Here is a 55,373-nt window from a genome sequence, read left to right on the forward strand (position 1 = left end):
GTTCTCGTACGGGACGTACTCGCGCTTTCGCCCGGTGCGGCGAGAGCGCGTGCCAGGCGTCGCGGGGCAGAGGGGATGGTGACGACAGGCCCTAGAGGGCGGGGTAGTCGATGTAGCCCTGGGGGCCGCCGGCGTACATGGTGGCGGTGTCCAGGGTGTTGTAGGGGCCGTCGTTGCGCAGCCGGGCGGGCAGGTCGGGGTTGGCGATGAAGAGCCGGCCGAAGGCGACGAGGTCGGTGGTGCCGTCCTCGATCAGGGCGAGGGAGGCGGCGTCGGTCTCCGCTTCGGTGGCCGGGTTGAGGATGAAGGTGCCGGCGAACCGCTTGCGCAGGTCGAGGACGAGCGGGCGGCGCTCGGGGGACGTCTCCAGGACGTGGAGGTAGGCGATGCCGACGGGCTCGATGGCGGTGAGCAGCGCGGTGTAGAGCTCCTCGGTGTCGGTCTCGCTGATGTCGTTGAGCGTGTTGGCCGGGGAGATCCGCAGGCCGGTGCGCTCGGGGCCGATCTCGGCGGCGACGGCGCGGACGACCTCGACGGCGAAGCGGATGCGGTTCTCGACGGAGCCGCCCCACTCGTCGGTGCGGTGGTTGGAGCCGGAGGCGAGGAACTGCTGGATGAGGTAGCCGTTGGCGCCGTGGATCTCGACGCCGTCGAAGCCGGCCTCGACGGCGTTGCGGGCGGCGGAGGCGAAGCCGGCGACGGCCTCGCGCACCTGGTCGCCGGTGAGCTCGCGCGGGGCGACGAAGTCCTTGGGGCCCTCGTGGGTGTAGACCTGGCCGGCGGCCGCGACGGGCGAGGGGCCGACGGGGTGGAGGTCGCCGTCGAGGAGGTCGGGGTGGCCGATCCGCCCGGAGTGCATCAGCTGGGCGAAGATCCGGCCGCCGCGGGCGTGGACGGCGGCGGTGACCTCGCGCCAGGCGGCGATCTGCTCGCGGCTGTGCAGCCCGGGGGTGTCGGGGTACCCCTGGCCCTCGGGGACGGGCTGGACGCCCTCGGTGATGATGAGGCCGGCGGAGGCGCGCTGGGCGTAGTACTCGGCGACGGCGGCCGTGGGGGTGCCGTCCCGGCCGTCGGCGCGGCTGCGCGTCATGGGGGCCATCGCGATGCGGTTGGCGAGGCGGGTGCCGGCGAGGTCGATGGGGTCGAATGCAGTGGTCACGGCTGTCCCTCACAGAAATATGTGGTCGGCCAACTATTCGGGCCGATGCCACTGTAACGCATTTAATTGGCCAGCCAAGAGAATCCCTGGCCACGGTAATCTGGAGGTCGAGAGCCGTCCCGAGGAGCCCGTGATGTCAGGAACCGACCCGGTCTGTACCGCCCCGTCCGCCGAGCCGCGGCCCCCCGCCGCGTGCGGCGGGACGGTCAGCCACACCCTGGCGTGGGTCGCGCGGATGCACCGGATCGCCATGGGCCGGCGACTGCGGGACCTCGGCCTCTACCCGGGCCAGGAGCTGATGATGATGCGCCTGTGGGACTGCGGCCCGGTCCGCCAGTCCGAGCTCATCCAGTCGCTCGGCCTCGACCCCTCGACCGTGACGAAGATGCTCCAGCGCCTGGAGCAGTGCGGATACGTCCGCCGCAGCCCGGACCCCGCCGACCGCCGCGCGGTCCTGGTCGAGGCCACGGAACGGGGCGCGGCCCTGCGCGCCGGCGTCGAGGGCGCCTGGACGGACCTGGAGGACCGGACGCTGGCCGGGCTCGCCCCGGCCGACCGTGCCGCGCTCGCCCGGCTGCTCGGCCTGGTGGGCGACAACCTGGCCGAGGAGGCGGGCGAGGAGGCCGCCGCCTGCCCCCCGGCACCGGGAGCCGTCTGCTGAGACCGGGCGGGGCGGGTCAGTCCGCCAGGACGTCCAGGGCGCGGTCCACGTCCGCAGCCGTGTTGTACAGGTGGAAGGAGGCCCGGAGGTTGCCCGCGCGGGCCGAGAGCAGGACGCCGGCCTCCTGGAGCGCGTCGGCGCGGTGGCCGAGGCCGGGGATCGCGACGACCGGGGAGTCGTCCGGGACGGGGGCGTGGCCGAGGGCCAGCAGACCGGAGCGGAAGCGGGCCGCGAGCCCCTTGTCGTGGGCCTGGACGCGCCCGATGCCGATCTCCTCCAGGAGCGCGAGCGAGCGGGCCGCGCCGTGGTACGAGAGGAACGCGGCGGGCTCGTCGAAGCGGCGGGCGGAGCGGGCGAGTTCACGGACCGGACCGTAGACGTTGGCCCACAGCTCCTCGCCCGTGACCCAGTTGGCGTGGATCGCGAGAAGCGAGTCCTGCGCCTCCTCGGTGACGGTGAGGAAGGACGCGCCGCGGGGGCAGAGCAAGTACTTGTAGCCGCCGGCGACCGTGTAGTCCCACTCCCCCGCGTGCAGCGGCAGCCAGCCGGCCGACTGCGTGGCGTCCAGGAGGGTGCGGGCGCCGTGGGCGGCCGCCGCCTCCCGCACCGCCGCGAAGTCGGCCGTACGGCCGTCCGCCGACTGCACGGCGGAGAACGCGACGAGCGCCGTCCCGGGGCGCACGGACTCGGCGAGCCGCTCCAGCGGCACGAACCGGGTCTTGAGGTCGCCCCGGACGGTGAAGGGGGTGATGACGGAGGAGAAGTCGCCCTCGGGGAAAAGGATCTCGGCACCCGCGGGCATCGACTGGGCGATCATCCCGCAGTGCACGGCGACGGAGCTGCCGACGGCGACCCGCTCGGGGGCGACGTGCGCGATCCGGCCGTAGGAGGCGCGGGCCTCGTCGACGAGCGCGAAGCTGCCGGCGCCGCCCGGACGGCCGTCGGCGGTCTCCTCGGCGAGCCGCGTGACGGCCTCGACGGTCCGGCGCGGCAGAAGTCCGCAGGCCGAGGTGTCCAGATAGGTCTTCTTGGGCGCGAACTCGGCTCCGCCGAGCGGCTGGTCCAGGGAATCCATGCTCCCAGCCTGGATTCCCCACGATCACCCGTCAATGGCGATCCGATCGTGGGGAACACCCAAGCCGCGCTTATCTCCGCAGGTCAGACCGGTGGAACCGGCCGGCGGCGGTCAGGACTGCGGAACCTCGCAGGCGCCGTCCGGGCCGCAGACCTCCGCGTCGGAGCCGACCGGCTGGAGCGCCCGGCCCTGCCACGCCTGCTCCAGGGCCTGGGTGAAGACCTCGGCGGGCTGGCCGCCGGAGACGCCGTAGCGGCGGTCGAGGACGAAGAACGGGACGCCGTTGGCGCCGAGTTCGGCGGCCTCCCGCTCGTCCTCGCGGACGGCGTCGGCGTAGGCGGACGCGTCGGTGACCACGGCCCGCACCTCGGTCTCGTCGAGACCGGCCTCGACGCCGAGCGCGACCAGGGTCTCGTCGTCGAAGACGGAGCGCTCCTCGGCGAAGTGGGCGCGGTAGGCCAGGTCGAGCAGCTCGCTCTGGCGGCCGCGCGCCTTGGCGAGGTGGAGCAGCCGGTGGATGTCGAAGGTGTTGCCGTGGTCGCGGCCCTCGGTCAGGTAGTCGAGACCCTCGGAGTGGGCGTTGGAGGCGACGTGCGCCTCCATGGCGCGGGCCTCGTCGAGGGTGCGGCCGTACTTCTTCGCCAGCATCTCCAGGACGGGCGCCCGGTCGCCCTTGGGGCTGCGGGGGTCGAGCTCGAAGGAGCGGTGCACGACCTCGACGTCGTCGCGGTGGGCGAAGGCCGCGAGCCCCTTCTCGAAGCGGGCCTTGCCGATGTAGCACCAGGGGCAGGCGATGTCGCTCCAGATCTCGACGCGCATGTGACTTCTCTCCGAGGGTTGCCGGTGGGTGTTCCCTGACGGAACGTGCCGGACGGTCGTCTTCATTCCGTTCCGGGCCCCGGTGTGACCCGGAGCACGGGCCGGCCGAAGGAGGCGCGGTAGCCGCTCGGGGTCAGGCCCGTGCGGCGCAGGAGGTGCTTGCGGAGGGAGTCCGCCCCGCCCAGTCCGGCGGAGCGCGCCACCGCGTCCATCGGGAGCGAGGTGGTCTCCAGGAGCTCCTTGGCCCGCTCGACGCGCTGGTGCAGCAGCCACTGGAGCGGGCTGACCCCGGTCTCGGCGTGGAAGCGGCGCGAGAGGGTGCGCACGGAGACGCCGGCGTGCCGGGCGAGGTCGGTGAGGCCGAGCGGTGCGTCGAGGTGTTCCATCGCCCACGCGCGCGTGTCGGCGAAGGAGACCCCGCGCTCGGGCGGCAGCGGGGTCTGGGTGAACTGGGTCTGGCCGCCGGGCCGCACGGGCGCGACGAGGGCGAGCCGGGCGACGGTATTGGCGACGGCCGCCCCGTGGTCGGTGCGGATGACGTGCAGGCAGAGGTCGATCCCGGCCGCGTATCCGGAAGAGGTCAGCACGGGGCCGTCCTGGACGAACAGCACGTCGTCCTGGAGGTCGACCGACGGGTGGCGGGCCGCGAGGAGCGGGCTGTAGGCCCAGTAGGTCGTCGCCGCCCGGCCGTCGAGCAGTCCGGCCTCGGCGAGCGCGAAGGCCCCGGTGCAGATGGAGGCGATCCGGCTGCCCCCGCCCGCGGCGGCCCGCAGCGCGTCGAGGATGCGGGGGTCGGGGTCGCTGTAGGAGCCGCTGCCCGCGAGGACCACCGTGTCGGCCCCGGCGACGGCGTCGAGGCCGTGCGGGACGAGCAGGTCGAGTCCGCCGGTGGTGGTGACGGGGCCGGGGTCGGGGGCGCAGATGACGGTCTCGTATCCGGGCCGGCCGTCGATCTCGACCTTGCCGAACAGCATCTCGGGGATGGCCAGGTTGAACATCGAGACGGGCGGGGCGGCGATCACGGCGACGCGCCGGACGCGGTGGTCGACGGGCATGGCCAGAACCTCCGGGCATATGGCATTCGGGCCACTACTGTACGTCCCCGCCGGTCACGAAGCTGGGGGCATGTCCTCAACAGACCTCGCGCGGGCCGCCGTTGCCGCCCCGTCCCCCCGCCGCCGTCCCCCGTCCCCCATGCCGCCGCGCACCGGCTCCCCCGGCACCGCGCTGGCCGCGGCGATGCTGGGCTTCGCCCTGATCACCCTCGACACCTCCGTCGTCAACGTCGCCCTGCCCGCGATCGGCGCCGACCTGCGGACCGGGATGTCCGGCCTCCAGTGGGTGGTCGACGCCTACACGCTGGCCTTCGCCGCGCTGCTGCTCTCCAGCGGGGCGCTCGCCGACCGGGTGGGGGCGAGCCGGGCCTACGCGGCGGGCGTCGTCCTCTTCACCCTGGCCTCGGCGGCCTGCGGCCTGGCCCCGGGCCTGCCGGCGCTGCTCGCGGCGCGCGTGGTGCAGGGCGTGGCGGCGGCCGTGATGCTGCCGGCCTCGCTCGCCCTGGTCCGGGAGGCGTACGGCGATCCGGGCCGACGGGCCCGCGCGGTGTCGCTGTGGGCGGCGGGCGGCACGGTCGCGGTGGCGCTCGGCCCGGTCGTGGGCGGGGCACTGACCACGGCCTGGAGCTGGCGGGGCGTCTTCTTCGTCAACCTCCCGGTGGGGCTCGTCGCCCTGGCCCTGCTGACCCGGGTGGCGCGGTCGGAGCGCCGGCCCGCCCCGTTCGACCTGGCGGGGCAGCTGGCGGCGGTGACGGCGCTCGGGGCGCTCACCTTCGCGGCCATCGAGGGCGGCACGGCGGGCCTGTGGGCGCTGGGGGCCGCGGTGGCCGCCTTCGCCGCGTTCCTGCTGGTCGAGGCCCGGCGGCGGCACCCGATGGTACCGCTCGGGCTCTTCCGGAACCCGACGGTGGCGGTCGCCGTCGCGGCGGGTTCGGCGAACAGCGTCGCCTTCTACGGCATGATCTTCGTCTTCGGCCTCTTCTTCCAGCAGGTGCTGGGCCTGTCGGCGCTCGAAGCGGGCCTGATGTTCCTGCCGATGACGGGGCTCCTCGCCGGGGTCAACCTCCTCTCGGCGAAGGCCGCGGCGCGGTACGGGGCCCGGCTTCCGGTGGTCGCCGGCCAGGCGGTCGCCGTCGCCGGCCTCCTCGGCCTGCTGACGGTGGACGCGGACTCCTCCCGGGTGGCGCAGGCCCTGCTGCTCGTCCCGCTGGCCCTGGGTGCGGGCTTCTCCCTGCCGCCGCTGATCGCCGCGATGATGGAGGCCGTGCCGGCGGAGCGCGCGGGGACGGCGGCGGGACTGCTGAACGCGGTCCGCCAGACGGCGGGCGCCCTCGCCGTCGCGGTCTTCGGTTCCCTGGCGGCGCGGGACATGGCGACGGCGCTCCGCGCCGGCCTCCTGATCAGCGCCGGCCTCCTCGCCGTGACGGCGCTGGCCTCGCTCCGGCTGCCGCGCGGCCGGGCGTGACCCGGTGTCACACCCTCTCGCGGTACCGGCCCGGCGCCACGCCGTGCGCGCGCTCGAAGGGCCGGCGCCGGGCGAGGGGGCTTCAGCGCCGCGGTACTCCCAGGGGGTTGCCGTCGCGGAGTTCCGGCGGGAGGAGGGGGTCGGGGGTCGACTGGTAGGTGACGGGGCGCAGCCAGCGCTCGATCGCGGTGGCGCCGACCGAGGTGCCGGTGGAGGTGGTGGCCGGGTAGGGCCCGCCGTGGTGCTGGGCGGGCGCGACGGCCACGCCGGTGGGCCAGCCGTTGACGAGGACCCGGCCCGCCAGCGGGGTGAGTTCGGCGAGCAGCGGGGCGGCGTCGGCGTCCTCCGCGGCGACGTGGAGGGTGGCGGTGAGGTTGCCCGGCAGCCGGCCGAGGACGGCGGTGACCTCCTGGGCGGAGGAGTAGCGGGCGACGACGGTGACGGGCCCGAAGCACTCCTCCAGGAGGAGGGCGTGGCCGCCGTCGGCGAGCCGGTCGGCGTCGACGTCGAGGACGCCGGCGCTGACGGTGTGCTCGCCGCCCGCGCCGGGGGTGACGGGGGTGCGCACCCCGTCGAGCGCGGCGCGCTCGGCGACGCCGGTGACGAAGGCGTCCCGCATCCGGTGGTCGAGCATCACGGCCGGCTCGGTCTCGCAGACGGCGGCGGTGAGGGCGGCGAGGAAGCGGTCGCCGTCCTCGCCGTGGGGAGCCAGGACGAAGCCGGGCTTGGTGCAGAACTGGCCGGCGCCGAGGGTCATGGAGCCGGCCAGGCCGCCGCCGATCTCCTCGGCGCGCTCGCCGGCGGCGGCGGGGGTGATGACGACCGGGTTGAGGGAGCCGAGTTCGCCGTGGAAGGGGATGGGGACGGGCCGGGCGACGGCCGCGTCGAACAGGGCCCGGCCACCGCGGACCGAGCCGGTGAAGCCGGCGGCCGCGACGAGCGGGTGGCGGACGAGGGCGACGCCCGCGTCGAAGCCGTGGACCAGGACGAGGACGTCCTCGGGCAGACCGGCCTTGGCCGCGGCGCGGCGCAGCAGGGAGGCGCAGATCTCGGAGGTGGCCGGGTGGTCGGGGTGGGCCTTGACGACCACGGGGCAGCCGGCCGCGAGGGCGCTCGCGGTGTCGCCGCCGGGGACGGAGAAGGCGAGCGGGAAGTTGCTGGCGGCGTAGACGGCGACGACGCCGAGCGGGATCTTCCAGCGGCGCATGTCGGGGCGGGGCGGGGTGGCTCCCGGGTCGGGGAGGTCGATCCGGACGTCGAGGTAGGACCCTTCCTCGACGACGTCGGCGAAGGCCCGCAACTGGGCTGTGGTGCGGGCGAGTTCCCCGGTGAGGCGGACCGGGCCGAGGGCCGTCTCGGCGTCGGCGGCCTCGGCGATCTGCGGGCCGGCCCCGTCGAGGAGGTCGGCGGCGGTGCGGAGGAACACGGCCCGCGCGGCGCGGTCGGCGAGGGCCCCGCGGGTGGCGTGCGCGGCCCGGACGGCCCGGTCGACCTCCGCCGCTGTGGCCTCCACCGCAACCTGCTCGCGCGGCTTCCCCGTCCGGGGGTCCACACTCCACACTGGTTCTGCCGCCACCGCCACGCCCCTGTTCGCTATTCTGAACACAGTTCCCGTAGATGAACGCATCTGTGCGGGACTCTATTGACGGCCCGGCCGTCTCCACAAGGGGCCCCGCCCGGCCAGGACGGCCGCCGGGCGTCCGGAGACCGGCCGGAGGGACGACCGGGCAGGACCCGGACGATGACAGAGGGGCGAGGGTCATGGTGACTGCCGACGCGGGTGGGGCGCAGGTGAAGTCCGCGGTGCGGACCGTGGAGCTGCTCGAGTACTTCGCCGGACGCCCGGGGATGCACTCGCTCGCCGCCGTGCAGGAGGCCGTCGGCTACCCCAAGTCCAGCCTGTACATGCTGCTGCGCACCCTGGTCGAGCTGGGCTGGGTGGAGACGGACTCCACCGGCACCCGGTACGGCATCGGCGTGCGGGCGCTGCTCGTCGGCACCTCCTACATCGACGGCGACGAGGTGGTGGCCGCCTCCCGGCCGACCCTGGACCGGCTCTCCGACGACACCACCGAGACCATCCACCTGGCGCGCCTGGACGGCACCAACGTGGTCTATCTGGCGACCCGCCAGTCCCAGCACTACCTGCGGCCGTTCACCCGTGTCGGGCGCCGGCTGCCCGCGCACTCGACCTCGCTCGGCAAGGCGCTGCTCGCCACCCACACCGACGAGCAGGTCCGCAAGCTGCTCCCGGAGACCCTCCCGGCGCTGACCGAGCACACCCTCACCGACCGCGAGGAGCTCATCGAGGAGCTGCGGGTCATCCGCGAGCAGGGGTACGCGGTGGACCGCGAGGAGAACACCCTCGGGCTGCGCTGCTTCGGCGTCGCGATCCCGTACCGGACCCCGGCCCGGGACGCGATCAGCTGCTCGGTCCCGGTGGCGCGGCTCACCCCGGCCCACGAACAGCTGATCAAGGACGCCCTGTTCGACGCGCGCGACCGGCTGACCCTCGCGACCCGCCGGCTCTGACCCCGCCCCGCAGGCCCCGCCCCGCCCGATGACCCCACCGGACCGCTGACCCCAGCGCGCGCGGGGCCGGCCGCGCGGGGTCAGCCGCGCTCGGCCAGCGCCGCCTGCCAGACCGGGCTGTCGACGTAGTGGTTGTCGTACGTCTCCGAGGACGCCTTGATCTCCTCGAAGCTCGCCTCGCCCCGCATGACCCGGCCCAGCAGACGCAGGTAGTCGAAGCGGGCCATGCCGGGCGTGAAGACGAAGAGCACGTCGGCCTCGGCGCCAGGCGCCGCCGCGAAGGCGTGCGGGGTATGCGGCGGGACGAGCAGGAAGTCGCCCTCCTCCAGGACGCTCAGCTCCTCGCCGACCAGGACCTGGAGCGAGCCGCCGAGCACGTAGAACATCTCCGACGCCTTGGTGTGGAAGTGCGCCGGGGCCCCGACCGCGCCCTTCGCGAACGAGGAGCGGTAGCTGGTCAGCCGGCCGCCGGTGGTGCCGGAGTCGGCGAGCAGGGTCATCACGCTGCTCGGGTCGGCGGTGGTCTCGGCGTCGGCGGCGCGGGTCAGGAGCGGGGCGAAGGTCTCGGTCTCGTTCATGATCACTACTCTAGAAGGCCATTGACCCCGGGACATGGGTCAATCGACCACCGGAATCACGGGTCAATTCCCGCTCCCGGCACCCGGGGACGAGGCCGCCTCCGCCGCGCGGCGGAGGCGGTTCAACACCCGGCAGGACGTGCCGGCGGGGGCCCGCGCGGGAGCGTGGAGCCATGACACGGACCGCTCCCCACCCCGCCCCGCCCGCCGCTTCCGACGCCGCCGGCCACCGTCCGGGGGCCGCCCGCCGGGCGCTGCGCCTCCTCGCGATCCTCTCCTGCGTCCCGTACGTCGCGCTCAAGGTCGCCTGGGTGGCCGGCGGAAGGATCGGCATCCCGGCCGGGAGCGTGCTCCTGGAGCACCCGCGGATGATGGTCGTCGCCAACTCCGTCTCGGTGCTCGCCGACGTCCTCGTCGCCGTCCTCGCCCTGCTGCTCACCCAGCCCTGGGGGCGACGGGTGAGCGCCCCTCTCCTCGCGCTGCCGATGTGGGCGGCGACCGGGCTGCTCGCCCCGATCATGACCGGCTACCCCACCCAGCTGGCGGTCGCCGTCCTCACCGGCGGCGGGAAGGCCGCCGAGCCGGGCGAACCCTTCCTCGACTCCTGGGTCTTCGCCGTCGTCTACAGCGGCTTCATCCTCCAGGGGCTCTCCCTCGGCACCCTCTTCGCCCTCTACGCCCGGGACCGCTGGGGCCGGCTGTGGAGCGGCCGGCTCGGCGACCCGGCCGCCGCGTCCGGAACCGGGCAGCGGGCCGCCGCGTGGGCGGGTGCGGTGCTCGCCCTCCTGCCCACCGCGCTGCACCTGATGTGGGCGGCCGGTGCGACGACCGGTCTGTCGGCCCGCCGGACCGCCGAACGCGACGCCGGCTTCCACGTCCTGGAGGCCCAGTGGTGCGGGTTCCTCGCCGTCGCCGTCGCCGCCGCCCTCGTCCTGGCGCTGCGGCGCCCCGCCCGGCTCCGCGTCCGCACCGCCCTCGCCCTGGCCTGGACGTGCTCGGCCGCCGTCGGCTGCTGGGGTGCCTATCTGTCCCTGGTCGCGCTGCTCCCGGAGGCGGATCCGGCCGAGCGGGTCCCCGGCCTCGTACAGCTGTCCTACGCTGGCGACATGATCACCGGCTTCGTCCTCGCCGCGAGCGTGGCCCTGTTCCTGCGGCGGCGGAGCGCCGCGGCGTGAGGCGGGGCGTGCGTGCCCTGGTCGGGCAGCGGGCCCGGCTGCGCTGGCTGCACCTGATCCTCGGCGGCGCGCTGTTCATGCCGTACTGGCTGGTCGGCACCGTGGTCATGGGCCCCTTCCTCGACGACGCGGCGATGTTCTCCGGCGGGCTCGGGGTGCAGCTCGGCGCGTACGCGGTGGCCCTGCCGCTCGTCGCCGTCACGGCGCTCTTCCCGCTGGCCCGGCCGATGTCGGTCGCGGCGGCGCGGACGCTGTGCGGGGTGCCGGCCGACGTCTTCGCCGACGGACCGGCCCGCGGCCGTGCGGCCAGGGCCGGGACGGCCGGCTGGTTCGTCCTGCACCTGGGCACCGGGGCGCTGGTCAGCGGGGCGACCCTGGCCCTGCCGCCGTTCGCGGTGGCCGTGATGGGACTGCCGTTCTCCCCGGCGCTGCGGGAGTCGGAGGTCGGCCGCTTCTGGGGGCTCGACCGGCCCTGGTGGGACTGGGCCGCGCTCCCGACGGGGCTGCTCCTGCTGCTCGCGCCGGCGGTGGCGGCCGCCGCCGTCGGCGCGCTGCTCGCCCGGCAGGCACCCCGGCTCCTCGGGCCGGGCCCGGCGGACCGGCTCGCGGCGGCCGAGCGGCGCGCGGCGGAGGCCGAGTCCCGCAACCGGCTCGCCCGCGAGCTGCACGACTCGGTCGGCCACGCGCTGAGCGCCGTCACCCTCCAGGCCGGTGCGGCCCGCCGGGTCCTGGACGGCGACGCGGCGGACCTGGAGTTCGTCCGGGAGGCCCTGACGGCCATCGAGGAGACCACGCGGCGCACGGTCGGGGAGCTGGACTGGGTCCTCGGCGTCCTGCGGGACGAGGGGCGGACGGACAGCGGGGGTCCCGGCCCCGGGCTCGACGCCCTGGAGGCCCTGGTGCGGGGTGCCGGACCGCGGGTGGCCCTGACCGTCTCCGGGGACCTCGGCGCCGCCCCGGAGGCGCTGTCACGGGAGGCGTACCGGATCGTCCAGGAGGGGCTGACGAACGCCACCCGGCACGCGGGCGGCGCGCCCGTCGCCGTACGGCTCGACGCACGGAACGACGCATGGGAGATCACGATGGAGAACCCGCTGCCCGAGCGGCCGCCGGTCGTCCGCCCGCACGGCGGACACGGCCTGCGCGGGGTCGGCGAGCGGGCCCGGCTCCTCGGCGGCACCGCCGAGGCGGGTCCCGTGGACGGCGTGTGGCGCCTCGCGGTCAGGATCCCCCGGTGACCGCCCCGGTCCGGGTCGTCCTGGCCGACGACGAGCGGATGGTGCGGACCGCCCTGCGCGTCATCCTCGACGCGGAGCCCGGCCTGCGGGTCGTCGGCGAGGCCGCCACCGGCCCCGAGGCCGTGTCGGTCGTGCGGGCGGAGCGGCCGGACGTGGTCCTCATGGACGTGCGGATGCCCGGGATCGACGGCATCCGGGCGACCGAGCAGATCCTCGCGTCGATGACGGACGCGCCCCGGATCGTCGTCGTCACGACCTTCGAGAACGACTCCTACGTCTACGACGCCCTGCGGGTCGGCGCCGCGGGCTTCCTCCTCAAGCGCGCCGCGGCGGAGGAGCTGATCGCCGCCGTGCGCCTGGTGGCCCGCAGCGACTCCCTCCTCTACCCGGCCGCCGTGCGCGCCCTCGCGGCGGAGCACGCGCGCCGCGGTCCCGCGGCCGCCCCGCCCTGGGCCGCGCGGCTCACCGACCGCGAGGCGCAGGTCCTGCGCCTGGTGTCGACGGGGCTGACGAACGGGGAGATCGCCGGCCGCATGGGCGTCGGCCCCGCCACGGTCAAGACCCACGTCGCGGCGGTCCTGGCGAAGCTGGGCGCCCGCGACCGGACGCAGGCCGTGATCCTGGCGTACGAGTCGGGGTTCGTGGGGGCGGGCTGACGGCGCGGACGGCTCTCCCCTCGCCGGGCGGTCCGGCGGCGACCCGCCGGGGCCTTCCCGCGGGCCGGCGCCCCGCGGGCGTAGCCGGCGGTTCGCCGAGAAGGCGTACATGAAGGTTCGCTGAGAAACGGGACACATCCGGAACGTCTGCTACCGGGCCGTTCGTCCCCCTCAGTGCGATGAACAAGACGATCAGGCACACGTCGGTCTTCGTGCTCATCCTGGTGCTGGCCCTGCTGGGCCGGGCGACCTGGGTGCAGGCGTACGAAGGCAAGGCGCTCGCGGACGACTCGAAGAACCGGCGGAAGACCATCGCGCAGTACGCGCAGCCGCTCGGGAACATCGTCGTGGCCGGCTCGCCGGTCACCGGCTCGAAGAGGACGGAGGGAGACGACCTCGCCTACCGGCGGACCTACACGGACGGGAAGCTGTACGCGGCGGTCACCGGCTACAGCTCGCAGGCGTACGGGGCGACCCAGCTGGAGGGGATCTACTCGGGGATCCTCGACGGGACCGACGACCGGCTGAAGAACCCGCTGGACGCGGTCACCCGCAAGCAGCAGGAGCCCGGCACGGTGATCACCACCATCGACCCGGACGTGCAGAAGGCCGCCTACCGGGCGCTGGGCGACAAGAAGGGCGCGGCCGTCGCGATCGACCCGGCGACCGGCCGGATCCTCGCCCTCGCCTCCACGCCCTCCTACGACCCGTCGAAGATCGCCGGTTCCGCCGACGGCGCGGCCTGGCAGGCCCTGACCGCCGACGAGGACAAGCCCATGGTCAACCGGGGACTGCGCCAGCCGCTGCCGCCCGGCTCGACCTTCAAGCTGGTCGTCGCGGCGGCGGCGCTGGAGAACGGGCTGTACGGCTCGGTGGACACGGCGACCGACAGCCCCGACCCGTACACCCTGCCGGGCACCCGGACCGTCCTGCGCAACGAGAACTCCTCGGCGCCCTGCGAGGACGCCACGATCCGCACGGCGCTCCGGTACTCCTGCAACAACGTCTTCGCCAAGATGGCCGTCGACCTCGGGCAGGACAAGGTGAAGGCGATGGCCGACCGGTTCGGCTTCGACGACGGCACGCTCGACGTCCCGGTCCGCGCCTACCCGAGCGTGTACCCGTCGGGCATGGACAAGGCGCAGACGGCGCTCACCGGCATCGGGCAGTTCGACGTGACGGCCACGCCGCTCCAGATGGCGATGGTGTCGGCCGCGATCGCCCACGACGGCCTGCTGGCGGCCCCGCACATGGTGTCGCAGGTCGTCGACTCCGACGGCGACCCGCTGACCACCTACGAGGACGGGGACACCGAACGGATCGTCTCCTCCTCGACGGCCGAGCAGCTGCGCAGCGCGATGGTGACCGTGGTGGAGCAGGGCACGGGCACCAACGCGGCCGTGGCCGGCGCGGAGGTCGGCGGCAAGACGGGCACCGCGCAGCACGGCGAGAACAACAGCAAGACGCCGTACGCCTGGTTCACCTCCTACGCCAAGGACCCCTCCACCGGGAAGCAGGTCGCGGTCGCGGTGATGATCGAGGACTCGGGCGCGGCGCGCTCCGAGGTCAGCGGCAACGGCCTGGCCGCGCCGGTGGCGCAGAAGATGATGGCGGCGGCGCTGAAGTGACGTCGGACGGGGACCGATTGGCCGTCGGGCCCCGTCACACGATATGCAGGGGCACGTCCCGCGATCGCACGCGCTTTCGCCTCGCGGGACGTGCCCCTGCTCTCGTCCCACGGAGGACCGCCGTGCGTCTGCCCCGTTCCCTGTCCGGCTGGACCATGGCGGTCTTCGGCGTGCTGGCCGCCGCGCTCGGGGTGGTCGGCCTGGTCTCCCCCGACGTGCTGCTGACCGTCATGGGCTTCGAGCCGGTGCCCGGGGACGGGCGCGCGGACGGCGACCACACCCTGGTGTTCCTGACCGCCTCCTCGATGGCCGCGCTCAACATGGGCGTCTACTACGTGCTGGCGGCCCTCGCGGACTGGAGGGCGTTCTTCCGCTGGACGGTCCCCTTCCGCCTCCTCACCTGTGCGGTCTTCACCCTCGCGGTCGTCACCGGCCGTGCCCCCGCCGGCTTCCTCGGCGTCGGCCTGTGGGAGGGCCTCGGCGCGGTGGTGACGGGGGCCGCCCTGCGGTACGAGGCCACGCGCCGGCCGCCGGTGACCGCCGGGGGATGAGCCCCGGCCGGGGCGTTCCCTACGGCGGATGACCGATTCGGGGCGGCCACCTCAGACGCGAGGCTGCGGTCATGCGCTGGTATCTGACAGGTGTCGTCGTGTCCGGATTCGGGACCACGGCGATGTGGCTGGTCTCCGGGATCTGGGTGAAGTCCCTGACGGGTTCGGACAGCCTGGCGGCCCTGGCCGCCTTCGCCCTCTGGGCGCCCGTGCTCCTCGGACCGCTGCTCGGCACGCTCGCCGACCGGACGCGCCGCCGGCCCCTCCTGGTCGCCCTGGACGCGGCGATGGCGCTCCTGCTGCCGCTGCTGCTGTGGGTGGAGTCCGCGGACCGGGTGTGGCTGCTCTTCGCGGTGCTCGTCCTCTACGGGGCGCAGGGCACCGTGCACGAGGCGGCGGAGCAGGCCCTGGTGGCCGGCGTGGCCGACGACGGGCGGCTCGGCGCCCTCAACGGGCTGCGGATGACCGCGAACGAGTCGTCGAAGCTGATCGCCCCGCTGGTGGCGGCGGGGCTCTTCGCCCGCTGCGGAGGCGGCCCCGTCGTGCTCCTGGACGCGGCGAGCTTCGCCGTCGCGGCGCTGGTGTTCGCCCTGATGCCGGTACGGGAGGCACGGCCCGCCCCGCCCGCGGCCCGGCACTGGTGGCGGGAGACCGCCGAGGGCGTCCGGCTGGTGCGGGCCTCGCCGGTGCTGCGGCCGCTGGTGGCGACCGGCGCGGTGACGATGCTGCTCGCGGGGGTCAACGGGGCCGCGGTCTACGCGGTCGTCGACCGGGGTCTGGGTCACCCGCCCGCGTACGCCGGGGTGCTGTACGCCGTCCAGGGCGCGGGCTCGGTCGTCGCCGGGCTGGTCACCGGCCCGCTGCTCCGGCGCGTCCCGGAACGGACGCTCGCGGCCGCCGGTCTCGCCCTGTTCGCCCTCGCCGTGGGGGTGCGGGCGCTGCCGTACCTCCCGACCGCGCTGGCCGCGAGCGCGGTGATCGGCGTCGGCCTGCCGTGGGTGCTGGTCGCCGTCGTCACCGCGGTGCAGCGCGAGGCCCCGCCGGAGGCCGTGGGGCGGGTCGCGGCGACCGCCCACACCCTCGTCCTCGCCCCGAACGCGGCGGCCCTCGCACTCGGCGCGGGCCTGGTCGCCCTGGTCGACGTGCGGATCCTGCTGCCGCTGCTCGCGGTGGCGGGGCTGGCCTGGGCGGGCGGGCTCGCGGTGCGGCGGGGGCGGGGGACGGGGAGCATGGAGACAGGCGCGGCGCGCCTGCGCCGCGGGAGGAGGGCAGTGTGACGACGGGTTCGTTCCCGGGGACGGCGGGGCGGGCCGGTATGCCCCTGGACGGCGAGGGCCTGCTCGACGTCCTCGGGGTGGCGGCCGTCGTCGTGGACGCGCGGGGCCGGATCGTGCTGTGGAGCCCGCGGGCGGAGGACCTCTTCGGCTTCCGCGCCGACGAGGCGCTCGGCCGGTACGTGGCCCGGCTGATCGTCGGCCCGGAGCACCGGGAGGAGGCGATGCGCCTCTTCGGCGAGGTGCTGCACGGCGGCACGTCCTGGTCGGGCACCTTTCCCGTGCGGCACAAGGACGGGACCGAGCGGCCGGTGGAGTTCCGCAACATGCGGCTCACCGACGACCGGGGCGACCTGTACGCGCTCGGGATCGCCGCCGACCGGACCGCCGTGGAGCGGGTGGAGACCGAACTGGCCCTCTCCGACCGGCTGGTCTCCCAGTCGCCCGTCGGCCTCGCCCTGCTCGACCCCGAGCTGCGCTACCTCCTGGTGAACCCCGCCCTGGAACGGATCAACGGCGTCCCGGCCGCCCTGCACGTGGGGCGGCGGGTCGGCGACGTCCTGCCGCAGCTCGCCACCGGCGGGCTGGAGGCGGCGCTGCGGACGGTGCTCGCCACCGGCAGACCCCTGCTCGACCACCCCACCACGGGACGGACGCCCGCCGACCCGGACCACGACCACGCGTGGTCGGTGTCGCTGTCCCGGCTCGAAGGGGCGGAGGGGCGCGTCCTGGGGGTCGCCGTGTCGGTCGTCGACGTGACCGAGCGGCGCCGGGCGGACGCGGAGGCGGACCGGTCACGGCGGCGGCTCGCGCTGATCGCGGACGCCTCCGCCCGGGTGGGCACCACCCTGGAGGTGGAGCGGACCGCCGACGAACTGGCCTCGGTCGTGGTGCCGGAGCTGGCCGACATCGCCGCCGTGGACGTGCTGGACTCGGTGCTCGCGTTGCGCCGGCCGGGGGCGCCCGAGGAGGGGCCGGAGCTGTTCCGCGCGCTCGCGGTGAAGGCCGCCGGCCGCACGGAGGCGCTGCCGGCGGCGGACCCGCCCGGAGCGGTCGCCATGTACGGCGCCGACCGGCTGGTCACCCGCTGTGTGCACACGGGCCTGCCGGTCCTGGTGGAGCACGTCGGGCCCGGGGATCTGGAGCGGATCGCGCGGAGCCCCCACGCGGCGGAGCTGCTGGAGCGGGCCGGGGTCCACTCGTACCTCGCGGTGCCGCTGATCGCGCGCGGGGAGGTGCTCGGGGCGCTCGACATGAAGCGGGACCGCAACGCGCTGCCGTTCGACGGTGACGACGTGCTGCTCGCCACGGAGCTGGCGGCCCGGGCCGCGGTCAGCATCGACAACGCCCGCTGGTACCAGAGCGTGCGGAACTCGGCCGTGACGCTCCAGCGGAGTCTGCTGCCGGGCGCGCCGCCGGAGCTGGCGGGTCTGGAGATCGCGGCCCGTTACCAGCCCGCGCAGGCGTCCAGCGAGGTCGGCGGGGACTGGTACGACGTGATCCCGCTGCCCGACGAGAAGACGGCGCTGGTGGTCGGGGACGTGATGGGCAGCGGCATCGACGCGGCGGCGACCATGGGCCGGCTGCGCACCGCGACCTGCGCCTTCGCCGACCTGGACCTCTCCCCCGCGCAGGTGCTGCGGCACCTGGACCGGATCACGGCGGGCCTGGAGCACTACATCGCGACGTGCCTCTTCGCCGTGCACGACCCCGTGCGGGGACGGTGCCGGATCGCGAACGCGGGCCATCTGCCGCCCGTGCGGGTGCCGGCGGACGGCCCGGCCGAGCTGGTGCGGCTGTCGACGGGCGTCCCGCTGGGGGTCGGCGGCGGCACGTTCCGCACGGCCCGGGTGCCGTTCCGCCCCGGTGACCGGCTGGTGCTGTACACCGACGGGCTGATCGAGACCCGCCACGAGGCGATCGACGACCGGCTGGCGCTGCTCGTGGGCCTCCTCGACGAGGCGCGCGGTCCGCTGGAGGAGACCTGCGACCTGCTGCTGCGGGCGCTGCGCCGGCCGGGCGCGCCCGACGACGTGGCGCTGCTGGTCGCCCGGAGCACGGGATGACGGCCCGGGACGGCCACGCGGCGGGCCGGGGCGGACACCGGGGCCCGCGGCGGGGCGGGACCACGCGCGGGGAGCGGGCGACGGGGCTGCGGAGCGTCGCCGGGCAGGTCTTCGTCCTGGAGGCGCTGATCGCGCTCCTGGTGATCGCCGCGGCGACCTTCATCACCTTCCACGAGGCGCGGCGGGACACCGAGCGGGACGCCCGGATCCGCTCCCTGGCGGTCGCGGAGGGCTTCGCCCACGCCCCCGGCATCGACGCGGCCCTGGCCTCCCCCGATCCCACGGCGGTGCTCCAGGGGAGGGCCGAGGCGACCCGGCGGGCGACGGGCGTCGACTTCGTGTCGGTGCTGAGCCCGACCGGGGTGCGGTACACCGACTCCGAGCCCGCGCTGATCGGCGAGAAGGCGAAGGGGGACCTCTCGCGGGCGTCGGTGGACGGCGAGGCGTTCACCGAGCTGTTCCGCGGCGCGCCGAACGACGCCGTGCGGGCCGTGGTGCCGGTGGTGGACGACGGGGGCCGGATCGTCGGCATGGTCACCAGCGGCATCGAGGTGGAGAGCATCTCGCACGCGGTGGAGCGGCGGCTGCCGCTGCTCGTCGGCGCCGCGGGCGGCGCCCTGGCGATCGCGGTGGGCGGGGCGGCCCTGGTGAGCCGCCGGCTGCGCCGTCAGACGCACGGCCTGGGGCCGACCGAGATGACGCGGATGAAGGAGCACCACGAGGCGGTGCTGCACGCGGTCCGCGAGGGCGTGCTGATCATGGGCTCCGACCACCGGCTGCTGCTCGCCAACGACGAGGCCCGCCGGCTCCTCGGGCTCGGCGCGGACGCGGAGCGGCGGCACGTCTCGGAGCTGGGTCTCGACGCGCGGACGGTGGAGCTCCTGGAGTCGGGGCGGTCGGCGACGGACGAGGTGCACCGGGCGGGCGACCGGCTGATCGCGGTGAGCGTGCGGCCCACGGTGACGGACGGCGCGGCGTCCGGGTGCGTCATGACGATGCGGGACACCACGGAGCTGGCGGCGGTGACGGGCCGGGCCGCGGTGGCCCGGGGCCGGCTCCAGCTGCTCTACGAGGCGGGGGTGCGGATCGGGACGACCCTGGAGGTGGTGCGGACCGCGGAGGAGCTGGCGGAGGTGGCGGTGCCGCGGTTCGCCGACTTCGCCACGGTGGAGCTGCTGGAGCCGGTGCTGCGCGGGGAGGAGCCGCCGGCGGAGGCGATCACCGAGCTGCGCCGGACGGCGATGAGCGGGCTGCGGCCGGACCAGCCGCTGCAGCCGGTCGGCGACACCATCCGGTTCGACGTGCCCAGTACGCCGATGGGCCGGGCCCTGAACGCGGGGCACGCGGTGGTGCAGGCGGAGCTCGCCTCGGCGGAGGGGTGGCGGGCGCAGGACCGGGAGGGAGCGGCGCGCGCCCTGGCGTACGGGATGCACTCGCTGCTGACGGTGCCGCTGCTCGCCCGGGGGGTGGTCCTCGGGATGGCGAACTTCTGGCGCGCGGACACCCCGGAGCCGTTCGGGGACGAGGACCTGTCGTTCGCGGAGGAGCTGGCGGCGCGGGCGGCGGTGGCGATCGACAACGCCCGCCGGTTCACCCGGGAGCACGCGATGGCGGTGACGCTCCAGCGGAGCCTGCTGCCCCGGGTGCTGCCGGACCAGAGCGCGGTGGAGGTGGCGTACCGCTATCTCCCGGCGAAGGCCGGGGTGGGCGGCGACTGGTTCGACGTGATCCCGCTGCCGGGCGCGCGGGTGGCGCTGGTGGTGGGCGACGTGGTGGGGCACGGGCTGCACGCGGCGGCGACGATGGGCCGGCTGCGGACGGCGGTGCACAACTTCTCCACCCTCGACGTGCCGCCGGACGAGCTGCTGGGCCATCTCGACGAGCTGACGGGCCGGATCGAGGACCGCGATCCGGAGGGGCCGGACGCCGAGGTCCCGCGGCGGGACGAGGGCATCACCGGGGCGACCTGTCTGTACGCGATCTACGATCCGGCGTCGGGGCTGTGCACGATGGCGAGCGCGGGACACCCGGGGCCGGCGCTGGTCACCCCGGAGGGGCGCGTCGAGTTCCCCGCGGTGCCGCCGGGGCTGCCGCTGGGGCTCGGGCTCGGCGACGTGCCGTTCGAGGCGACGGAGGTGCGGCTGCCGGAGGGCAGCACGCTGGTGATGTTCACGGACGGTCTCCTGGAGGACCAGGGGCGGGACCTGGGCGCCGGTCTGGGGCTGCTGCGGTCGGCGCTGGCGCGGCGCGAGCGGTCCCCGGAGCAGACCTGCGCGGACGTCCTCGCGACGCTCCTGTCGCCCACGCCCCGCGACGACATCGCGTTGCTCGTGGCGCGGACCCGGCTGCTCGACCGGGGGCGCATCGCGGAGTGGGAGGTGCCGCGGGATCCGTCGGCGGTCTCCCCGGTGCGCAACGCGGCGGCGGCGAAGCTGACGGAGTGGGGGCTGGAGAGGCTGGCGTTCTCGGCGGAGCTGGTGCTGAGCGAGCTGATCACGAACGCGGTGCGGTACGGAGCGGATCCGGTGCGGGTCCGGCTGCTCCACGACCGGACGCTGATCTGCGAGGTGTCCGACGGCAGCAGCACCTCGCCGCACCTGCGGCACGCGGCGACGACGGACGAGGGTGGGCGCGGGCTGTACCTGGTCGCCCAGTACGCGGACCGGTGGGGGACCCGGTACGCCCGCCGGGGCAAGACGATCTGGGCCGAGCTGCGGGTGGACGCGGGGGACGCGGAGCCGGTGGCGACGGCGGTGCCCGACTTGGACGCGCTGGAGGATCTGGCCTGGTGAGAGGCGGTACGGCGGACTCCGTACCAGCCCGTGGTATACCAGATCTCGGCACCGTTCCGTCCGCACCGACGCCCCTCCGAGGAGACCCCGTGACCCCGCCGCCCCGCACCGCGACCCTGTTCCACGACGTCCGCCCGCACGGCGGCCCGGCCCGCGACCTGATCGCGGTGGACGGACTGCTGGTGGGCGAGGTCCCGGAGGGCGCCGCCGTGGAGCGGGTCGACGGCGGGGGCCGGCTGGCCCTGCCGACCCTCGTCGACGCGCACATCCACCCGGACAAGACCTCCTGGGGCGAGCCCTGGCACAGCAGGCGCCCCGCGGAGGGCATCGCCGCGTACGTGGCGGGCGACGTGGAGCTCGCCCGCGCCCTGCCGACCCCGGTCGGCGAGCGGGCCCTGCGGCTGATGTCCCACGCGGCGGCGCAGGGCACCCGGGCGATGCGCGCCCACGCGGACGTGGCCCCGGCCTACGGCCTCTCCGGCGTCGAGGGCGTCGCCGAGGCCGCCGGGACGCTCGCCGGGATCGTCGACGTGGAGCTGGTCGCCTTCCCGCAGCACGGCGTCGTCCGGACCCCGGGGGTGGCCGAGCTCCTCGCGGAGGCGGCGGCGAGCGGGCTCGTCACCCACGTCGGCGGCATCGACCCGGCGGGGTTCGACGCGGACGGCGGCCGGGACGGCGACCAGCTGGGAACGGTCTTCGCCCTCGCCGAGAAGCACGGGCTCGGCCTCGACGTCCACCTGCACGACCGCGGCGAAAAGGGCCTCGCCCCGCTGCGGGACATCGCCGCCCGCACCCGGGCCCTCGGCCTGCAGGGCCGGGTGAGCGTGGCCCACGCCTTCGCGGTCGCCGGTCTCTCGGGCCGGGAGCTGGACGACACGGCCGATCTGCTCGCGGAGTCCGGCGTCGCCCTCACCACGGTCGCCCTGTCGGTCACCACGATCCTGCCCTTCCGCCGCCTCGCCGAGCGCGGCGTCCGCGTCGGCCTCGGCTCCGACGGCGTCCGCGACAGCTGGAGCCCCTTCGGCAACGCCGACATGCTCCACCGGGCGTGGCTCGCCGCCTGGGCCCTGGACCTGCGGCTCGACGAGGAGCTGGAAGCCTGCTTCGACCTCGCCGCGCACGGCGGCGCCGGTCTCCTCGGCCTGCCGGAGGCCGACCTCCGCCCCGGCTCCCCCGCCGACTTCATGCTCCTCGACGCCGAGTGCGTCCCCCAGACCGTCGTCGACGTCCCCCGCCGCGACCTGGTCGTCCGGGCGGGCCGGGTGGTGGCCCGGGACGGCCGCCTGGTCTGAACGGGCGGCGGGGCCGCCGGCCCCGGGGGCGCCCCGTCGGGGGGCGCCCCCGGCGCCGTGCCTCAGTCCCGTTCCACGTCCACCGTGGTCAGCGAGGCGTAGCGGGCCGGGTCCGCGCGGCGGATGCGGAGGGCGACGAGGAGGCCGGCCGCCAGGACGAGCGGGAGGGGGACGAGGAGCGCGGTGTTCACCGCGCCGGTGCGGCCGGTCAGCAGGTCGAAGTGGACCACGGCGAGGACCGTCAGGACCGCGAGGCCGGCGCAGGAGACGAGCGGCGCCCAGACGACCCGGGCGGCGGAGAGGCCCTTGCGGTCGCGGCGGAAGTAGGACCAGACGGCGAGCGCGGCGAGGGCCTGCATGCCCATGATGCCGAGGACGCCGACGCTGTTGGTCCAGAGGAAGACCTCGCCGTACGGGTCGGCGGCGAGGAGCGCCCCGGCCGCGACGACGGCGAGGTCGAAGCCGGTCTGGGCGACGACGGCGCCGCCGGGCGAGCCGTGCCTGCCGGAGACCCGGCCGAGGCGGCGGGGCAGCAGCCCCTCGCGGCCGAGCGCGTAGAGGTAGCGGGCGGCGGCGTTGTGGAAGGCGAGGGTGGCGGCGAAGGCGCTGACCACGATGAGCCCGTGCATCGCGTCCGCCAGCCAGGGGCCGGCGAACAGCTCGGCGGCGCGGAAGGTCAGGTCGGGTCCGTCGGCGGCGCGGGCGAGCGCGACGGCCTCGTCGGTGCCGAAGGCGCCCATGACCAGCCAGCAGCCGGCGGCGTAGAAGACGGCGAGGAAGCCGATCGCGAGGAAAGTGGCCCGGGGCACGGTCCGGTGCGGCTCGCGCACCTCCTCGGCGAAGATCGCGGTGGCCTCGAAGCCGGTGAAGGCGCCGATCACCAGGACGAACATCCCGGCGACGCCGCCGGCGGCGAGGGTGGAGGGCGCGAAGGAGGCGGTGTCGAGGGCGGCGGTGCCGCGCTCGCCGAGGATGCCCGCGTCCATCACGACGAGCGACAGGACCTCCAGGACCAGGGCGATGCCGAGGACCTTGGCGCTGAGGGTGACCTTCAGCCAGCCGAGGACGCCGACGCCGAGGACGCAGAGACCGGAGAGCAGCCACCAGGGCACGTCGGTGCCGGTGGCGTCGCGGACCGGGCGGGCGGCGAAGTAGCCGAAGGCGGCGGCGACGCCCGGGGTGATCAGGTTGTAGGAGACGACGGCGACGTAGGCGGTGCCGACGCCGAGGGTGCGGCCGAGGCCGCGGGCGACGTAGGCGTAGAAGGCGCCCGCGTTGCGGACGTGCAGGCTCATCGCGGTGAAGCCGGCCGCGAAGAGGGCGAGCAGGACGCCGGAGACGAGGTAGGCCAGCGGGGCGCCGGGGCCGCCGATGCCGATGGCGAAGGGCGCGACGCCGGCGAGGACGGTGAGCGGCGCGGCGGCGGCCACGACGAAGAAGACCAGGTCGAAGGTGCCGATCCGGCCGGTGGCGAGCTTCCCGGCGGCCGGGGCCGGGGCGGTGGTGCGGGGCGTGGTGTCGGTGCTCATCTCGTTCCTCCGGCGGACGGGACGACGGTGGGGTAGGCGTCGTCGGCGAAGGGGCCGACGATCCGTCCGGCGTGCAGCACGAGCAGCCGGCGGGGGTGGGCGGCGACGGCCTCGGGGACGGAGCCCGCCGCGACGGCGACGAGGTCCGCGCGGGCGCCGGGGGTGGGGCCGTGGTCGTCGAGGCCGAGCGCGGCGGCGGCCTCGTCGGTGACGAGGGAGGCGGCGACGCGGAGTTCCGGGTCGGTCATCAGGCCGGCCCTCAGGCCGATGACGGTGGCGCGTTCCAGCATGTCGGCGGTGCCGTAGGGCCACCAGGTGTCGCGGATGTTGTCGGAGCCGGCGAAGACCCGGACGCCGAGCTCGCGCAGCCGGAGGACGGGCGGCATCGGGCCGCTGGGTCCGTTGGTCATGACGGCCACGCCGGCGGCGGCCAGGGCGTCGCCGGTGCGGGCGAGTTCGCGGGCGTCGACGTCGCCGAGCGCGTAGGCGTGGCTGACGGCGACCCGGCCGCCGAGGCCGAGGGCGGCGGTGCGGGCGGCGATGTCCCGCAGCTGGGCGGTGCCGGTCTCGCCGCCGTCGTGGAGGTGCAGGTCGATGCCCTTGCCGTGGCGCCCGGCGAGGCCGAAGACGACGTCGAGCTGGCCGGCGGCGTCGCCGTCGAAGCCCACCGGGTCGAGTCCGCCGACGAGGTCGGCGCCGTCGGCGAGGGCCGCGTCGAGCAGGTCGGCGACGCCGGGCGCGGTGACGACGCCGCTCTGGGGGAAGGCCACGAGCTGGATGCCGAGCCGGTCGCGGAAGTCCTCGCGGACGCCGAGGAGGGCGTGCAGGTGGTCGAGGCCGGTGTCGGGGTCGACGTCGACGTGCGAGCGGACGTGGCCGGTGCCGAGGGAGACCATGCGGCGGGCGAGGGCGGCGGCCCGGACGGCGACGGGCACGTCGGCGCGGCGCGAGGCGCGTTCGGCGGCGATCTGCTCCCGCAGCGTGGCGGTGGCCCGGTGCGGGCGCCAGGGCCCGCCGAGGAGGGTCTTGTCGAGGTGGGCGTGGCCGTCGACGAGGGCGGGCAGCAGGAGCGCGCCGCCGAGGTCGAGGGCGCCGGCCGGGACGGGGCGGCCGGGGGCGTGGTCCTCGACGGCGTGCACCCGGCCGTCGCGGAGGTGGACGTCGGCGGTCCGGCCGTCGGGGAGGGTCGCCCCGGTCAGGGCGGTGACGGGGGCGGCGGGTTCGCCCGGGGTGCCGGGCCTGGCCCCGGTGGGGTCGTTCATGAGGTTCTCCTTGGCTGAGCGGCGGGCATCGCGCGGATCGGTGACGGAATCTCCCCTGGTGAACGCGGCGCGGCGCCAACCTAACTGGTATACCGAATACCAGGCAATGGGTTGCGGCCCCGTACTTCGCCGGCCCTCTGCCGGTCTGCGAAGATCGGGGGACCAGCCCCCGCGCGTCCCCACTGGAGCCGTCCCGATGACCACCCCCCGCCCCGCCGCCCGCAGCTCGGCCATCGGGGACACCCATCCGTCCCTGCGCGAGCGCGTGTACGTGGAGCTGCGCGAGCGGATCATCGAGGCGGAGTACCCGGCCGGGATGCGACTGGTGGAACGCGAGATCGCCGAGGAGCTCCGGGTCTCCCGCGTGCCGGTGCGCGAGGCGATGCAGCGACTGGAGTCGGAGGGCTTCCTCTCCGTCCAGCCGCGCCGGGGCTCGGTGGTGGCGGACTTCGGCCCGCGCGACGCCGAGTACCTCTTCGACGTGCGGGAGAACCTGGAGGGCCTGGCCGCCCGGCTGGCCGCCCGGCACGCCGGCCCCGCGCAACTGCGCGACCTGGAGCGGCTCCTGGCCCGCGCCCGGAAGGCGGCGGAGTCCGGCCGGCTGCGCGAGGCGGTCTCCCTCAACGCCGACTTCCACCGGCGGATCGTCGAACTCTCCGGCAACCCGCTCCTGGTGGACCTGATGGCCCCGCTCGACTCCCGGCTGCGCCGCCTCTTCCGGCTCACCTCGGCCCAGTCGGACGGCGAGCCGATGTGCGGGGCGCACGAGCGGCTCTACGCGGCGGTCCGCGACCGCGACGAGGACGGCGCGGAGGTGCTGGCCCGGGCCCACGTCGCGGACACCCGCGCCTCGACGCAGCGGCTGCTGTCCGCGCTCGGGGAGCCCGAGGACGGCTGAACGGCCCGTCACCGGCGTCGGTCTTCCTCGGCTGCTCCTGTGGGTCGCCCTGGCCGGCCTGCTCACCGCCCTGCTCGCCGAGTGGGTCGAACCGCGCCCGGGCCCCCGTGGGTGCGGCGGACGACCCGGGCGAGGAAGCCGAACGGACCGGACCGGGTCGGCCCCCTTCGTGACGGGCTCGCGGGGTCCGGCCCGACCGACAGGACGCCCCTTAGAGACCACCGCCCAGGGTCCGCAGCGCCGTCCGGACCGCGGCCAGGTCCGCGTCCGAGGCCAGACCGGCGTGGTAGAGCCGGAGTTCGGTGGCGCCCTCCGCCCGGGCCCGTGCGGCGTCGTCGGCGAGGCGGCCGGGGGCGCCGCCCATGCCGCCGACGACGGGGAGGTTGGCGGCGAGGACGGTGCCGGGGCGGGCGTGGGCGGCGAAGCCGGCGACCCCGGGCGGGCGGGCGACCACGCCGTCGGCGAGAGCCAGGACGTGCGCCGGGTCGGTGCCCGCGTCGGCCCCGCAGCGGTACGGGTCGGGGTCGGCGTGGAGCAGGACCCGGAAGCCGGGCGGGGCGGCGGCCCGTACGGCGGCGACCGCGGCCTCCTGGAAGGCGCGGGCGGTCCCGGCGCGCCACGCCCGGGCGGGCGCCTCCAGGGCGCCGAGTCCGCCCGCCGGGCCCGCGCCGGACCAGACCGGCGCCAGGGCCCCGCGCACGGCGGCGGCCAGGGCGTCCGGGTCGGCGCCCGCGTCCCCGTACCCCTGCCGGCAGGCGGGGCAGAAGCAGAGGGACATCAGGTACTGCTCGCGCTCCCCGAGGGCGACCCCGCCGGTCTTGTCGTGGGCGTGCAGGTGCGCGAGGCCGTACCAGCCGCAGGACTCCAGTTCGGTGCCGGCCGCCCCGGGGCGTACGGCGGCCTCGGCGGCCAGGTCGACGAGGAGGGCCCGGACGTCGGGCCGGGCGATGCAGGGCGCCCAGGGGTAGCGGTCGCCGTAGGCGTTGACGACGGAGGTCTCCGGATGCTCCGCACCGAGGCGGGAGTTGTGGGCGAGGACGACCCAGCTGTGGACGTCGAGGCCGGTGCCGGAGAGGGCGTCGGCGGCCCGCCCGAAGGCGTCGCCGGGGGCCCACGCCCCCGCCGGGTACGGGCGGAGCGCACGGCCGGCCCAGCGGTCCGGGCCGGGCGGGTAGAGCACGGCGGCGTGCTCGGCGGTGACGACCCGGTGCGCCGGGTGGCGGGGGCTCAGCGCCCGGGTGGAGTGGTAGGCGGAGGCGAGGGTGACCTGGGCGAGCCCGAGGCCGGCGAGGAGTCCGGGCGCGGCGGGATCGCCGTCGACGTCCCACGGGTAGACGAACGCGCCCGCCCTCACGCCCCGGCCTCCGTGAGGAGGGCCCGGCCGCGCTCGACGAGCAGGGCGAGCTCCCGCAGGTGCTCGGGGGCGGGTTCGCTGAGCGGCGGGCGCACCTCGCCGACGTCCAGGCCGCCCATCCGCACGGCCGCCTTGACGAGCGACACCGCGTATCCGCGCCCCCGGTCGCGGAGTTCGACGAGGGGCCGGAAGAAGCCGTCGACGAGCAGGTCGACGGTGGCGTCGTCGCCGGCGGCGAGGGCCCGGTGGAAGGCGAGGGCGAGGTCGGGGGCGAAGCAGAACACGGCGGAGGAGTAGAGGGTGACGCCGATGGCCCGGTAGGCGGCGCCGGTGAGTTCGGCGGTCGGCATGCCGTTGAAGTACAGCAGGTCGAGGCCCTCGGCGCGGACGGCGCTGACGATCCGCTGCATCAGGCCGAGGTCGCCGTGGCCGTCCTTGAGGCCGATGACGCCGTCGGTGCGGGCGAGGGCGACGGCGGTGGCGGGGGTGAGGACCGCGTTGTCCCGCTGGTAGACGATGACGTCGAGCGAGGTGGCGGCGGCGAGTGCCGTGTAGTGGCGGAGCAGCCCCTCCTGGTCGGCGACGACGAGGTACGGGGGCATGGCGAGGAGCCCGTCGGCCCCCGCCTCCTCGGCGAGGCGCGCGTACGCGACGGCCAGCGCGGTGCCGTAGCCGGTGCCGGCGACGACGGGGACGCGGCCGGCGGTCTCCTCGACGGCGGCGGCGACGCAGTCGCGGAACTCCTCGGGGGTGAGGGCGTGGAACTCGCCGGTGCCGCAGCAGGCGAAGACGGCCGCGGCGCCCGCGTCGACGCCGGCGCGCACGTGGGCGCGGAAGACGTCGAGGTCGACGGAGCCGTCCGGCGCGAAGGCGGTGACGGGGAAGAAGAGCAGGCCGTCGAGCCGGCCGGCGAGCGGGTCAGTGGACACGGGCGCTCCCAGGGAAGTCCGTCGCACACGATCTCTGTGCACGGTTATGACTGTCATCCATATTCTTGAACTGTGCCGTCGGGCACGCTAGATCAGCGGGGAAGACCGGTCAAGGACGGAACCCGCCGGATCACGGAGCCTTGACGCTCCGTCGGACCGCTCCCTAGCGTGTCCATGGTTGTGAACGACACTCAGCCTCATGCCGCTCGACGGAGGAGACCCGCTCCATGTCCGTACCCCGCACCGTCCTGCTGACCGGCGCCGCCGGGGGCGTCGGCACGCTGATGCGGGAGCTGCTGCCCGCGTACGGCTACGCGCTCCGCCTCCTGGACGTCGCCCCGGTCCCCGGGGAGCCGGACGCGATCGTCGCCGACCTCGCGGACCGCGCGGCGCTGCGCGCGGCGGTGCGGGGCGTGGACGCGATCGTGCACCTGGCGGGCATCTCCCTGGAGGCCGACTTCGAGAAGATCATGGCCGCCAACATCGCCGGGACCCACCACCTCTACGAGGCCGCGCGCGAAGAGGGCGTCCGGCGCGTGGTGTTCGCCTCCAGCAACCACGCCGTCGGCTTCACCCGGCGCCCGCGCGAGGGCGAGCCGCCGGTCCCGGTCGGCACCCCGCACCGCCCCGACACCTTCTACGGCCTGTCCAAGTGCTTCGGCGAGGACCTGGCGCAGCTCTACTGGGACCTGCACGGCGTCGAGTCGGTCTCCGTCCGCATCGGCTCCTGCTTCCCCGAGCCCACCTCCGTGCGGATGCTGTCGATGTGGCTGAGCCCCGCCGACTGCGCCCGGCTGCTGCACGCCGCGCTCAGCGCCCCGGACGTGGGCCACACCGTGGTGTACGGCTCCTCCGCCAACACGCGCGCGTGGTGGGACCTCGGCACCGCGCGGGCGCTCGGCTTCGAACCGCGGGACGACTCGGAGGTGTACGCGGAGAAGCTCCTCGCCGAGAAGGGCCTCCCGGCCGAGGGCAGCGCCGACGACCTGTACCTCGGCGGCCACTTCTGCGTGGACCCGCCCCGCTGGCCGCACTGAGCGGTGGCGGCCAGGGGGTGTCCGCCGGGCGCGCGCCTCGGGGACGGGGGTACGCAGGACCCGGCCGGACTGATACGGGGGAGCCGGCCGGGGCCCGGGTCACGGCGCGCGCTGGCTGACCGGACCCGTCCACCGTAGGCCGCGGCGAAGATCATCGCGAGCCGCGGAACGCGGTAGCTGTCCGGAATGCGCGGTCAATGAGTGCGCGGTGGTGCGCCCCGGCGCACAGGGGGCGCGAATCTCGCTTCCGGGCAGGTCGGAACGGGGTGACGGCCCGGAATCGCGACCGCAACGGCCCGTCAGGCGACCCCCACAGGCGCCCGGGGCCGCCCTGTGTGCGCCCCCCTGGCCCTGCGCCTGGCCGGACGCCTCGTGCGCCCCCTGGCCTGCGCCCGGGCCGCCCCCGCTCAGCGGCCCCGCAGCGTACGGGAGGGCGTCTCGCCGAACTTCTCCCGGTAGCGCGCGGCGAACCGTCCCTGGTGGCCGAAGCCCCAGCGCCAGGCCACCTCGCTCACGCCCACCTCGTCCGGGTCGGCCGCCCTCAGCTCCTCGCGGACCCGGTCGAGACGGACCTCGCGGACGTAGGCCATCGGCGACATCCCGACGTACTCCCGGAAGGACTCCTGCAGGCGCCGCACGCTCACCCGGGACAGCGCCGCGAGCTCCGTGGTGGTGAACGGATGCTCGGGGCGCTCCCGCACCGCGTCCATCGCCCGTTTCACCGGAGCGGGGCGGCGCGGCTCCCCCGGATGGGCGAGCGCCTCGCGCCACGGGTGGTCGGCGGCCAGCAGCAGGCCGTTCAGGAGCGCCTCCTGGAGGGGCCGGGCCACCAGCTCGTGCCGGGCCAGCCCCTCCCCGGCCAGGGCCTCGTAGGCGACCTGACGGGCGAAGCGCACCCAGCTGAGCCCCGGGCCGCGGCTGATGTCCAGACGCGGTGCGAAGACGAGCGGTCGGTTCGGGCTCCGGCCGATCAGCCGCTCCAGGCGGTCGGCCAGCTCGGCCGCCCCGACCTTCACCGACAGGGTCCGGCAGTCCCCGCTCCACCGGTCCAGGAACGTGTCCCCCGCCGGGTCGAGCAGCAGGGCCTCCGCGGGCGTCGCGACGACCGGGGGCCCGCCGCCCTGGCGCATCTCCATCGTCCCGCTCAGCGGCGCGTTGAGGTGGTAGGCGCCGAGCTCCCCGAAGCTCATCCGCACGTCGGCGCCGCAGCTGAGGTCGCCGATGACCAGCGGACCGAGCGCCACGGTGTCGAAGCGGGCCGCGAAGGGCCGCCCCTCCCCCTCGACGACGTCCATCCGGCTGACGTAGTACCGCGCGTCGAGCTCCTGGCGCGCCGCATCGACGTCCCCCGTCCGGAACGAGCTCCCGCCCACCGTGCCCCCCACAGCTCCCATGAACCGAAAGAATATTCATATGACGGATCTGACCGGGAACGGCAGGATGCCCGGCATGCCACGACCTCATGGATTCACGTACGAGCGACGCGGGGACGGCTCCGTCGTCCTCACCCACCAGGGGCGCGCCGCGGGCGTGCTGCGCGGCGGCCGCGCCGAGAAGTTCCTCGCCGAGGTCGAGGCGGGGGACCCCCAGCTGGTGATGGCCCGGTGGACCGGCTCGTACCGCTTCGGCAACGAGCGGCAGGCCAGGAACCATCCGCGTAACCAGGGTGGCCGAACCGGGCGCGGGTAAGGGAACGGCAAAGGGGGCCGGATCGTTAGCCCTGGCATGACCGCAATGACCCCCGGCTCGAACATCCCTCTCACCGCCGCGCGCGTGGCGGTGGACGTCGCCGCCCCCGTGCGGCTCGACGTCTCGGGCCTGCTGCTCGGCGCCGACGGCAAGGTCCGCTCGGACGACGACTTCATCTTCTACAACCAGCCGGCCGGGCCCGGTGTCACCTACCGCTCCGGCGGCGGGACCGCGCCCGACGCCATCCTGGTGGACACCGCCGCCCTCCCGGCCGGCATCGAGCGGATCGTCGTCACGGCGAGCCCCGACGCGGCCGGCCAGACCTTCCAGGGCATCGAGCCCACCGCGACCCTGCGCAACGCGGACGACGGCAGCGTGCTCGCCACGTTCACGCCGCCGCGGCTGGCCACCGAGACGGCGCTCGTGGTCGTCGAGATCTACCTGCGCAACGGCGCCTGGAAGGCCCGCGCCGTCGGCCAGGGCTACGCGAACGGGCTGGCCGGCATCGCGACCGACTTCGGCGTCTCCGTGGACGACGAGCCGGCCGCGGCCCCGGCCGCCGTCGCCCCTCCGGTCGCCCCGCCCGCCCCGCCGGCCGCCGCTCCCGTGGACCCGCGGATCACCGCCCCGCCCGCGCCGCCGGCTCCCCCGGCCGCCGCCCCCGCCGCCACGGGCAAGATCAACCTGGACAAGGGCCGCGTCAGCCTCCAGAAGAACCAGACGGTGTCCCTGGTCAAGGGCGGCCGTCCGCTGCTCTCCCAGGTCAAGATGGGCCTGGGCTGGGAGCCCGCGTACCGGGGCAAGGACATCGACCTGGACGCCTCGGTCATCGCGTACGGGCCGCAGCGCAACCACCTGGACAGCTGCTACTTCGGCAAGCTGTCCATCCTGAACGGCTCCGTCAAGCACTCCGGGGACAACCTCACCGGCGAGGGCGCGGGCGACGACGAGGTGATCGTGGTCGACCTCGGCCGGCTGCCCGCCGAAGCCACCGGCCTGGTCTTCACGGTCAACTCCTTCTCCGGCCAGAAGTTCACCGAGGTCGCCAAGGCCTACTGCCGCCTGATCGACGCGGCGACGGGCGAGGAGCTGGTCCGGTTCGACCTCACCACCGCCGAGCCGCAGACCGGCGTGATGATGGCGAAGCTGATCAAGCAGTTCTCCGGCGAGTGGGAGATGACCGCGATGGGCGAGTTCGTGAAGTCCCGCACCGTCCGCGGCATGGTGAAGCCGGCCGCCCAGTCGCTCTGAGCGGCCGGCCGACCCCCTAGGAGAACAGGGCGCTGTAGGCGTTGAGGGCGGGCTGGCCGCCGAGGTGGGCGTAGAGCACGGTCGAGTCCCGGCCGATCTCCCCGCGGTCCACCAGGTCGACCAGTCCCGCCATCGACTTGCCCTCGTAGACGGGGTCCGTGACCATCCCCTCGGTGCGGGCGGCGAGCCGCATCGCGTCGAGGGTGGCCTCGTCCGGAACGCCGTACACCCCGGCGTGGTAGCGCGCGTCCAGCTCGACGTCGTCCGCCGTCAGCACGCGCTCGACGCCGATGAGGGCGGCGGTGTCCCGGGCGATTCGGGTGATCTGCTCGTGGGTCGGGACGGGCTTCGCGGAGGCGTCGACGCCGATGACCCGGCGGGCCGGCGCGCCCTCCTCGGCGAGCGCGGCGAAGCCCGCGACCATGCCGGCCTGGGTGGAGCCGGTCACCGAGCAGACGACCACCGTGTCGAAGAAGACGCCGAGGGCACGCTCCTGTTCGGCCACCTCGTACGCCCAGTTCGCGAAGCCGAGGCCGCCGAGCCGGTGGTCGGAGGCGCCCGCGGGGATCGCGTACGGCTTTCCGCCGCCCTCCTCCACCTCCCGGAGGGCCTGCTCCCAGCTCTCCTTGAAGCCGATGCCGAAGCCCGCCTCGACCAGGCGGACGTCGGCGCCGGCGAGGCGACTGATGAGGATGTTGCCGACCTTGTCGTAGACGGAGTCGGGCCAGTCGACCCAGCTCTCCTGCACCAGGACGCACTTCAGGCCCGCCCGGGCCGCGACGGCGGCGACCTGACGGGTGTGGTTGGACTGGACGCCGCCGATGGAGACGAGGGTGTCGCAGCCCTGCGCCAGGGCGTCGGCCACCAGGTACTCCAGCTTGCGGGTCTTGTTCCCGCCGTACGCCACTCCGGAGTTGCAGTCCTCCCGCTTGGCCCAGAGCGTGGCGCCGCCCAGGTGGTGGGTGAGGCGTTCGAGGGCGTGGACCGGGGACGGCCCGAAGAGCAGCGGATAGCGGTCGAAGTCGGTGATCGGCAAGGCGGCTCCCGGTGGATGGCGGCGGCTGGGCGACGGTCCCGGACGCGCTAGCGGCGCCCGGGAAGCACGGGAGGCACGGCGGGCTCGACCGGACCGGCGGCCGCGGCCGGTGCCGGGATGCCGGTGACCTCGGCGACCTCGATGGCGTCGTCCGCGAGCTGTTCCAGCGCCGCCCATATCTCGGTGGTGACCCGGACCGCCTCGTCGGCGTCCCCGGCCGCGCAGGCGTCGATGAGCCGGGCGTGCAACTCGGCCGATCCGCAGCTGCCGGCGTCGCCGAAGAGCCGCCGCTCGACGCGGCGGATCAGGGGGGTGTAGCGCGCGATGGTGGCGGCGGCGGCGTGGTTGCCGCTGGCGACGACGAGGACCTGGTGCAGCTCGTCGTCGGCGTTCAGGGCGGCCTCGACGTCGGAGGCGCGGACGGCGGCCGCGAAGCGCGCGTTGGCCTCGGTCATGGCGCGGATGCCCTCGGGGCCGAGCAGGGGGACGCCGGTCCTGGCGGCGAGTTCGTGCATCACGCGGACCACCGAGGCGGCGTCGCGGACGACCCGGCTGACCGGCCGGGTGACCCGGGTGTAGCTCTGGGGCTTGGACTCGACGAGCCCCTCGACGCCCAGCCGGGCCAGGGCCTCGCGCACGGGTGCGCGCGAGAGCCCCAGCCGTTCGGCGAGATCGGCGTCCTTGAGCGCGGCACCGGGGGCGAGGTCGCCGCGCACGATGGCCTCGCGCAGCGCCTCGTACGCCCGGTCGCGCAACAGGGTCCGGCCCACGGGCCGCAGTGCGTCCATGGACTGACATGTTAGATGTCAGTCAGGGGACTGACCAGGGATCAGTTTAGGCCTCAACGACGGGGCTGACGGCGCCACGGACCGGTGATCGCCACCATGATGCCCGGGTCCTGGATGTTGGCGAACAGGGTGTCGCCGTCCGGGGAGAAGGTCACGCCCGTGAACTCGCTGCCGTTGAGGTCGTTGCGGGCGATCGGGTAGGTGCGACCGGAGTCGGTGGCGCCGAAGAGGTGCTGGACCCCCTCGCCGTCCTCGGCGATGACCAGCCCGCCGTAGGGCGAGACCGTGATGTTGTCCGGGCCGTCGAAGGCGCCGTCCTCGTCGGGGGCCGTGTTGACGCCGAGCAGCACCTTGAGGGTGAGGGTGCGGCGCTTGGGGTCGTAGAACCAGACCTGGCCGTCGTGCGCGGCGCCCGGGCTCTCCTCGCGGGCGTAGGAGGAGACGACGTAGGTGCCGCCGTCGGCCCACCACATGCCCTCCAGCTTACGGGCGCGGGTGACCTGGCCGTCCGCGAACTGCTTGCGGACGGGGGTGGTGCGGGCGTCGCGGTCGGGGACGTCGACCCAGTCGACGCCGTAGACGGTGCCGATCCGGGTGGCGCGGGACAGGTCGTCCACGAAGCGGCCGCCGGAGTCGGTGCACTTGAAGGCCTGGAGCACGCCGGCGTCGTCGGCGAGGGTACGCAGCCGGCCGCGGCCGTGTACGAAGCCCGCGGGCGGCGTCCAGCGGAAGAGCAGGCCGTTCGGGTTGGAGGCGTCCTCGGTGAGGTAGGCGTGGCCGCGCTTGGGGTCGACGACGACGGCCTCGTGGTCGTAGCGGCCGAAGGCCTTGACCGGCTTCGGGTCGCGGTTCGCGCGGCGGTCGCGCGGGTCCACCTCGAAGATGTAGCCGTGGTCCTTGGTCATGCCGTTGACGCCGGCGCGGTCGGAGTTCTCCTCGCCGGTCAGCCAGGTGCCCCAGGCGGTGCGGCCGCCGGCGCAGTTGGTGGAGGTGCCGGCGATGCCGACCCACTCGGCGACGGTGCCGTCGCGGTGCACCTCGACGACGGTGCAGCCGCCGGCCGCGGCGGGGTCGTAGACCAGGCCCTCGGTGAGCGGGACGGGGTGCTCCCACTTCGCGCGGGGGCCTTTCAGCTCGTGGTTGTTGACCAGGTACGTGGTGCCGCGCGGGCCGGCGAAGGCGGCGGTGCCGTCGTGGTTGGAGGGGGTGAACTCGCCGCTCTCCAGGCGGGTCACGCCGCTGTGGGTGACGACGCGGTACGAGAAGCCGGCGGGCAGGGCGAGCATCCCCGCGGGGTCGGCGACGAGCGGTCCGTACCCGAGGCCGTGGCCGTGGCCGTGCCCGTGGCCGTGGTCATGCCCGTGGTCGTGGCCGGCACCGAGCGCGGCCGGCTCGTCGGAGGCCAGCGCCTCGGGCGCGGTGGCGAGGGCCCCGACGACACCGGTGAGGGCGAGGCCCGCGCCGGCGGACTGCTTGGTGAACTCTCTGCGGTTGAGGGGCATGTGTGGCGTTCTCCCTGTGATGGCCGAATCTCGCTGGCCACCCTTGCGCGCCTCCGCGAACACCGGCTGAACGCCGTGGGAACACCGCCCGCGCCCCGCACGGCGGGCCCGGCGGGCGACGGTCGTCCCGTCGCCCGGCCCGGGCCCCCGGGGTCAGGCACCCGCGCGGGAGCGGGCCTTGAAGGCGGCCTTGCGGGCCTCCTTCGCGGCCGTCTTGTCGCGGTGCAGCCGGCCCATCGCCTCCAGGACCTCCGCCGTCGCCGGGTGCTCCACCCGCCAGGCGGTCTCGAAGAAGCCGCTGTGGCGGCCGGTCAGGCCCTCGATCAGCTCCTGGAGCTCCTCCAGGTCGCCGTCGGTGCCGAGCTGGGCCGCGATGGTGTCGACGGCCAGCCAGAAGATCATCGCCTCCGAGGGCGCGGGCACGTCCGTCGCGCCCCGCTCGGCGAGCCAGACCCGGGCCAGACCGCCGAGTTCGGGGTCGCCGAGGACCTCCCGCACGGCCGGCTCCGCCTCGGGTCCCACCAGCGAGAGCGTCTGCTGGCAGTGGAGGCGGCGCAGCGGCGACCCGGCGTCGGTGCCCCGGGCGGCGGCCAGCAGCTCGCGCGCGGCGGCGAGGGCGTCGCGGCCGTCGAGCCACGCGGCGGTCTCCTCGCGGGCCGCGCCCTCCGGGTAGCCGGCGATCCCGTCCAGGAGGGCGTCGGCGCCCTTCCCGGCCAGGTCGCCGACGGCGGGCGCGTCCACGCCGGCCTCCAGCATGCGGGCGCGGACGCCGTAGAGGCCGAGCGGGGTGAGCCGGACCATGCCGTACCGGGAGACGTCCTCGTCGTCGATCGGCGGCGCGGGCTCCTCGCCCTCCTCGGCCATCAGGGCCTCGTCGACGGGCCGGTAGGCGACGAGCCCGATCGGTTCGAGGAGCCGGAACTGCTCGTCGAGCCGCATCATCGCGTCGGAGACCTGCTCCAGGACGTCGTCGGTGGGCTCGCCCATGTCGTCGGGGACGACCATCGACGCGGCGAGCGCGGGCAGCGGTACCGGGCCCTCGCCGGCGCCGCCCTCGGTGACGGTCAGCAGGTAGAGGTTGCCGAGGACGCCCTCCAGGAAGTCGGCCTCGACCTCGGGGTCCCAGTCGAGCGCCTCGATGTCGATCTCGCCGTCGTCGCCGACGATCGCGTCCAGGTCGTCGAGGACGGGGGCGACGGCGTCGGCGAAGACGGCGTCGAAGCCGTCCAGCCAGATCGCGAGGACGTCCTGCGGCGAACCGCCGGTGAGCAGCGCGAGGTTCTCGCCGGGTTCGGCGGTGCCGGGGGTCGCGCCCTCCTCGTCCTCGGTGCCGTCCTTCACGTCCACCAGACCGGTGTCGACGGCCAGCCGCCAGGCGTCGCCGGCCAGGATCTCGCCGTCCTCCGCGTCGCCGAGGCCCAGCAGCGCGACGGCTTCGGGGAGTTGGGCGTCGACGAGTTCGCCGCCGGCGTCCACGCGGGTGTCGGGGCCGGCCCAGCGGGCGAGCCGCACCGCGTGGGCGAGGAGGGGGGCGGCCAGGGCGTCCCGCGCCAGCTCCGCGTCCGCACGGAGCCGAACGGGGGGAAGGGTGGGGTGCTCCGCTGACATCTGGGGGGTCTCCTCGACGCGTGCGTGGGTGAAGGTGAAGGGCTCAAAGAGCGGTCCTCAGCGTAGACGCATCCGGGCGCCCGTCCGGCGGTTCACCGGTCCGTCAGCCTTCGTACACCCGTCGACCCTTGACAAGTCCACCGCTCTCGCAAGAGATTGACGCGCGTAGATTCTTCTGCCGATCGTCCAAGCACCCTCGGAGTCCCCTGATGCCTTCCTCCATACCGAGATCCGCCGCGGTCTCCGCCGTCGTCGCGGCCGCCCTCGCCGCCGGTCTGCTGGCGAGCTCGTCCAGCGCCGCGGCGGAGGACGCCGCCGGCGTCCGCATCCACGACATCCAGGGCACGACCCGCGTCTCCCCCCTCGTCGGCAAGCAGGTCACCGGCGTGACGGGCATCGTCACCGGTGTCCGCACCTACGGCTCGCGCGGCTTCTGGATCCAGGACCCGGAGGCGGACGCGGACCCGGCCACCAGCGAGGGCGTGTTCGTCTTCACGAGCTCCGTCCCGACCGTCGCCGTCGGCGACGCCGTCAGCGTGAACGGCACCGTCACCGAGTACGTCCCCGGCGGCCTGACCTCGGGCAACCAGTCGCTGACGCAGCTCTCGAAGCCGGTCGTCACGGTGGTCTCGAAGGACAACCCGGTCCCGGCGCCGGTGACGATCTCGCCCTGGTCGGTCCCCGACGCGTACGCCCCCGAGGGCGACCCGGCCGCCGGCGGCTCCGTCAACGGCCTGACGCTGGACCCGGAGACGTACGCCCTGGACTACTACGAGTCCCTGGAGGGCACCAACGTCCGCGTCGGCTCCTCGCGCGTGGTCGGCGCCACCGACGCGTACGCGGAGCTGTGGGTGACCGTGAAGCCCTGGGAGAACCCCAACCTGCGCGGCGGCACGGTCTACGGCTCCTACGAGTCCCAGAACACCGGCCGGCTCCAGATCCAGTCGCTGACCCCGCTCGCCCAGCAGCCGTTCCCCAAGGCGAACGTCGGCGACCGGCTGTCCGGCTCCACCGAGGGCCCGCTGGACTTCAACCAGTTCGGCGGCTACACGCTGACCGCCCGCACCCTCGGCACGGTCGTCGACCGCGGCCTGGAGCGCGAGACCACGGACAAGCAGCACAAGAACGAGCTGGCCGTGGCGACGTACAACGTCGAGAACCTCGACCCGACCGACCCGCAGGAGAAGTTCGACGCGCTCGCCAAAGCGGTCGTCGAGAACCTCGCCTCGCCCGACATCGTCGCCCTGGAGGAGATCCAGGACAACAACGGCGCCAAGAACGACGGCACCGTCGCCGCCGACCAGACGGTGAAGAAGTTCACCGACGCGATCGTCGCGGCCGGCGGCCCGGCGTACGACTGGCGCTCGGTCGACCCGGAGAACGGCAAGGACGGGGGCGAGCCCGGCGGCAACATCCGTCAGGTCTTCCTCTTCAACCCCGAGCGCGTCTCCTTCACGGACCGCGCCGGCGGCGACGCCACCACCGCCACCGCCGTGACGGGCACCAAGGGCCGCGCCGCGCTGACCCTGTCCCCCGGCCGCATCGACCCGGCCAACGCCGCCTGGGAGGCCAGCCGCAAGCCGCTCGCGGGCGAGTTCGTCTTCCGCGGCCGCACGGTCTTCGTGATCGCCAACCACTTCGGCTCCAAGGGCGGCGACGAGTCCATCGTCTCGCACCACCAGCCGCCGGCCCGCTCCTCCGAGGCGAAGCGACTCCTCCAGGCGCAGGCGGTCAACGCCTTCGTCAAGGACATCGTCACGGTGGAGAAGCAGGCCGACGTCCTCGTCGTCGGCGACATCAACGACTTCGAGTTCTCCGGCACGACCCGAGCGCTGACCGACGGCGGCGCGCTGTACCCGGCCGTGAAGTCGCTGCCGCGCAGCGAGCGCTACTCGTACGTCTACCAGGGCAACAGCCAGGTCCTCGACCAGATCCTGACCAGCCCCGGCGTGCACCACTTCGCGTACGACAGCGTGCACATCAACGCCGAGTTCGCCGACCAGGACAGCGACCACGACCCGCAGGTCCTGCGCTTCCGCCCGTAGGCGCAAGCCCGGTCACACGCCCGCGCTCAGGCTGAGCGCGGGCGTGTACCGCCGCACCCGGCCGCCCGTGAGCGCCGGGTGGCTGCGCACCCGCTCCCACGCCTCGCCCTGCCGGGCCTCGTCCGCCAGCCATTCCTCGTGGGCCCGCTCGCTCTCCCACTCGGCGTAGTTCAGGACCCGGCCGCCGTCGACGGACAGATGGAACTGCCCGCTGATCCCGCCGGACACCCGCCCGGCGGCCGTGTCCCCGTCCAGCGCGGCGAAGACGTCGTCCACCCACGCCTCCCTGCGCCCCTCGCCGGGCCCGTCGAAGTCCGCCTCGACGACCACGACGACCCCGGGCAGCTCCCCGGCGCCCGTCCCGCCGCGGGCCGTGGACCGGTGGACCGGCGCGTACCGGCGCAGTTCCACCCGTTCGATGCCGGGGACGGCCGCGTCGATCTCGGCGTTCCGGTCGTCGCGGTACACGCTGACGAAGTCGTCGTAGGCGCTCTGCCCGGTCCACTGCGAGTAGTGCAGCAGCGTGTCCCCGTCGGTCCCGGCGAGGATGCTGTACGAGAGCAGTCCCAGGTCGGGCCATTCCCTGCGCTCCCAGGCCGCGCGGACGGCCTCGACGGCGGCCCGCTGCCGCTCGGGGGTGCCGACCCGCCAGGTGCTGACGAGGACGGCGCCCACGCCGGGGCGGTGGAGGTCGGGGCGGGCGTCGGGGTGGGCGACGGCGTTCATGCGGGACTCCTTCGACCGTGATCGGCTCGGACCCCTCCACCGTCACACCTCAACCTTGGTCGAGGTCAAGCCCGCTCCCCGTGCGAGACTCGCGCCATGATCCTTCGCCCCGCCACCCGCGCCGAACTGCCCGCCGTCCTCGCCCTGCTCGCCGACGAGGAGCGGGTCGTGGACCCCGCCGCGGTCGCCGTCACCGAGGCGTACGAGCGGGCCTTCGCCGCCATCGCGGGCGACCCGCGCAACGAGATGCTGGTCCTGGTGGACGACGGCCTCGTCGTGGGCTGCCTCCAGGCCACGTACATCCCCGGCCTCGGGAAGGGCGGCGCCGAACGGGCCCTGATCGAGGCGGTCCGGATCAGGGCCGACCGCCGCGGCGGCGGTCTCGGCCGGGAGCTGATGGAACGGGCCGTGACGCGCGCGCGGGAGCGCGGCTGCGCCCTCGTCCAGCTCACCAGCGACAAGCGGCGCACGGACGCCCACCGCTTCTACGCCTCCCTGGGCTTCGCACGCAGCCACGACGGCTTCAAGCGGACGCTCTAGCGAGGCGGCGGCCGGCCCCCGGGCGACCGGGCGCGTGACCCGGCGACCCGGCGACCCGACCGTTCAGCGCTCCTTATCCCTCGAACCAAGAAGGTCTAAGTGGACCTACATGGTCGGATGTGCCCAGACTTGTCGCATGACCCCTGCACGCCCTTTCGGCCGCGCCCTCTGCGCGATGATCACCCCGTTCGCCCCGTCCGGCGCGCTCGACCTCGACGGCGCGGGCGAGCTGGCCGCGCGGCTCGTCGCGGACGGCTGCGACGGCCTGGTCCTCAGCGGGACCACCGGGGAGTCCCCGACCACCACGGACGCCGAGAAGGCCGCGCTCGTCCGCGCGGTGCGGGAGGCGGTCGGTCCCGGGCCGTCCGTCGTCGCGGGCGTCGGGACCGCCGACACCCGGCACACCGCGGAGCTGGCCCGCCATGCCGAACAGGCCGGGGCGGACGGGCTGCTGGTCGTCACCCCGTACTACAGCCGCCCGCCCCAGGCGGCCGTCGAGGCGCACTTCCTGAAGGTCGCCGACGCGACCGGACTGCCGGTCATGGTCTACGACATCCCCGGCCGCACGGGCACCCGCGTCGAGCCCGCGACGATGCGGCGGCTCGCCGCGCACCCGCGGATCGTCGCGGTGAAGGACTGCTCCTACGACCTGCTCGGTTCGGCGCGGGTCATCGCGGAGAGCGGGCTCGCCTACTACTCCGGCTGCGACGAGCTCAACCTGCCGCTGTACGCGGTCGGCGCCGCGGGCTACGTGAGCACGGTCGCCAACGTGGCGCCGCGTGCGATGCGGGCGGTCCTGGACGCCTTCGACGCCGGCGACACCGCCGGGGCGGCCCGTCTCCACGCCCGGACCCTGCCGCTCACCGAGCTGATGATGGCCGCCGGGCTGCCCGGCACGGTCACCGTGAAGGCGATCCTCGGCGGCGCGGTGCGCGAACCGCTGCAGCCCGCCGACCGGGAGACGGCCGACGGGCTGCGGACGGCGCACGAGGCGCTGGTTCAGGCGGAGTCGCCGGTGTGAGCACGGCCGAAGCCGGCCGCGTGCTCCGGGACGTCCGCCGGCGGGTCGCCGGTCCGACGACGGCCCGCGACGCGGGGGCGCCGGATCAGTTGTGGCTGTGCAGGATGTCGTTGAGGCCGCCCCAGACCGCGTTGTTCGGGCGGGCCTCGACGGTGCCGGTGACCGAGTTGCGGCGGAAGAGGATGTTCGAGGCGCCGGAGAGCTCGCGGGCCTTCACGACCTGGCCGTCGGGCATGGTGATCCGGGTGCCGGCGGTGACGTACAGACCGGCCTCGACGACGCACTCGTCGCCCAGCGCGATGCCGACGCCGGCCTCGGCGCCGATCAGGCAGCGCTCGCCGATCGAGATGACGACGTTGCCGCCGCCGGAGAGGGTGCCCATGGTGGAGGCGCCGCCGCCGATGTCGGAGCCGTTGCCGACGACGACGCCGGCGGAGATGCGGCCCTCGACCATGGAGGTGCCGAGGGTGCCGGCGTTGAAGTTGACGAAGCCCTCGTGCATGACGGTGGTGCCGGCGGCGAGGTGGGCGCCGAGGCGGACGCGGTCGGCGTCGGCGACGCGGACGCCGGCGGGCACGACGTAGTCGGTCATGCGGGGGAACTTGTCGATCGAGGTGACCTGGAGGTGCAGGCCCTCGGCGCGGGCGTTCAGCCGCACCTTCTCGACGTCGTCGACGGCGACCGGGCCGAGCGAGGTCCAGGCGACGTTGGCGAGCAGGCCGAAGACGCCGTCCAGGCTCTGGCCGTGCGGCTTGACCAGCCGGTGGCTGAGCAGGTGCAGACGCAGGTAGGCGTCGTGGGCGTCGAGCGGCTTCTCGTCGAGCGAGGAGATCACGGTGCGGACGGCGACCACCTCGACGCCGCGGCGGGCGTCCACGCCGAGGGCCTTGGCGGCGCCCTCGCCGAGGGCGTTCACCGCCTCCTCGGGGGTGAGCCGCTCGGTGCCGGCGGGGCCGGCCGCCTCGGTCAGCTCGGGGGCGGGGAACCAGGTGTCGAGAACGGTGCCGTCGCCGGAGATGGTGGCGAGGCCGGCGGCGACGGCGCCGGTGGTGCGAGGAGCAGTGGTCATGACGGAAAACCTAACGGTCGGCCCCCCGCCCGGGCCAACCGGTCTCAGGTGTCGGGCGAGCCCCTAGGGTGTTCCCACGAACGCGGGGAGGCCCGTCTCGGCGCTTCCTTCAGGCCGACGCGCCGCTTCTCGGCGGGCCCTGTCGCCGCCTCAGGTCCCCGTACCGCCGCCGGCGCCCGCGTCCAGGATCCGGGCCAGGGCGAGCCGCGCGTACTCCTCGTCGTACGCGCCGTCGGTGAGCAGCACCTGGAGGCAGATGCCGTCCATGAGGGCGACGACGGCGCGGGCGGTGACGGGGTCGGTGCGGGAGGCGAGGGCGTCGGTGACGCTCTCGGTCCACTCGGCGGCGACGGGTCTCAGGGCGGGGCGGCGCAGGGCGGCCAGGTAGAGCTCGTACTCCAGCTCCACGCGCGCGCGTTCGCCGCCCAGCCACTCGCCGAGGAGCCGGGCGAGGGCGGTGGCGAGGTCACCCTCCGGCGCGGTGAGGCCCGGGGTCTCGCGCAGCAGCCGGCCGAAGCCCTCGCCGGCCGTGCGCAGCGCGGCGACGAGGAGGTCGTCGAGGGAGGCGAAGTGGTACGTGGTGGAGCCGAGCGGCACGTCGGCCTCGGCGGCGACCGTGCGGTGGCTCAGCCCGGCGATGCCGGACCGTCCGGCCACCCGCAGGGCCGCGTCCACGATCCGCTCGCGCCGTCCGGGGTCGTGGCGCCGCGGGCGCCCCATCAGTGCGCCCCGCCCAGGTTGAGGACGGCGACCCCGGCGATGATGAGGACGATCCCGGCGATCTTGGCGGCGTCGAGGCTCTCGCCGAGGAACAGGAAGCCGATGGCGGCGACGGCGGCGGTGCCGACGCCCGACCAGATGGCGTAGGCGGTGCCGACCTGGAGCGTCTTGAGCGCCTGCGCGAGGAGGGCGAAGGCGATCAGGTAGCCGGCGCCGGTGACCAGCGAGGGCCAGAGCTTGCTGAACCCGTCGCTGTACTTCATCGAGGTGGTGGCGAGGATCTCCGCCGCGATGGCCCCCGCCAGCAGTCCGTAACCCATGTGTACGAGCGTACACACCGATGCGTACACCCGTACGCAAAAAGGCGTACGGGTGTACGCGAGGGGCACCGCTACGGTGTCCCGCATGACGTATCCCCCAGGTCCGCCCTACGGCTACGGCTACGCGCCGCCGCCCCCTCCGCCGAAGCCCGGCGTGATACCCCTGGCCCCGCTCTCGTTCGGCACCGTCCTCAGCGCGGCCTTCGCGACCTTCGGCCGCCACTGGAAGCAGCTGCTCGGCGTGACCGGGGCCGCCTACGGGGCCGCGCTGCTGCTCGTCGGGGCGGCCGTCGGCATCGCGTATGCCGCCGTCGGCGACCTCTTCCCCGCCGTGTTCGACCTGCCGTCGGGCCGGGAACCGGCCTGGGACGACGTCCGCCCACTGATCGTCGCCTTCGTCTGCGTCTGGCTCGCCGCCATGATCGCCATGATCTGCGCGAACGCCGTCGTGGCCGCCGCCTGCCCCGCCGTGGTCCAGGAGGCCGTCCTCGGCCGGCCCACGACCTTCGGCGCGGTCTGGCGCCGCGCCTGGTCCCGGATGCCGGCGGTGCTGGGCACGGTCATGCTGACCAGCCTGCTCCTGCTGATCCCGGTGGCGCTCGTCCTCGTGGCCTTCGCCGGCACCTTCGCCGCGCTGCTCTCGGCGACGGCCGACTCGGACCCGCCGGACAGCGGCCTGTGGGTGATCCCGCTGGTCGCGGTCCTCCTGGCCCTGCTCATCGCCCCGCTCGCGGCCTGGATCTGGGTGAAGTTCAGCCTCGCCCCGGCGGCGGCGGTCGTGGAGGGCCAGGGCGCCGTCGCCTCGATGCGCCGCTCGTCGTCCCTGGTCCACGGCTCCTGGTGGCGGCTGTTCGGCTGCCTGCTCGCCATCGGCGCCATGGCGTCGTTCGCCGGCTGGCTGATCCAGCAGCTGCTCTCCGCGCTGGTCACGGCTCCCATGGCGGCCACCGACTTCTCCGGCGACGACCCCGGCGCCCTGATCGCGTCCTTCGCGGTCCTCTTCGGCTTCCTCGCCGTGGGCCAGCTCGTCAGCCAGGCGGTCGTCTCCCTCTTCCCGCCGCTGGTCGCCTCCCTGCTCTACGTCGACCAGCGCATACGCAAGGAGAACCTGGGCCCGGAACTCGCCCGGGCCGCCGGCCTCCTCTAGGCCGACCCCGTCGGACCGAGGCCGTCCCCGCGGACCCAGGCCATATCCGCGGACCCAGGCCGTACCCACGTACCGAGGCCGACCCCGCGGATTCCGCCCGACCCGCGCCGGCACGACCGCGGTGCACGGGCCCCGACACGCGAAACGGCCGTGCCCCGAAGGGCACGGCCGTTCTCCCGCGGACGGGTCAGACGTTGAAGCCGAGCGCGCGCAGCTGCTCGCGGCCGTCGTCCGTGATCTTGTCCGGGCCCCACGGCGGCATCCAGACCCAGTTGATCTTCAGCTCGTTGACGATGCCGTCCGTCGCGGACTTCGCCTGGTCCTCGATCACGTCGGTCAGCGGACAGGCCGCCGACGTCAGCGTCATGTCCAGCGTCGCGATGTTCGCGTCGTCGATGTGGATGCCGTAGATGAGGCCCAGGTTGACGACGTCGATGCCCAGCTCGGGGTCGACGACGTCGTACAGCGCCTCGCGGACTTCTTCCTCGGAGGCCGGCTTCATCGTGGCCTCGGCGTTCTCGGTCATGCCGACTTCCTCTCCGCGTCGCCCAGCGCCTGGGCGGTCGCGTCCTTCCACGCCATCCAGCTGAGCAGCGCGCACTTCACACGGGCCGGGTACTTCGAGACTCCGGCGAACGCGACCGCGTCCTCCAGGATCTCCTCCATCGCGTCGTCGGGCTCGATCTGGCCCTTGGACTGCATCAGCTCCAGGAAGGTGCCCTGGATCCGCTGCGCCTCGGCCAGCTCCTTGCCGACGAGCAGCTCGTTGAGGACGGACGCCGAGGCCTGGCTGATCGAACAGCCCTGGCCCTCGTACGACACGTCCTCGATGCGCGAGCCGTCGTACTTCACGCGGAGCGTGATCTCGTCGCCGCACGTCGGGTTGACGTGGTGCACCTCGGCGTCGCCGTCCCGAAGACCGCGCCCGTGCGGGTGCTTGTAGTGGTCCAGGATGACGTCCTGGTACATCGAATCCAGCTTCACGAGCCGTCCCCTAGCCGAAGAAGTTCCGTACGTGCTCCAGACCCTCGACCAAGGCGTCGACCTCGGCCGGAGTGGAGTACAGATAGAACGACGCCCGCGTGGTCGCAGGAATTCCGTACCGCAGGCAGACCGGCCGCGCGCAGTGGTGGCCGACCCGGACGGCGATGCCCTGCTCGTCGAGTACCTGGCCCACGTCGTGCGGGTGGATGTCGCCCAGCGTGAAGGAGATCGCCGCGCCGCGGTCCTCGGCCGTGGTGGGGCCGATGATCCGCAGGTCCGGAACCTCCTGGAGGCGCCGGACGGCGTACTCGGTGATCGCGTGCTCGTGGCGCGCGATGTTCTCCATGCCGATCGCCGACAGGTAGTCCACGGCCGCGCCGAGGCCGACGGCCTGGGCGATCGGGGGCGTGCCCGCCTCGAACTTGTGCGGGGCCGGCGCGTACGTCGAGGAGTGCATCGACACGGTCTCGATCATCTCGCCGCCGCCGAGGAAGGGCGGGAGGTCCTCCAGGAGTTCCTGCCGTCCCCACAGCACGCCGATGCCGGTCGGGCCGCACATCTTGTGGCCGGTGAAGGCCACGAAGTCGGCCTGGAGCGCCTGCACGTCCAGGACCATGTGCGGGGCCGCCTGGGAGGCGTCGATGCAGACGAGCGCACCGACCTCCTGGGCGCGGCGGATGATGGTCTCCACCGGGTTGACCGTGCCCAGCAGGTTCGAGACCAGCGTGAACGAGACGATCTTGGTCTTCTCGGTGATGACCTCCTCGATGTTCGAGAGGTCGAGACGGCCGTCGTCGGTGAGGCCGAACCACTTCAGCTTCGCGCCCGTGCGCTGCGAGAGCAGCTGCCACGGCACGATGTTGGAGTGGTGCTCCATCTCCGTGATGGCGATCTCGGTCTCGTGGTCCACGCGGTAGGGCTCCTCGGCCCAGCCCAGCATGTTGGCCACGAGGTTGAGCGACTCCGAGGCGTTCTTGGTGAAGATCACCTCGTCGCGGCTCGGCGCGTTGATGAAGGCCGCGACCTTGTCACGGGCGCCTTCGTAGAGCGCCGTCGCCTCCTCGGCGACCGTGTAGACGCCGCGGTGGACGTTGGCGTTGTGGCGCTCGTAGTACGTGTTGAGCGCGTCGAGGACCTGCCGCGGCTTCTGCGAGGTCGCAGCGGAGTCGAGGTACACGATCTTCTTGCCGTCGTGGACCACGCGATCCAGGAGCGGGAAGTCCTTGCGGATCGCCTCGGTGTCGAGGAGGCCGGAGAGCCCCTGATGGGCAGAAGTCACGCGGACGCGCCACCCTTCACGTACTTGTCGTAGCCCTCGTTCTCCAGCTGGTCGGCGAGCTCGGCGCCGCCGGACTCGGCGATGCGGCCGTTCGCGAAGACGTGCACGAAGTCGGGCTTGATGTAGCGCAGGATGCGCGTGTAGTGCGTGATCAGCAGGGTGCCGACCTCGCCCGTCTCGCGCACGCGGTTGACGCCCTCGGAGACGATGCGGAGCGCGTCGACGTCGAGGCCGGAGTCGGTCTCGTCGAGGATCGCGATCTTCGGCTTGAGGAGCTCCAGCTGCAGGATCTCGTGGCGCTTCTTCTCACCGCCGGAGAAGCCCTCGTTCACGTTGCGCTCGGCGAAGGCCGGGTCCATCTGGAGCTGCTCCATCGCGGACTTGACCTCCTTCACCCAGGTGCGCAGCTTGGGCGCCTCGCCGCGGACGGCCGTGGCGGAGGTGCGCAGGAAGTTGGAGACCGAGACGCCGGGGACCTCGACCGGGTACTGCATGGCGAGGAAGACGCCGGCGCGGGCGCGCTCGTCGACCGACATCTCCAGGACGTCCTCACCGTCGAGGGTGACGGTGCCGCCGGTGACCGTGTACTTCGGGTGGCCTGCGAGGGAGTACGCCAGGGTCGACTTGCCGGAGCCGTTGGGGCCCATGACGGCGTGGGTCTCGCCCTGCTTGATGGTCAGGTCGACGCCCTTGAGGATCTCGCGGGGACCGTTCTCCGCCTCGACGGAGACGTGCAGGTCGTGGATTTCAAGCGTAGCCATGGGTGACTCAGGACTCCTGGGTGACGGAGACGAGCACATCGTCCCCTTCGATCTTTACGGGGTATACGGGGACGGGGCGCGTCGCGGGCAGGCCCGAGGGCTTGCCGGTGCGCAGGTCGAAGCTGGAGCCGTGCAGCCAGCACTCGATGGAGCAGTCCTCGACCTCGCCCTCCGAGAGGGAGACGTTCGCGTGCGAGCAGATGTCGTTGATCGCGAACACCTCGCCCTCGGTGTGCACGAGGGAGACGGGCGTGCCGTCCACCTCGACCCGCTTGGGGGTGTCGGTCTCCAGCTCGCTCAGCGCGCAGACTCGGACGAAGGCCATCAGACGGAGGCCTCCAGCTCGGCCTCGATCTTGGCGATCAGGCGCTCCTGGACGTCGGGCAGGCCGATCTGCTGGACCAGCTCGGCGAAGAAGCCGCGGACGACGAGGCGGCGGGCCTCGGCCTCCGGGATGCCGCGGGCCATCAGGTAGAAGAGCTGCTCGTCGTCGAAGCGGCCGGTGGCCGAGGCGTGACCGGCGCCGGCGATCTCGCCGGTCTCGATCTCCAGGTTCGGCACGGAGTCGACCCGGGCACCGTCCGTGAGGACCAGGTTCCGGTTGAGCTCGTACGTGTCGGTGCCCTCGGCGGCGGCCTGGATGAGCACGTCGCCGATCCAGACGGCGTGCGCGTCCTGGCCCTGCAGCGCGCCCTTGTAGGCCACGTTGGACTTGCAGTGCGGGGTGTTGTGGTCGACCAGCAGGCGGTGCTCCTGGTGCTGGCCGGCGTCGGTGAAGTACAGGCCGAAGAGCTCGGCCTCGCCGCCCGGAGCCGCGTAGGCGACCCGCGGGTGGATGCGGACGACGTCGCCGCCGAAGGTGACGACGACCGACTTGAAGGAGGCGTCGCGGCCGACCAGCGCGTTGTGCTGGGCGACGTGGACGGCGTTCTCGTCCCAGTCCTGGACGGAGACGACCGTCAGCTTGGCGCCGTCGCCGAGGACGTAGTCGACGTTGGCGGCGAGGACGGCGTCACCGGTGTGGTCGATGACCACGACGGCCTCGGCGAAGGCGCCGAGCTCGATGACCTGGTGGCCGAAGGCGACCCCGCCGACGCCGTGCACCGCGATGCGGATCGGCTCGGTGAGGACGGCCTCCTTGGCGACGGTGACGACCGAGGCCTTCTCGAAGGACGTGTACGCCTGGGCGGCGACGCGGTCGACGGGCGTGCCGGCCTTGCCGAGGCGCTGGTCCTCGCGGCCGACGGTCTCCACGGTGACGCCCTCGGGGGCCTCGATCTCGACCTTGACGCCCTCGCCGGAGGCGACCGCGGTGCCGTCGTGGAGGCCGCGCAGACGCGCCAGCGGCGTGAAGCGCCACTCCTCTTCACGGCCGTGCGGGACGGGGAAGTCCGCGACGTCGAAGGACGGGGGCGCGCTCATGCGCGTGGCGACGGTGGACTCTGCGGCCACCGCGATCGAGCCGGCGGTGGTGGAGCCCGCCGGGATGTACTGAGCCTCAGCCATGGCTGTCGTGTTGCTCTCTTCCTGCGTCAAAAGAAAATCGGTCGCTGCGTGGGGTGGGGCGGGCTCCTAGCCGACCGCGCCTTCCATCTGCAGCTCGATCAGCCGGTTGAGCTCCAGGGCGTATTCCATCGGCAGCTCCTTGGCGATGGGCTCGACGAAGCCTCGAACGATCATCGCCATCGCCTCGAACTCCGTGAGGCCGCGGCTCATCAGGTAGAAGAGCTGGTCCTCGGAGACCTTGGAGACGGTGGCCTCGTGGCCCATGGAGACGTCGTCCTCGCGCACGTCCACGTAGGGGTACGTGTCGGAGCGGGAGATCGTGTCGACGAGCAGCGCGTCGCAGAGGACGTTCGACTTGGCGCCCGGGGCACCCTCGCCGATCTCGATGAGACCGCGGTAGGAGGTGCGGCCGCCGCCTCGCGCCACCGACTTGGAGACGATGTTGGAGGAGGTGTTCGGGGCCATGTGGACCATCTTGGCGCCGGCGTCCTGGTGCTGGCCCTCGCCCGCGAACGCGATGGAGAGGGTCTCGCCCTTGGCGTGCTCGCCCATCAGGTAGACGGCCGGGTACTTCATGGTGACCTTGGAGCCGATGTTGCCGTCGACCCACTCCATGGTGGCGCCCTCGTAGGCGACGGCGCGCTTGGTCACCAGGTTGTAGACGTTGTTCGACCAGTTCTGGATGGTCGTGTAGCGGCAGCGGCCGCCCTTCTTCACGATGATCTCGACGACGGCGCTGTGCAGCGAGTCCGACGAGTAGATCGGGGCGGTGCATCCCTCGACGTAGTGGACGTAGGCGTCCTCGTCGACGATGATCAGCGTCCGCTCGAACTGGCCCATGTTCTCCGTGTTGATGCGGAAGTAGGCCTGGAGCGGGATCTCGACGTGCACGCCCTTCGGCACGTAGATGAAGGAGCCGCCGGACCACACGGCCGTGTTCAGCGAGGCGAACTTGTTGTCGCCGACCGGGATGACGGTGCCGAAGTACTCGCGGAAGAGCTCCTCGTGCTCCTTCAGCGCGGTGTCGGTGTCGACGAAGATGACGCCCTGCTCCTCCAGGTCCTCGCGGATCTGGTGGTAGACGACCTCGGACTCGTACTGGGCCGCGACACCGGCGACGAGGCGCTGCTTCTCCGCCTCGGGGATGCCGAGCTTGTCGTACGTGTTCTTGATGTCCTCCGGCAGGTCCTCCCAGGACTCGGCCTGCTTCTCGGTGGACCGCACGAAGTACTTGATGTTGTCGAAGTCGATGCCGGAGAGGTCGGAGCCCCAGGTCGGCATGGGCTTCTTGCCGAAGAGGCGCAGACCCTTCAGACGGAGCTTCAGCATCCACTCGGGCTCGTTCTTCTTCGAGGAGATGTCGCGGACGACGTCCTCGTTGAGTCCGCGCTTGGCGGCGGCACCGGCAGTGTCGGAGTCGGCCCAGCCGTACTCGTACCGACCCAGGCCCTCAAGCTCGGGGTGGCTGATCTCGGTGGTCATGCGGGGTTCCTCCCGGCCGTGCTGACAGATGCTGATGACGTGGTCTGCGGGGCGCTGTGCGGGATGAACGTGGTGCAGACGCCGTCACCATGCGCGATGGTGGCCAGACGCTGGACGTGCGTTCCCAGGAGGCGGGAGAAGAATTCCGTCTCCGCCTCACACAGCTGGGGGTACTGCTCGGCGACGTGGGCGACCGGGCAGTGGTGCTGGCAGAGCTGCTCGCCGACCGGCGCGTTCCGCGCAGTGGCAGCGTACCCGTCCGCCGTCAGGGCCTTGGCCAGCGCCTCGGTCCGTCCGGCGGGATCGGCCGCCTCGACGGCCTCGCGGTAGGCGCCCGCCTGGGCCTCGATGCGGTCGCGGGCGAAGGCGGCGACGGCCGCCTCGCCTCCGGCGTTCCGCTCGATCCAGCGGAGCGCCTCGACGGCGAGCGAGTCGTAGGACTGGTCGAAGGCGTCCCTGCCGCAGTCGGTGAGCGCGAAGACCTTCGCGGGGCGGCCGCGGGCGCGGGTCCCGTAGACGCGCTTCTCACGGGCCTCGACGACGTTCTCTGCGACCAGCGAGTCGAGGTGGCGACGGACGGCGGCCTGGGTGAGGCCGAGCCGGTCGGCCAGGTCGGCGACGGTCGACGGGCCGTGGTCCAGGATCGACCGCGCGACCCGGTTGCGCGTCGAGCGCTCACGGGTCGCGAGTTCCTCCACGGGAGCCTCACCGACGTTTTTCACAACGCCATTGTTGCGTAATTAATCGGCGAGTGACAAGCGGCGCCGGAACCGCCGGCGGTGCCGTGCATCACTCAGGTAAGCCTTACCTGACCTGCGAATATGATCATTCGTAGGACGAATCGAGGTCCCGCGGAGGACGTCTCCCGGCCACGTCCGCGCAGGCCACAGGGGTCCCCGCGCGCACCGGGACGCCGCCACGCACCGCTCCCCGGACGCGGTGCGCGCACCCGGCCGGAGGCGCCGGCCGGCGGCGCCCGGGCCCCGCGCCGGGAGGGCCCCCGCGCCCTCTCTAGACTTCCCGTCATGCGCGGGATGTCCACACAGAGCGAGTCCGTCGTCCAGGTCAGGGGCCTGGTCAAGCGGTACGGAGCCAAGACCGCCGTCGACGGCCTCGACCTCGACGTGCGGGCGGGCACCGTCACCGCCGTCCTCGGCCCCAACGGCGCCGGCAAGACCACCACCGTCGAGACCTGCGAGGGATACCGCAGGCCCGACGGCGGCACCGTCCGCGTCCTCGGCCTCGACCCCGTCGCCGACGCGGCCGCCCTGCGCCCCCGGATCGGCGTGATGCTCCAGTCCGGCGGGGTCTACTCCGGCGCCCGGGCCGACGAGATGCTCCGCCACATGGCGAAGCTGCACGCCCACCCGCTCGACGTGGACGCCCTCGTCGAGCGGCTCGGCCTCGGCTCCTGCGGCCGTACGACCTACCGGCGCCTCTCCGGCGGCCAGCAGCAGCGCCTCGCGCTCGCCATGGCCGTCGTCGGCCGCCCCGAGCTGGTCTTCCTCGACGAGCCGACCGCGGGCCTCGACCCGCAGGCCCGCCGGGCCACCTGGGAACTGGTCCGCGAGCTCCGCACCGACGGCGTCACCGTGGTCCTCACCACCCACTTCATGCAGGAGGCCGAGGAGCTCGCCGACGACGTCGCCATCGTCGACGCCGGCCGGGTCGCCGCCCAGGGCAGCCCCGAGCAGCTCTGCCGCGGCGGCGCCGAGAACACCCTCCGCTTCACCGGACGCCCCGGCCTCGACCTCGGCTCCCTGCTGAAGGCGCTGCCCGACGGCACCGCCGCCGCGGAACCGCTCCCCGGCACCTACCGGGTCACCGGCGCCGTGGACCCCCAGCTGCTCGCCACGGTGACCACCTGGTGCGCCCAGCACGACGTGATGCCCGGGGGCATCTCCGTCGAGCGCCACACCCTCGAAGACGTCTTCCTCGAACTGACGGGCAAGGAACTGCGGTCGTGAGCACTGGCACCTACACCCCCCGGCCGGGAGCCGCCCCCGTCGGCCGGATGATCGCCGCGCAGGCCGCCCTGGAGACCAGGATGCTGCTGCGCAACGGCGAGCAGCTGCTGCTGACGGTGATCATCCCGTCGCTCCTGCTGGTCCTGTTCTCCACCGTCGACATCGTCGACACCGGCGCCGGCGAGGCCGTCGACTTCCTCGCCCCCGGCGTCCTGGCGCTCGCGGTGCTCTCCACCGCCTTCACCGGCCAGGCCATCGCGACCGGCTTCGAGCGGCGGTACGGGGTGCTCAAGCGGCTCGGCGCCTCGCCGCTCCCCCGCTGGGCGCTGATGACCGCCAAGACGCTCGCCGTGCTGGTGACCGAGGTGCTCCAGGTCGCGCTCCTGACCGCGATCGCCCTGGCGCTCGGCTGGTCCCCGCAGGGCGACCCCTTCTCGGTCGCGCTGCTCCTGGTCCTGGGCACCGCCGCCTTCTCCGGCCTCGGCCTGCTGATGGCGGGCACCCTCCGGGCGGAGGCCACCCTGGCCGCCGCGAACCTGGTCTTCCTGCTGCTCCTGGTGGGCGGCGGGGTCATCGTGCCGCTGGACCGGTTCCCGGAGCCGGCCCGCGCGGTCCTGGAGCTGCTGCCGATCTCCGCCCTCTCGGACGGCCTGCGGGACGTCCTCCAGCACGGCGCCGCGCTGCCCTGGGGCGACGCGCTGGTCCTGGCGGTCTGGGCGGTCCTGGGCCTCGGGGCGGCCGCGAGGTTCTTCCGCTGGGAATAGCCGAAGCGGTTCAGAGGGTGACGTTTCCCGACAAGGCACCCCCTCGTGAAAGCGTGCACAAGCCCCCGCCTACGATGGGCCCGTGCTGACCCCCCTCGCCTCCCTCGCCAAGCGCTGGACCCCGTCCCCCCGGACGCTCCGGCGCGCCGCGCTCTCCGCCGTCGTGATGAGCGTCCTCATCATCGTCACGGGCGGCGCGGTCCGGCTGACCGGTTCCGGTCTCGGCTGCGACACCTGGCCGAAGTGCACGGACGACAGCCTCATCGTGACGCCCGAGCAGGGCTACCGCGGCGTCATCGAGTTCGGCAACCGGATGCTGACCTACGTCCTGTCGGCGGCCGTCGGCTGGGCCATCGTCGCCGCCCGGTGCACCAAGCCGTGGCGCCGGAACCTGACCCGCTGGGCCTGGGCGCAGTTCTGGATCGTGATGAGCAACGCCGTGATCGGCGGCATCACGGTGTGGATGGGCCTCAACCCGTGGACGGTGGCCGGCCACTTCCTCGCCGCGAACTCCCTCCTCACGGTGGCGGTCATCACCTGGCACCGGACCGGCGAGGGCGACACCGCCCCCCGGCCGCGCGCGCCCCGTCCGGTCCGCAAGCTGTCCTGGGCGATCACCGTCACCTCCGCCCTGCTGATCGTGCTCGGCACGACGGTCACGGGAGCCGGCAAGCACGCCGGTGACAGCAGCGACGTGCCGCGCATGCCGTGGGACTGGACGGACGCCGCCCACGTCCACGCCATCGCCGCCTGGGTCGTCTGCGCCCTCGCGCTGGCGATGTGGCTGGTCCTGCGCGTGGTGGACGCCCCGGTCGACACCCGGGCCCGGGCCCGCGACCTGCTGCTCGTCCTGCTCGCCCAGGGCGCGATCGGCTACGTCCAGTACTTCACCGGCGTCCCCGAGATCCTGGTCGCCGCTCACATGCTCGGCTCCTCGCTGATGTGGATCGCCGTGCTGCGCCTCGCCCTGAGCCTGCGCGAGCGCCCGCTCCCCACGCCGGAGATCCCGGCTCAGGCCGACTCCGCGCTGGCGTCCGCCTGAGCCCTCCCCGAACCGTCCGCGTCCGCCCGCACCCCGCCTCCGCGCGGGGTGCGGGCGGTTTCGGCCGCTACCGGCGGGGCCCGTCGGCGGCTCCGAGCCGGTAGACGCGCCGGGCGTTGTCGGCGGCGATCATGGCGGCGACGCGCCGTGCGTCCGTACGGGACCAGGCGCCGTCGGCGACCCAGCCCCCGAGCACCCGGGCGAGCGCCGCCCGGAAGGTGCTCGCGGCGACCACGTGGAGCTCGGGCAGGGCGTGGGCGCCGCTGGAGAAGAGCAGCTTGCCGAACGGCGCCCGCTCCAGGACCTCGGCGAGGGCGTCCGCCGCCCGGGCGCCGGTGTGGGCGAGGACGGGGCCGAGGTCGGCGTACACGTGCGCGTGGACCCCGGTCAGCCGGACCGCCTCGCGGTGGTACGGGTGGGCGTGCAGCAGCACGAGGTCGGTGCCGAGCCCGGCGGTGGCGGCGGCGAAGCCGGCGACGGCCGCCGGATCGCGGTCCCCGGTGTGCAGCTGGAGGGGGCGTCCGGCGGTGACGGCCGTCCAGAGCAGGTGGCGCAGCAGGACGGGGTCGGTGAGCCGGCCGCCGGCCGGGCGCGCGGCCAGCCAGCGGCCCGCGGCACCGCGGACCTCACGGGGTCCGGGCGCGTCCCAGGTGTGGGCCAGGCCGTGGCGCGCGCCGGCGGCGGAGGCCAGGGCCGCGGCTCCGGCGGCGGCCGCGTGGACGGCTTCGGCGAGGTTGGCGAGGAAGCCCTCGACGGTCCCGGACGTGTCGGCGACCTGTTCGGCGAGGGGTTCGAGGCGGACGATCTCGTGGGCCTCGGCGGCGCCGGCCGCGGCGATCTCGGCCGGCCCGGTGAGGTCGTCGGAGAGCCCCGTGTCGACCAGGTAGGTGGTGATGCCCGAGGCGCGCAGGAGCCGGCGGCCTGACTCGGCGGCCCCGAGCTCACGGCGGCGGGCGAGGTAGCGGGCCGGCGGGCAGTGCGGTTCGAGCCCGAGCAGCGGCGGGCACCAGCGGCGTACGGCGAACCCGGCCTGGGTGTCGAAGAAGGTGGTGCCCGCGGCGGGCAGCGCGGAGGTCCCGCCGAGGTGGGCGCCGAGCCGGG

Annotated in this window: 51 protein-coding genes (1 of these 51 running past the window's edge); 23 read left to right on the forward strand and 28 right to left on the reverse strand. The window is 74.3% G+C overall.

Annotated elements, in window-relative coordinates; all coding sequences use genetic code 11:
• Window positions 1–91: 91 nt before the first annotated feature.
• Window positions 92–1,159, reverse strand: coding sequence for an alkene reductase (locus ACZ60W_RS26635; RefSeq protein ID WP_469757905.1), 1,068 nt, complete (start codon window positions 1,157–1,159; stop codon window positions 92–94).
• Window positions 1,160–1,292: 133 nt separating this feature from the next.
• On the opposite strand from ACZ60W_RS26635, the gene ACZ60W_RS26640 reads away from it, so the two are divergent.
• On the forward strand, window positions 1,293–1,820 hold the full coding sequence (locus tag ACZ60W_RS26640; protein WP_469757906.1) for a MarR family winged helix-turn-helix transcriptional regulator: 528 nt from the start codon (window positions 1,293–1,295) through the stop codon (window positions 1,818–1,820).
• A 16-nt stretch (window positions 1,821–1,836) separates the two neighbouring features.
• On the opposite strand, the gene ACZ60W_RS26645 is transcribed toward ACZ60W_RS26640, so the two are convergent.
• From ACZ60W_RS26645 to ACZ60W_RS26655, 3 genes are all read right to left on the reverse strand, one after another.
• Complete coding sequence (locus ACZ60W_RS26645; RefSeq protein ID WP_469757907.1) at window positions 1,837–2,895, reverse strand: aminotransferase class V-fold PLP-dependent enzyme; 1,059 nt, start codon at window positions 2,893–2,895, stop codon at window positions 1,837–1,839.
• A gap of 111 nt (window positions 2,896–3,006) precedes the next feature.
• On the reverse strand, window positions 3,007–3,714 hold the full coding sequence (locus ACZ60W_RS26650; protein ID WP_469757908.1) for a DsbA family oxidoreductase: 708 nt from the start codon (window positions 3,712–3,714) through the stop codon (window positions 3,007–3,009).
• Window positions 3,715–3,776: 62 nt separating this feature from the next.
• A complete protein-coding gene (locus ACZ60W_RS26655) occupies window positions 3,777–4,769 on the reverse strand; it encodes a GlxA family transcriptional regulator (protein ID WP_469757909.1) in 993 nt (330 codons plus the stop codon).
• 70 nt (window positions 4,770–4,839) lie between these two features.
• Here ACZ60W_RS26655 and ACZ60W_RS26660 point away from each other — a divergent pair, with 70 nt between their 5' ends.
• Window positions 4,840–6,234, forward strand: coding sequence for an MFS transporter (locus tag ACZ60W_RS26660; RefSeq protein WP_469757910.1), 1,395 nt, complete (start codon window positions 4,840–4,842; stop codon window positions 6,232–6,234).
• Window positions 6,235–6,316: 82 nt separating this feature from the next.
• On the opposite strand, the gene ACZ60W_RS26665 is transcribed toward ACZ60W_RS26660, so the two are convergent.
• Window positions 6,317–7,810, reverse strand: a complete 1,494-nt coding sequence (locus ACZ60W_RS26665) for an aldehyde dehydrogenase (NADP(+)) (RefSeq protein ID WP_469757911.1) — start codon at window positions 7,808–7,810, stop codon at window positions 6,317–6,319.
• 185 nt (window positions 7,811–7,995) lie between these two features.
• On the opposite strand from ACZ60W_RS26665, the gene ACZ60W_RS26670 reads away from it, so the two are divergent.
• Window positions 7,996–8,766, forward strand: a complete 771-nt coding sequence (locus ACZ60W_RS26670) for an IclR family transcriptional regulator (RefSeq protein WP_469757912.1) — start codon at window positions 7,996–7,998, stop codon at window positions 8,764–8,766.
• 80 nt (window positions 8,767–8,846) lie between these two features.
• On the opposite strand, the gene ACZ60W_RS26675 is transcribed toward ACZ60W_RS26670, so the two are convergent.
• Window positions 8,847–9,344, reverse strand: coding sequence for a cupin domain-containing protein (locus ACZ60W_RS26675; protein ID WP_469757913.1), 498 nt, complete (start codon window positions 9,342–9,344; stop codon window positions 8,847–8,849).
• A gap of 173 nt (window positions 9,345–9,517) precedes the next feature.
• On the opposite strand from ACZ60W_RS26675, the gene ACZ60W_RS26680 reads away from it, so the two are divergent.
• The 9 genes from ACZ60W_RS26680 (at window position 9,518) to ACZ60W_RS26720 (ending at window position 22,016) form a co-directional block, all read left to right on the forward strand.
• Window positions 9,518–10,519 carry a hypothetical protein gene (locus tag ACZ60W_RS26680; RefSeq protein WP_469757914.1) on the forward strand — a complete coding sequence of 334 codons (1,002 nt, stop codon included), beginning with the start codon at window positions 9,518–9,520 and terminating at the stop codon, window positions 10,517–10,519.
• Window positions 10,520–10,527: 8 nt separating this feature from the next.
• Window positions 10,528–11,757, forward strand: coding sequence for a sensor histidine kinase (locus tag ACZ60W_RS26685; RefSeq protein WP_469757915.1), 1,230 nt, complete (start codon window positions 10,528–10,530; stop codon window positions 11,755–11,757).
• 38 nt (window positions 11,758–11,795) lie between these two features.
• On the forward strand, window positions 11,796–12,413 hold the full coding sequence (locus ACZ60W_RS26690) for a response regulator (RefSeq protein WP_469757958.1): 618 nt from the start codon (window positions 11,796–11,798) through the stop codon (window positions 12,411–12,413).
• Window positions 12,414–12,592: 179 nt separating this feature from the next.
• On the forward strand, window positions 12,593–14,041 hold the full coding sequence (locus ACZ60W_RS26695; protein ID WP_469757916.1) for a peptidoglycan D,D-transpeptidase FtsI family protein: 1,449 nt from the start codon (window positions 12,593–12,595) through the stop codon (window positions 14,039–14,041).
• Window positions 14,042–14,196: 155 nt separating this feature from the next.
• Entirely contained in the window at window positions 14,197–14,592 is a 396-nt protein-coding gene (locus tag ACZ60W_RS26700) for a hypothetical protein (protein WP_469757959.1), read from the forward strand.
• 71 nt (window positions 14,593–14,663) lie between these two features.
• Complete coding sequence (locus tag ACZ60W_RS26705) at window positions 14,664–15,869, forward strand: MFS transporter (protein WP_469757917.1); 1,206 nt, start codon at window positions 14,664–14,666, stop codon at window positions 15,867–15,869.
• Window positions 15,866–17,932 (forward strand): SpoIIE family protein phosphatase, encoded by a 2,067-nt coding sequence (locus ACZ60W_RS26710; RefSeq protein WP_469757918.1) that lies wholly within the window; start codon window positions 15,866–15,868, stop codon window positions 17,930–17,932. Before ACZ60W_RS26705 ends, ACZ60W_RS26710 begins: the two co-directional genes overlap by 4 nt.
• Window positions 17,929–20,724, forward strand: coding sequence for a SpoIIE family protein phosphatase (locus ACZ60W_RS26715; RefSeq protein ID WP_469757919.1), 2,796 nt, complete (start codon window positions 17,929–17,931; stop codon window positions 20,722–20,724). The genes ACZ60W_RS26710 and ACZ60W_RS26715 overlap by 4 nt, the downstream gene beginning before the upstream one ends.
• An 89-nt stretch (window positions 20,725–20,813) precedes the next feature.
• The gene (locus ACZ60W_RS26720; protein WP_469757920.1) at window positions 20,814–22,016 is read left to right on the forward strand and encodes an amidohydrolase; all 1,203 of its coding nucleotides are present in this window, start codon (window positions 20,814–20,816) and stop codon (window positions 22,014–22,016) included.
• Between the two features lie 62 nt (window positions 22,017–22,078).
• On the opposite strand, the gene ACZ60W_RS26725 is transcribed toward ACZ60W_RS26720, so the two are convergent.
• Both ACZ60W_RS26725 and ACZ60W_RS26730 read right to left on the reverse strand, forming a co-directional pair.
• Window positions 22,079–23,545, reverse strand: a complete 1,467-nt coding sequence (locus ACZ60W_RS26725) for an APC family permease (RefSeq protein WP_469757921.1) — start codon at window positions 23,543–23,545, stop codon at window positions 22,079–22,081.
• Window positions 23,542–24,807: an amidohydrolase gene (locus ACZ60W_RS26730; protein WP_469757922.1), complete on the reverse strand. Its 1,266-nt coding sequence runs from the start codon at window positions 24,805–24,807 to the stop codon at window positions 23,542–23,544. The genes ACZ60W_RS26725 and ACZ60W_RS26730 overlap by 4 nt, the downstream gene beginning before the upstream one ends.
• A gap of 196 nt (window positions 24,808–25,003) precedes the next feature.
• Here ACZ60W_RS26730 and ACZ60W_RS26735 point away from each other — a divergent pair, with 196 nt between their 5' ends.
• Complete coding sequence (locus tag ACZ60W_RS26735; protein ID WP_469757923.1) at window positions 25,004–25,705, forward strand: GntR family transcriptional regulator; 702 nt, start codon at window positions 25,004–25,006, stop codon at window positions 25,703–25,705.
• 211 nt (window positions 25,706–25,916) lie between these two features.
• On the opposite strand, the gene ACZ60W_RS26740 is transcribed toward ACZ60W_RS26735, so the two are convergent.
• The gene (locus tag ACZ60W_RS26740) at window positions 25,917–27,059 is read right to left on the reverse strand and encodes a hypothetical protein (RefSeq protein WP_469757924.1); all 1,143 of its coding nucleotides are present in this window, start codon (window positions 27,057–27,059) and stop codon (window positions 25,917–25,919) included.
• A complete protein-coding gene (locus ACZ60W_RS26745) occupies window positions 27,056–27,988 on the reverse strand; it encodes a 5-dehydro-4-deoxyglucarate dehydratase (protein WP_469757925.1) in 933 nt (310 codons plus the stop codon). The genes ACZ60W_RS26740 and ACZ60W_RS26745 overlap by 4 nt, the downstream gene beginning before the upstream one ends.
• Before the next feature lie 227 nt (window positions 27,989–28,215).
• Here ACZ60W_RS26745 and ACZ60W_RS26750 point away from each other — a divergent pair, with 227 nt between their 5' ends.
• The gene (locus tag ACZ60W_RS26750) at window positions 28,216–29,025 is read left to right on the forward strand and encodes an NAD-dependent epimerase/dehydratase family protein (RefSeq protein ID WP_469757926.1); all 810 of its coding nucleotides are present in this window, start codon (window positions 28,216–28,218) and stop codon (window positions 29,023–29,025) included.
• A gap of 407 nt (window positions 29,026–29,432) precedes the next feature.
• Here ACZ60W_RS26750 and ACZ60W_RS26755 read toward each other — a convergent pair whose 3' ends face one another.
• The gene (locus tag ACZ60W_RS26755) at window positions 29,433–30,419 is read right to left on the reverse strand and encodes an AraC family transcriptional regulator (RefSeq protein ID WP_469757927.1); all 987 of its coding nucleotides are present in this window, start codon (window positions 30,417–30,419) and stop codon (window positions 29,433–29,435) included.
• A gap of 55 nt (window positions 30,420–30,474) precedes the next feature.
• Here ACZ60W_RS26755 and ACZ60W_RS26760 point away from each other — a divergent pair, with 55 nt between their 5' ends.
• Window positions 30,475–30,714 carry a hypothetical protein gene (locus ACZ60W_RS26760; protein ID WP_469757928.1) on the forward strand — a complete coding sequence of 80 codons (240 nt, stop codon included), beginning with the start codon at window positions 30,475–30,477 and terminating at the stop codon, window positions 30,712–30,714.
• 36 nt (window positions 30,715–30,750) lie between these two features.
• Entirely contained in the window at window positions 30,751–31,965 is a 1,215-nt protein-coding gene (locus tag ACZ60W_RS26765) for a TerD family protein (protein WP_469757929.1), read from the forward strand.
• Window positions 31,966–31,981: 16 nt separating this feature from the next.
• On the opposite strand, the gene ACZ60W_RS26770 is transcribed toward ACZ60W_RS26765, so the two are convergent.
• The 4 genes from ACZ60W_RS26770 to ACZ60W_RS26785 form a co-directional block, all read right to left on the reverse strand.
• A complete protein-coding gene (locus ACZ60W_RS26770; protein ID WP_469757930.1) occupies window positions 31,982–33,001 on the reverse strand; it encodes a 1-aminocyclopropane-1-carboxylate deaminase in 1,020 nt (339 codons plus the stop codon).
• 47 nt (window positions 33,002–33,048) lie between these two features.
• Window positions 33,049–33,789: a GntR family transcriptional regulator gene (locus ACZ60W_RS26775; protein ID WP_469757931.1), complete on the reverse strand. Its 741-nt coding sequence runs from the start codon at window positions 33,787–33,789 to the stop codon at window positions 33,049–33,051.
• 53 nt (window positions 33,790–33,842) lie between these two features.
• Window positions 33,843–35,291: an alkaline phosphatase PhoX gene (locus ACZ60W_RS26780; protein WP_469757932.1), complete on the reverse strand. Its 1,449-nt coding sequence runs from the start codon at window positions 35,289–35,291 to the stop codon at window positions 33,843–33,845.
• 153 nt (window positions 35,292–35,444) lie between these two features.
• Window positions 35,445–36,899, reverse strand: a complete 1,455-nt coding sequence (locus ACZ60W_RS26785) for a hypothetical protein (protein ID WP_469757933.1) — start codon at window positions 36,897–36,899, stop codon at window positions 35,445–35,447.
• Window positions 36,900–37,108: 209 nt separating this feature from the next.
• Here ACZ60W_RS26785 and ACZ60W_RS26790 point away from each other — a divergent pair, with 209 nt between their 5' ends.
• Window positions 37,109–38,944, forward strand: a complete 1,836-nt coding sequence (locus ACZ60W_RS26790; protein WP_469757934.1) for an endonuclease/exonuclease/phosphatase family protein — start codon at window positions 37,109–37,111, stop codon at window positions 38,942–38,944.
• Window positions 38,945–38,956: 12 nt separating this feature from the next.
• Here the strand turns inward: ACZ60W_RS26790 and ACZ60W_RS26795 are convergent, their stop codons facing one another.
• The gene (locus tag ACZ60W_RS26795; protein WP_469757935.1) at window positions 38,957–39,670 is read right to left on the reverse strand and encodes an antibiotic biosynthesis monooxygenase; all 714 of its coding nucleotides are present in this window, start codon (window positions 39,668–39,670) and stop codon (window positions 38,957–38,959) included.
• Window positions 39,671–39,766: 96 nt separating this feature from the next.
• On the opposite strand from ACZ60W_RS26795, the gene ACZ60W_RS26800 reads away from it, so the two are divergent.
• Together ACZ60W_RS26800 and dapA are read left to right on the forward strand one after the other, a co-directional pair.
• The gene (locus ACZ60W_RS26800) at window positions 39,767–40,210 is read left to right on the forward strand and encodes a GNAT family N-acetyltransferase (RefSeq protein WP_469757936.1); all 444 of its coding nucleotides are present in this window, start codon (window positions 39,767–39,769) and stop codon (window positions 40,208–40,210) included.
• A 136-nt stretch (window positions 40,211–40,346) separates the two neighbouring features.
• Complete coding sequence (gene dapA / locus ACZ60W_RS26805; protein ID WP_469757937.1) at window positions 40,347–41,231, forward strand: 4-hydroxy-tetrahydrodipicolinate synthase; 885 nt, start codon at window positions 40,347–40,349, stop codon at window positions 41,229–41,231.
• Window positions 41,232–41,316: 85 nt separating this feature from the next.
• Here dapA and dapD read toward each other — a convergent pair whose 3' ends face one another.
• The 3 genes from dapD to ACZ60W_RS26820 all read right to left on the reverse strand — a co-directional run bounded on the left by dapD (window position 41,317) and on the right by ACZ60W_RS26820 (window position 43,427).
• Window positions 41,317–42,300 (reverse strand): 2,3,4,5-tetrahydropyridine-2,6-dicarboxylate N-succinyltransferase, encoded by a 984-nt coding sequence (gene dapD / locus ACZ60W_RS26810; protein ID WP_469757938.1) that lies wholly within the window; start codon window positions 42,298–42,300, stop codon window positions 41,317–41,319.
• Window positions 42,301–42,450: 150 nt separating this feature from the next.
• Entirely contained in the window at window positions 42,451–43,020 is a 570-nt protein-coding gene (locus tag ACZ60W_RS26815) for a TetR/AcrR family transcriptional regulator (protein ID WP_469757939.1), read from the reverse strand.
• The gene (locus tag ACZ60W_RS26820) at window positions 43,020–43,427 is read right to left on the reverse strand and encodes a DMT family transporter (protein ID WP_469757940.1); all 408 of its coding nucleotides are present in this window, start codon (window positions 43,425–43,427) and stop codon (window positions 43,020–43,022) included. The genes ACZ60W_RS26815 and ACZ60W_RS26820 overlap by 1 nt, the downstream gene beginning before the upstream one ends.
• On the opposite strand from ACZ60W_RS26820, the gene ACZ60W_RS26825 reads away from it, so the two are divergent.
• Window positions 43,426–44,487 (forward strand): DUF7847 domain-containing protein, encoded by a 1,062-nt coding sequence (locus ACZ60W_RS26825; protein WP_469757941.1) that lies wholly within the window; start codon window positions 43,426–43,428, stop codon window positions 44,485–44,487. The genes ACZ60W_RS26820 and ACZ60W_RS26825 overlap by 2 nt on opposite strands.
• A 187-nt stretch (window positions 44,488–44,674) precedes the next feature.
• On the opposite strand, the gene ACZ60W_RS26830 is transcribed toward ACZ60W_RS26825, so the two are convergent.
• The 8 genes from ACZ60W_RS26830 to ACZ60W_RS26865 form a co-directional block, all read right to left on the reverse strand.
• Window positions 44,675–45,013: a metal-sulfur cluster assembly factor gene (locus tag ACZ60W_RS26830; protein ID WP_360782720.1), complete on the reverse strand. Its 339-nt coding sequence runs from the start codon at window positions 45,011–45,013 to the stop codon at window positions 44,675–44,677.
• Complete coding sequence (gene sufU, locus ACZ60W_RS26835; protein WP_250768641.1) at window positions 45,010–45,471, reverse strand: Fe-S cluster assembly sulfur transfer protein SufU; 462 nt, start codon at window positions 45,469–45,471, stop codon at window positions 45,010–45,012. The genes ACZ60W_RS26830 and sufU overlap by 4 nt, the downstream gene beginning before the upstream one ends.
• 10 nt (window positions 45,472–45,481) lie before the next feature.
• On the reverse strand, window positions 45,482–46,750 hold the full coding sequence (locus ACZ60W_RS26840; protein WP_366302065.1) for a cysteine desulfurase: 1,269 nt from the start codon (window positions 46,748–46,750) through the stop codon (window positions 45,482–45,484).
• Complete coding sequence (sufC, locus tag ACZ60W_RS26845) at window positions 46,747–47,511, reverse strand: Fe-S cluster assembly ATPase SufC (protein ID WP_017238623.1); 765 nt, start codon at window positions 47,509–47,511, stop codon at window positions 46,747–46,749. The genes ACZ60W_RS26840 and sufC overlap by 4 nt, the downstream gene beginning before the upstream one ends.
• Before the next feature lie 7 nt (window positions 47,512–47,518).
• Window positions 47,519–47,836 (reverse strand): bifunctional 3-phenylpropionate/cinnamic acid dioxygenase ferredoxin subunit, encoded by a 318-nt coding sequence (locus ACZ60W_RS26850; RefSeq protein WP_137990103.1) that lies wholly within the window; start codon window positions 47,834–47,836, stop codon window positions 47,519–47,521.
• The gene (gene sufD / locus ACZ60W_RS26855; RefSeq protein WP_469757942.1) at window positions 47,836–49,017 is read right to left on the reverse strand and encodes a Fe-S cluster assembly protein SufD; all 1,182 of its coding nucleotides are present in this window, start codon (window positions 49,015–49,017) and stop codon (window positions 47,836–47,838) included. Before sufD ends, ACZ60W_RS26850 begins: the two co-directional genes overlap by 1 nt.
• A gap of 66 nt (window positions 49,018–49,083) precedes the next feature.
• Complete coding sequence (gene sufB, locus ACZ60W_RS26860; protein WP_469757943.1) at window positions 49,084–50,499, reverse strand: Fe-S cluster assembly protein SufB; 1,416 nt, start codon at window positions 50,497–50,499, stop codon at window positions 49,084–49,086.
• Window positions 50,496–51,221 (reverse strand): helix-turn-helix transcriptional regulator, encoded by a 726-nt coding sequence (locus ACZ60W_RS26865; protein ID WP_469757944.1) that lies wholly within the window; start codon window positions 51,219–51,221, stop codon window positions 50,496–50,498. The genes sufB and ACZ60W_RS26865 overlap by 4 nt, the downstream gene beginning before the upstream one ends.
• A 312-nt stretch (window positions 51,222–51,533) precedes the next feature.
• On the opposite strand from ACZ60W_RS26865, the gene ACZ60W_RS26870 reads away from it, so the two are divergent.
• The 3 genes from ACZ60W_RS26870 to ACZ60W_RS26880 all read left to right on the forward strand — a co-directional run bounded on the left by ACZ60W_RS26870 (window position 51,534) and on the right by ACZ60W_RS26880 (window position 54,272).
• Window positions 51,534–52,466 (forward strand): ABC transporter ATP-binding protein, encoded by a 933-nt coding sequence (locus ACZ60W_RS26870; RefSeq protein ID WP_469757960.1) that lies wholly within the window; start codon window positions 51,534–51,536, stop codon window positions 52,464–52,466.
• Window positions 52,463–53,230 carry an ABC transporter permease gene (locus tag ACZ60W_RS26875; RefSeq protein WP_469757945.1) on the forward strand — a complete coding sequence of 256 codons (768 nt, stop codon included), beginning with the start codon at window positions 52,463–52,465 and terminating at the stop codon, window positions 53,228–53,230. The genes ACZ60W_RS26870 and ACZ60W_RS26875 overlap by 4 nt, the downstream gene beginning before the upstream one ends.
• A gap of 82 nt (window positions 53,231–53,312) precedes the next feature.
• Window positions 53,313–54,272, forward strand: coding sequence for a COX15/CtaA family protein (locus ACZ60W_RS26880; protein ID WP_469757946.1), 960 nt, complete (start codon window positions 53,313–53,315; stop codon window positions 54,270–54,272).
• Between the two features lie 67 nt (window positions 54,273–54,339).
• Here the strand turns inward: ACZ60W_RS26880 and ACZ60W_RS26885 are convergent, their stop codons facing one another.
• Window positions 54,340–55,373: the 3' portion of an amidohydrolase gene (locus ACZ60W_RS26885; protein ID WP_469757947.1), read on the reverse strand. 79 nt of this gene lie beyond the right edge of the window; 1,034 of the gene's 1,113 nt are visible here — the last part of the coding sequence; its start codon lies beyond the right edge, outside the window — the gene reads right to left on this strand; it ends in the stop codon at window positions 54,340–54,342.

Source organism: Streptomyces sp. NPDC104202 (genome assembly GCF_055584185.1).

Coding starts and splice junctions, on each gene's coding strand:
- ACZ60W_RS26750 (WP_469757926.1), top strand. CDS start 28,216: ATGTCCGTACCCCGCACCGTCCTGCTGACCGGCGCCGCCGGGGGCGTC.
- ACZ60W_RS26795 (WP_469757935.1), bottom strand. CDS start 39,670: ATGAACGCCGTCGCCCACCCCGACGCCCGCCCCGACCTCCACCGCCCC.
- ACZ60W_RS26735 (WP_469757923.1), top strand. CDS start 25,004: ATGACCACCCCCCGCCCCGCCGCCCGCAGCTCGGCCATCGGGGACACC.
- ACZ60W_RS26655 (WP_469757909.1), bottom strand. CDS start 4,769: ATGCCCGTCGACCACCGCGTCCGGCGCGTCGCCGTGATCGCCGCCCCG.
- ACZ60W_RS26675 (WP_469757913.1), bottom strand. CDS start 9,344: ATGAACGAGACCGAGACCTTCGCCCCGCTCCTGACCCGCGCCGCCGAC.
- ACZ60W_RS26715 (WP_469757919.1), top strand. CDS start 17,929: ATGACGGCCCGGGACGGCCACGCGGCGGGCCGGGGCGGACACCGGGGC.
- sufB (WP_469757943.1), bottom strand. CDS start 50,499: ATGACCACCGAGATCAGCCACCCCGAGCTTGAGGGCCTGGGTCGGTAC.
- sufC (WP_017238623.1), bottom strand. CDS start 47,511: ATGGCTACGCTTGAAATCCACGACCTGCACGTCTCCGTCGAGGCGGAG.
- ACZ60W_RS26690 (WP_469757958.1), top strand. CDS start 11,796: ATGGTGCGGACCGCCCTGCGCGTCATCCTCGACGCGGAGCCCGGCCTG.
- ACZ60W_RS26830 (WP_360782720.1), bottom strand. CDS start 45,013: ATGACCGAGAACGCCGAGGCCACGATGAAGCCGGCCTCCGAGGAAGAA.
- ACZ60W_RS26670 (WP_469757912.1), top strand. CDS start 7,996: ATGGTGACTGCCGACGCGGGTGGGGCGCAGGTGAAGTCCGCGGTGCGG.
- ACZ60W_RS26815 (WP_469757939.1), bottom strand. CDS start 43,020: ATGGGGCGCCCGCGGCGCCACGACCCCGGACGGCGCGAGCGGATCGTG.
- ACZ60W_RS26790 (WP_469757934.1), top strand. CDS start 37,109: ATGCCTTCCTCCATACCGAGATCCGCCGCGGTCTCCGCCGTCGTCGCG.
- ACZ60W_RS26755 (WP_469757927.1), bottom strand. CDS start 30,419: ATGGGAGCTGTGGGGGGCACGGTGGGCGGGAGCTCGTTCCGGACGGGG.
- ACZ60W_RS26785 (WP_469757933.1), bottom strand. CDS start 36,899: ATGTCAGCGGAGCACCCCACCCTTCCCCCCGTTCGGCTCCGTGCGGAC.
- ACZ60W_RS26660 (WP_469757910.1), top strand. CDS start 4,840: ATGTCCTCAACAGACCTCGCGCGGGCCGCCGTTGCCGCCCCGTCCCCC.
- ACZ60W_RS26870 (WP_469757960.1), top strand. CDS start 51,534: ATGTCCACACAGAGCGAGTCCGTCGTCCAGGTCAGGGGCCTGGTCAAG.
- sufD (WP_469757942.1), bottom strand. CDS start 49,017: ATGGCTGAGGCTCAGTACATCCCGGCGGGCTCCACCACCGCCGGCTCG.
- dapD (WP_469757938.1), bottom strand. CDS start 42,300: ATGACCACTGCTCCTCGCACCACCGGCGCCGTCGCCGCCGGCCTCGCC.
- dapA (WP_469757937.1), top strand. CDS start 40,347: ATGACCCCTGCACGCCCTTTCGGCCGCGCCCTCTGCGCGATGATCACC.
- ACZ60W_RS26730 (WP_469757922.1), bottom strand. CDS start 24,807: ATGAACGACCCCACCGGGGCCAGGCCCGGCACCCCGGGCGAACCCGCC.
- ACZ60W_RS26680 (WP_469757914.1), top strand. CDS start 9,518: ATGACACGGACCGCTCCCCACCCCGCCCCGCCCGCCGCTTCCGACGCC.
- ACZ60W_RS26780 (WP_469757932.1), bottom strand. CDS start 35,291: ATGCCCCTCAACCGCAGAGAGTTCACCAAGCAGTCCGCCGGCGCGGGC.
- ACZ60W_RS26760 (WP_469757928.1), top strand. CDS start 30,475: ATGCCACGACCTCATGGATTCACGTACGAGCGACGCGGGGACGGCTCC.
- ACZ60W_RS26645 (WP_469757907.1), bottom strand. CDS start 2,895: ATGGATTCCCTGGACCAGCCGCTCGGCGGAGCCGAGTTCGCGCCCAAG.
- ACZ60W_RS26725 (WP_469757921.1), bottom strand. CDS start 23,545: ATGAGCACCGACACCACGCCCCGCACCACCGCCCCGGCCCCGGCCGCC.
- ACZ60W_RS26775 (WP_469757931.1), bottom strand. CDS start 33,789: ATGGACGCACTGCGGCCCGTGGGCCGGACCCTGTTGCGCGACCGGGCG.
- ACZ60W_RS26800 (WP_469757936.1), top strand. CDS start 39,767: ATGATCCTTCGCCCCGCCACCCGCGCCGAACTGCCCGCCGTCCTCGCC.
- ACZ60W_RS26765 (WP_469757929.1), top strand. CDS start 30,751: ATGACCGCAATGACCCCCGGCTCGAACATCCCTCTCACCGCCGCGCGC.
- ACZ60W_RS26825 (WP_469757941.1), top strand. CDS start 43,426: ATGACGTATCCCCCAGGTCCGCCCTACGGCTACGGCTACGCGCCGCCG.
- ACZ60W_RS26695 (WP_469757916.1), top strand. CDS start 12,593: ATGAACAAGACGATCAGGCACACGTCGGTCTTCGTGCTCATCCTGGTG.
- ACZ60W_RS26850 (WP_137990103.1), bottom strand. CDS start 47,836: ATGGCCTTCGTCCGAGTCTGCGCGCTGAGCGAGCTGGAGACCGACACC.
- ACZ60W_RS26705 (WP_469757917.1), top strand. CDS start 14,664: ATGCGCTGGTATCTGACAGGTGTCGTCGTGTCCGGATTCGGGACCACG.
- ACZ60W_RS26640 (WP_469757906.1), top strand. CDS start 1,293: ATGTCAGGAACCGACCCGGTCTGTACCGCCCCGTCCGCCGAGCCGCGG.
- ACZ60W_RS26820 (WP_469757940.1), bottom strand. CDS start 43,427: ATGCGGGACACCGTAGCGGTGCCCCTCGCGTACACCCGTACGCCTTTT.
- ACZ60W_RS26700 (WP_469757959.1), top strand. CDS start 14,197: ATGGCGGTCTTCGGCGTGCTGGCCGCCGCGCTCGGGGTGGTCGGCCTG.
- ACZ60W_RS26650 (WP_469757908.1), bottom strand. CDS start 3,714: ATGCGCGTCGAGATCTGGAGCGACATCGCCTGCCCCTGGTGCTACATC.